Genomic DNA, 57,671 nt, shown 5'->3' with positions numbered 1-57,671 from the left:
TATAATCGTTCTGTACCTGCTGTATTAAGTAATGCATTAGACGTAGGTTCACGTCCTTATGGAGCGAGTGTATGGAATGGTAAACCGGCAGCAGTTATCAGCCAATCTCCTGGTAATTTGGGTGGATTTGGTGCAAACCATCATTTACGTCAAATCCTTGTAGCCTTAAATATGCCAGTAGTTCAACAACCGGAAGCTTATATTAGTAATGCTGCAGCTTTATTGGATGAAAACGGCAAAGTCAAAGATCAAGGAACTGTTCAATTCTTACAATCATTCGTTGATGCATTTGTTCATTTGATTAAGAAAAATCAAGCATAAGGAAACTGTGATTCCGTACAACAATAAGCGAAAACACAACTCGATAGAATTAAAAAGAAAATCGATGAGCTACATAATCAAATGAAAAGCAATAACGGGTAAGTAGGCCATACCTCAATTATCAGGCGATCGAGTCAAATAACAGAAATGGAATTCGGATCGATTTGTTGAAGTTTGGCATCATTATTCGATCCCACACCTCAAGAATAGAGAGTCGGTGCTGTGAATTTAAATCGATCTTTTCAAATCCTTGAATAGTGGATAAAGAAGTACAATCATACTACGTTGTGTTTGCTGTGATGACAAGCAGATTATTCTGTCGTGCCCACGGAACCTCGGAAAAAGCTGAATTAAGAAATAGTTGTACTTTAAGTGACTGACGCGATGACTAGCGCCAGTCACTTTTTTATGGTTACCGATCAATCACATTATTTTTATCAAGTTAGTTAATTTCTCTGTACGTTATTTCCTTGAAAACTAAAATATTAAACTTGATGCACGTCAAGGTTTACGTCTTCTAAGTGATTCATACTAAAGCTAGGGGTTACGCAACTCGTAGTAAGGACCTTGATCAATGAGTGTGAGAGTCAAAGCCGAGTTCACTTCTTATATCGCAATATTGAACTGAGGGTATTATATAGTTTAAATAGAAAACGGCAAGAAACTCCTTGATTACGTGATCTTAGCAGTGGACCATTCATTTGAAGTTATTCATATATAGTATTGAAATCATGAAGGCTAGCATACTTATTATTATAATTATTAGAATATTCATATTAAATGTGTTATGTTTGTCCCATCTTCACTAGTTGCTCTTTAGGTAATGTGGCGAATTTTATCAAATGTACACTAGCATTGTCGTTCATAGATCATAGTTTGGATTACACAACTGCTTTATATATTCTCGACAATCATTTACTAATAGGGGGGAGTAAAATGAAAAATTCACCGAGCAAACAAGTGAGCAAGGAAGAAGTAGTGGATGAAGGTTCCTTCAGAAATGCCATGTATGCTTCTATTTTATTCGTCGGTGGCGGTATCGCGTTCTTTTGGTTGATATTATTTATTATCTTTTCAGTAAGACTATAAAGGAGGTATTCAAATGAAAATGCATCGATATGAAAAAATCTGGCTTTTCTTAGCGGCTTCCATGTTGGTCATTGCAGTAGTGTACAGTGGCGTGCAGACCTTCGCATTAGGGCAAGGTCCTCCAAGTGGAGTAGGTATGATTGATCCAGAAAAAGTTGAAGAGACAGCGCCATTTGATAATCCGGGCATTTCCAAAATTGGTGAAAATGAATATGAAGTGGTCATGATATTACGCGCTTTTTCGTTTGAACCGAACGAAATTGAAATACCCGCTGGCGCAACTGTTCATTTTAAAATGACTTCCGTAGATGTCATGCATGGGTTTCAAGTAATTGGCACAAATTTAAATGCGATGATCATGCCAGGACATATTCAAGAAGCGAAACAAAAGTTTAAGAAGCCCGGGGAATACTTAGTAATTTGTAATGAATACTGCGGTATAGGCCATCAATTAATGAGTATGAAAATCATAGTTAAATAGGGGGTGAATGATATGGAAGAAATTGAAAAGCAAAGTAAACTCCGTAAGATGTCAGGAGGAAACAGGTTAGATTCACGTCTTACATTAACGTATTTCGCAATAGCTTTTGTCACCTTGTTAATAGGAGGACTTTTAGGTTTACTCCAGGGACTTAACCGTGCGGGATTACTTGAACTACCTACAAACTTTAATTACTACCAAGTCTTGACGGCACATGGTATTTTATTAGTTTTAGTGTTCTCTGTTTTATTTGTCATTGCGTACTTTTACTCAATTCTTTCTCATACGATGGACGGTTTATTTCCAATCGTTAGAAAGATGGGCTGGATTTCTCTCGTTACCATGCTTATAGGTGTAGTATTTGTCATTACGACTGTCGTCATGGGTACCGCATCTGTTATGTATACATTTTATCCGCCTATGAAGGCGTCACCTTGGTTCTATGTCGGGTTATTCATTGTCGTTGCTGGCATATGGATCGCAGCATTCGGCGGATTTATTCAAATCGCCAAGTGGAGAAAGAGAAATCGCGGTCAACATATACCATTACTAGCATTCTTTGCGATGGGTGTTTTCACACTTCTATTCTTCGGAAGTCTTGGTGTGACAGCAGAAGTGTTGATGCTGATACCGTGGGCGTTTGGTTGGACGGAAACGATTAATGTGATGCTCAGTAGAACATTGTTTTGGAGCTTCGGCCATACGTTCGTAAACATTTGGTACTTAACCGCAGTTTCATTATGGTATGTAGTGGTACCCAAAGTGATTGGAGGTAGATTATTCAGTGATACGTTAACGAGGGTAGTGGTCATACTGTTAGTTGTTTCAAATATTCCAGGCGGTTTCCACCATCAAATTGTGGACCCGGGAATGTCAGAAGGAATTAAACTAACGCATGCGCTGATGAGTATGGTGATCGGCTTCCCATCCTTAATGACAGCATTTGCTATGTTCTTCGTCTTTGCTCGAGTCGGGAAGAAGAAAGGCGCGAAGGGAGTTTTCGGTTGGATTACCAAGATGCCATGGGGAGACGTGCGTTTCCTTGCTCCTATGATCGCGATGATTTTCTTCATTCCGGGCGGAGCAGGCGGTATTGCGCAAAATGCGAATCAATTGAATCAAGTCGTTCATAATACGCTGTGGGTTGTAGGTCATTTCCATATAACAGTCGGCGTGACAGCGGTGTTGACCTTCTTCGGTGCGATGTATTGGCTCATACCGTATTTATCCAAGCGAACACTGACTCCAGCGATGAATAAATTAGGCGTGATTCAAACACTTATTTGGACTCTTGGAATGGTGTTCATGGCCGGAGGAATGCATACAGTAGGACTTCTAGGGGCGCCACGAAGAACGTCTTACACAACATATGGCGATAGCGCGACTGCTGCAAGTTGGGATCCATACTTACTTTTGTTAGCAGTAGGAGGAACATTATTAACTATAGGTCTCGTACTGATTGTCTATATTGTCTTTAATTTAATGTTCCTTGCGCCGAAAGGAAATACAGAATTTCCAATTGCGCAAGGTGAAGATAATGCAAGTGAAACACCGAAGTGGACAGAACGGTGGAGTGTGTGGATCATGATCATGCTGTTCATTGTTGCGTTTGGCTACGTTTTCCCTTTAGTTGATATGATACGAAACGCACCACCAGGATCCGCGCCATTTATCACTTGGTAGGCGTGATTTTTCTAAAAGGGTACTACGATATGTAGGAAAGTTGGCAAGCAACATAAAAATCTAAACAATCGAGTAGAAGAGAGGAAGTAGTATTACTTCCCTCTTTTTTTTACTGTAAATGGATAAATGATTTGGAAGACGGAATAGTTATAGCGTAAAATAGAATAGAAATCCTTGAAAACCCAAATAACGTCTATCGTCATGATCATTGAGCGATAGAGTAAAACATATTAAGGAAGGAGACTCCAATGAAAAACTTCACAAAATATTTTTTGTCTTCATTCATACTCCTGCTTTTCTTAACTGGATGCAGTTCCACAACCAATCAATCAAGTGAAGATCTATTCCAATACAAAGGATCATTTATTGGTGATAACAGTGCTGTCATCCATATAATAGAACAACTGCGTGATGCTGAAAAATTTGAGAAAGTTTCGCTTGAAACCAAAACAGCACCTTATGGTATGACGATCAAGTATGAAAATATGGACGCAACGATCGGAGAAAGTGAATATAAAAAGACAGCAATTTATAATGCTAGCTATTTATTCGCGCTCATCAATAATGCGGAGTGGGCTAGCTTTGAATTTGAAGGCGACACCTATACAATTCATAAAACGAAATTGCAGGACTGGTATGGGAAAGAGTTAAACGACTTTACGAATGAAGAGGAATTGGATGGTTTCATTCAAGAAAAATTACAAGATGACAGTGAAGTGCAACAGCTGTTTATGGAATAAAAAATGGAAAATTCATCATTGTAAGAACAATATAAGATGTAACAGAAATCCATCATTCTATGGTATACTTGCAGAAAAAATCAGGCATATTTGGAGATGGACAACGATGATACGATTTGAAAATGATTATACGGAAGGCGCGCATACGCGAATTTTGCAACGATTGATCGAGACAAATGAGGAACAAACTCCGGGATACGGGATGGATGAACATTGCGAAAAAGCTAGAGAGCATATTCGTAGAGAGTGTGAAGCGCAAGAGGCAGATGTTCACTTTTTAGTAGGGGGAACTCAAACGAACACGACCATCATCGCATCGATTTTACGTCCATATCAAGGCGCAGTCGCTGCGGAGAGTGGACATATCGCGACACATGAAACAGGTGCTATTGAATCTACTGGACATAAAGTACTGACTGTACCTAGCGAGGACGGGAAAATTACAGCGGAGCAAGTAAAAGAGCTAGTGGATGCCCATTGGAATGACGCAAGTCCAGAGCATAGTGTACAGCCGGGCCTCGTGTACATTTCGAACCCTACAGAATATGGAACGACTTATACTAAAGCGGAATTGGAAGCTTTGAGTAAAGTGTGTGGGGAATGCGGGTTGCCATTAGTACTGGACGGTGCCCGACTTGGGTATGGGTTGGCTTCGGTGGATAATGATATCACGTTAGCAGATTACGCTAGACTATGTGATGTCTTCTATATTGGCGGGACGAAAATAGGTGCGTTGTTTGGTGAAGCGGTTGTCATTACCAATGATTCATTGAAAAAAGATTTTCGATACTTTATTAAACAACGTGGCGGCTTGCTTGCTAAAGGGAGACTATTAGGCATCCAGTTTGAAACGTTGTTTGAAGATGGGTTGTACTATGAAGTTTCAAAACATGCGGTGGACATGGCATTGATCCTTCGACAAGCATTTAAAGAGAACGGATTTGCATTACGTTATGATTCGACAACTAATCAGCAATTTCCGATCTTGCCGGAGTATGTCATGACGGAGCTAAGCAAAAAGTATTCATTCACGTTCTGGGAAAAAGTCGATGCTAGCCATAGTGCGGTTCGTTTTTGTACCAGTTGGTCTACTAAGAAAGAACATGTCGACATGCTCGTCCATGATTTGAATCTGCTATGCATTACCTCCAACTAGTAACTAGTTGGAGTTGAATAGCAGTAGATGTTAACATGGTACCAACTCTAGTAGAGGGGGTTCGTTTATGAATACGGATGGACTGTTGATTTTAGCGCTCACTGTAACAAGCGTAGGATTCTTATTGTTGATTCTAGGGCAAGCCAAACAAATTAGAGTATTAAAGGAAGAGAATCAGAGATTGCGCCCCGTCGAAAGTCAGGATGAATTAATCGCTGATGTGCATGAAAAATTAAAAACTCTTGGTGTCGTAAAAACTGTGAAGTACTTGAGGGAATATAAAGGCATGTCGATGGTAGATGCCAAGCGACTTGTGGATACTATTAAAGAATAACTAGAGAAACTCTAGTATTATACGTTTTACATTCATTAATGGAGAGTAATGAATACAGTGAAATTTGACGTTACAAGATGCAGTTCGTTGGTTCAACTGACAGCTCATCTTTTTGTGAGACCTTACCGTTTTTGGCGAGGTCTCTTTTATGTGGTTGTATGTCACGTAGTCGTGCACCCAGACTGTAGATTCGCAGTCAAGAAAGCTATGGAACAGAACCGTTTATTTAGAAAATGCGCGGGAATAGATAACCAAAAACCTTAACGAAAAGAGGGGGAGCAGATGAAGCAATTTTTGCAGTTGATCGGCATAGGAATTGTCGGTGGTGCCGTGTTGGCGCTACTCATGCTTGTCATATGGGCTATAACAGGAAATGAAGCGTATATTTTGCTGTACAATGTAGATTACATTCCCATCATTCATATCTTTTCGCACGTCACTTGGTTCGGCATTATCTTTCACTTCGTCTTTTGTATTGCCAGCGTATTGGGACTGTTTTACCTATTGAAGTTTCTCAAATGGCAATATAATATGTGGCCGTATGTTGTGGTGTACACAGCGGGAAGCGGAGTATTGTATTTTCTTACCTTGCTGACCGACCGGCCGCCAGCAGCGGATGACGGTATGGCATGGTTGTACTGGACAGCGAGTCATTTGATTTTCAGTGTGCTCGTTGCTAAGCTCGTCATCCGATACGTTGACCGTGGTCGTGTGTAGCGTATCTTTGATTCAATTGTATGGAAAATATAATAAGTTGGATGAACTTACGGGAATCCATGGTATATTTAATTAACCTCATAAGTAGGCGCAACCGCTTATTATTCAATTCCCGTTTGCTTTTAAATGGGAACCGAATCCTAATTATTTTACTTGCTTGGCACTTTTCAAGGATAAATACCTTATGCCGAACGTAAAGTAGATAGATAGTGTGTATACATCTAGTATTCTCACTTGCGTAGCGACGAATTCATTTTACCAAAAAAGGAGCCGTAACATGAACCTCATTCAAGGACTAATCAGCTTTATCTTGCACATTGATGAACATCTAGTCGATATTATTCAAATATTTGGTGGCTGGTCGTACGTCATCTTATTTTTAATCGTTTTCATTGAAACGGGGATCGTCATATTTCCGTTCCTACCTGGAGATTCCCTGCTGTTCGCAGGCGGTGCCTTTGCGGCGCTAGATGCCTTTAATATTTGGGTGCTTGTCGCAGTCTTCTTCGTTGCAGCGGTCATAGGCGATACAGTGAACTACCATATTGGACGTAAAGTGGGCATGTCGATTTCTCCTGGCAGTTGGCTAGGAAAAGTCATAAACCAAAAGAAAATGAAAGCCGCGGAGACGTTCTTTAATACACATGGCGGAAAAACCATCCTGATTGCCCGCTTTATGCCGTTTGTCCGGACATTCGCTCCGTTCGTTGCGGGAGCGAGCCGTATGAATTACCGGTACTTTGCTTTCTATAATGTCGTGGGAGCAGCTTTTTGGGTAGGTTTATGCACGATGCTAGGATATTTATTCGGAAATATTCCCATTATTAAAGAAAACTTTTCCACGGTGTTGCTTGCAATCATCATTTTATCTGTCCTGCCTGCGTTGATCGGTATGGTAAAAAGTAAATTTAGCAGTCAGCCTGCAAGATGAGAAAAATTAGTAGAAGATGTACTAGTGAAACGTTTGATGGAATAACGGGTTAAGCATAAAAGTAATTGGTTGTTTTATCACAATGTGTCAATGAATACCTATGCATGCTTAGTTAGTTGACATCTAAGCCGGTTCAAATTATAGTGAGCCTATACTATTTATACGAACACTTCCGTTAAGGGGAGTAGCTATGACAGTAAAAGTCGTCAACACGGGATGGAAGTCCTCGGCTTTACTGGCAACTTACGTTGTTTGCGAGACCTTACCAATTATTTGGTGAGGTCTTTTGTAATTTTAACAGAGACATCCAAGCCACTAATTGGTTTTGATGTCTCTGTTTTGTTTTTTTGAAAATTATTGGAGGTTATGTTTTGAGTATATATCAGGAACTTGTGGAGTCGATCGTCGTGAATAAAAAAAATCGTCTGATAGACTTTCATCCATCTTTGCAGCTCGCTGGAACAGGGAGAAGTGCGTTTGTTTTCCGAGTCAAATCCTCGAACAAGGCAATTAAAGTATACTTTCCAAATTCCGTGTACATCGCGAAGGAAGAAGCCGAGATTTATCAAACACTCAAAGGTATTCACTATTTCCCCTGCATTTATGAAACAGGTGCGAATTACGTAGTGATGGATTACGTCGAAGGGGATACACTTTTTGATTGTATGACGAATGGGCGAGTCATTACAGACGCTCATATTAAAGAAATTGATTACGCATTATCGCTAGCAACCGACGCAGGTTTAAATCCTTCAGACATTCATTTACGCAATATATTGATCACGCCTGACGATCGGGTGATGCTGATTGATGTGGCGCGGTACAGACAGCAAAAAGACTGCAAACAGTGGAGTAATTTGAAAAAAGCCCATCGTCAATTTTATAGTAAACGATTCTTTTGGAAGAAAGTCCCGGGTCCGTTTTTGAATGGTGTAGCGTTCTTGTATAAAAAGGGACTTATACCATCGTATCGGTTATGAAGAATGTCATGGAAAAAATAAGAAGGGGCCGAATTCACAATGGATTCGGTCCCTTCTTATATTTAATACGTATCCCAGCTTAATCCCGTCGTTCCTTCACCTGCATGTACGGCCACACAAGCACTAAGTGAAACGACTTGAACGTGTAAAGTTGGAAATTCCTTCAGTAGCTCATTCTTCCATATTTCAGCGTCATGTGCATTATGGCAATGAATAACTGCTACTTCTGGTACAGAACCGTTTTCCATATCGGTACGGAGTAGGGAAGTGACATGTTTTTTTTCCCGCTTCACGGACCGCACTTTTGCTATCATCACGGCTTTTCCGTTCTCAAAACTAATGAGAACTTTTATGTTCAGCAAATTACTTAAAAAAGCTTGTGTTCCTAAAACGCGACCACTTTTATGCAGTTGGCCTAGACCAGCTGGGATAAAGGATAATTTTGAATTTGAAGTCCTAGCAGTAAGAGCTTCCACCACTTCTTCTGGTTCTTTACCTTCTGTAAACAGTTCATTGCCCATCTCGATCCTTTTAACCATCGGAAATGAACCAATTTTCGAATCAATCGGATACACAGGAACATATGTTTAAAGAGGAGAATGAATAGTAGTGTAGGGATTAACGGAGGTGCTTACAGACGTGGTTTGTGGAGAGTTTTTACCCTCTGGTTGAAGAAAAAAGTAGCTGTCAGATAATAACGGGTTCGGTACATGAGGAGAAAGAGATAAAAGGCATGTCATATGGGGAGGCAATTCATACATGATTTAGTGTCCCTATTTTTGTTGTCTCAATGTTTCAGGCGACTACTGATAGTAAATCGCAGTAAAATTGGTGGCTAGAATAGTTTCGTGGAAAAATATTCTGAGTTAATTGAAAACACCGAAGGGAACAAAGTACTTTGAGCTAAAATAGACTATAAGAGTTTGTTATTACAGGTAATAACAAAAAAACAGACAGAAAAATATCTGTTTGTTTTTATTTTAAAATGAGTATGATTCACCGTCATCTGGTACTAAAACATTAGCTGAGATTCCTTTTTTATTAATAAAGCTTATTAATTCTTCTCTTGATAATGTCCAATGATTGACAGCTTCCATATGAACCGAAATAATTCTTGCGTCCGGAGCAGCCTTATAGACATCATAGACATCATCTTTCCCCATTACTAAAGAACCGCCTACTAAGAATTGATTATCTCCAGCATTTACGACAATAATTTCAGGCTTATGTGTGTTAATTACTTCCTGAACGGCATCATACCAAACCGTGTCTCCGGCAAGATATAATGTTTTCTCCGACGAGTGTTTAAAAACAACTCCACATACGTAGCCAGCAGCTTTTAAGATTTCGCCTCTTCCGTGTTCGCCTTTTGTTTTTGTCAATTGGACATCCTCAAAAACGGTATCCTCTTGTAAAACCTCGACATTTTGGAAACCAGCATTGCGTATTTCTGTTGCATCTTCTTCATTTTGGGAGAATAGTTTAATTTCCTTTGGTAATGCTCTTATAGCTGCCATATCCCAGTGATCAGGATGCAGATGAGTGACGATGACTGCATCAATATCTTGGATAATAGTCTCAATGGATGTTGGTAAGCTTACCAAAGGATTCTTCTGATCGTGTCTTGGTGCATCAGGTAAGCCTACCTCAGGTCCAAAAGCAGGCAAAGTTCCTTTTTCTGCTAACATTGGATCTATTAAAAACTTTTTACCTGCGTACTGAACAACGAGTGTAGCGTTGCGAATAAGTCGTATCTTCATATTTAATTAACTCCTTTTTTTGAGATATTCTTTGAACAATATATAGTCTATACTATGACCCATAGACGGATACATAGATAAAATAAAGTCTTTTGGCCGATTCACTTTATTAATGAAAGGAGTTAAATAAATGTTAGATAATACGGATATAAAAATCTTAGAAGAACTCTCCAGGAACAGTCGAATTACAATGAAAGGATTGGGTGAGAGAGTACATTTGACTGGACCAGCTACTTCAGCTAGGGTGGCAAGGTTAGAGGATTTGGAAATTATTGAGGCTTATACAATTAAAGTTAACCGAGTCAAATTAGGTTTTAATATACATGCATTTATCACGATTATTACAGAAAGTATTTTTCATCAACCTTATCTGTCATTTCTAAAAACGCAAGAGAAATATTTAATAAATAATTATAAAATCAGTGGAGATGGTTGTTACATTCTCGAATGTAAATTCCCATCCACAGGATTAATGAGTCAATTTCTGAAAGAATTAAATGACTATGCAAACTATAAATTATCGATTGTTATAGATAAATAGCAATCCTATAACACAGGTTGACGACTTAATATATTTATTCCATTAACGGGTGCGTTTGTGAAAGATGCTGATTTGTAATCGCTTAGTTGATCTTCGCTACAGCTGGCGACTCTCAAGAGGATTAGCGAGAGCCGTAACGAAGAACGGCTTTTGCGAGTGAAGCGTAGCGAGAAGGAGCACATCTTTGCTTTGACAAGTGAAACACCCGGCGAGCAACGCGAGGGGTGTGGTTCACTGCCCGCCCTCGGGAACGCGTCCGGTTGGAGCGCAAGTCAACGAATCTTAACCACTTTGCCTTTATCGGATGCGATTGCTTTATAAGTGATCGTGTCCAGATCATGTAAACGGGACATTTAATTTACTATTGATAAAAATTGTATAAACAAGTATATATACTGAGAGTAGGAGAGGGGATTGTATATATGAATGAACCGAAGATGAAAGAAAACGAAAATAGTGTAACTGACTTTATTGAAAGTGTGGAAAATGAGAAGAAGAAGATCGATGCCTATCATTTATTAGCTATCTTTGAAGAGGTGACTGGTTACGAAGCAAAAATGTGGGGTCCTAGTATAATAGGGTTTGGTAGCTATCACTATAAATATGTATCAGGACGCGAAGGGGATGCGCCTTTAGTGGGTTTTTCACCGAGAAAGAAAAAGATTAGCCTTTATTTAGACTATGAAAGTGAAGAAAGAGAAGAATTATTAGAAAACTTCGGTAAACACACGAAGAGTAAGGCTTGCATTTATGTAAATAAATTAGCTGATATTGATGCCAATGTTTTAAAAGATTTAATTAAACATACAGTAGAAAAATATCAGAGTCTTAATCCTTATGAATGAGGTAATGCTTACATTATTCTATAGCCGTGAATGCTTGTTGAATATGCGACATTTGCATTATTCAACAAATGGCTCTACTAAAGGAGTTGTATAAAATGGATGAAAAAAAAGATGTACAATTAAAATCCTCTTCAAAAGCAGAAAATATTCTATCTCAGATTAATAGTAACACTAAGCTAGGCGACTTAAGAAAAATCGCGAAGGGCATTAAAAAAGATCACGAATTAGCTATGGAACTTTGGTCAACGGAAGAGTTTTTGCCCAGACTACTAGCAATTTTAATTATGGACAAAAAACTTCTTTCACAAGATGTACTAAATAAGCTGGATCAAGATATGCAGAATCATTCTTTTGATGAGCGAAATTACTTAATGGATTGGTTAATGGCTAATCAGCTCGCCAAAGACAAGAAGAAAATTGCATTGATGGAGTCATGGCAAAATAGTCCTTCTGCTCTTCAAAGGCGGACTTTCTGGTATTATCAAGGGCGATTGAGATGGACTGGACAAACACCGCCGGATAACACCGCAGACTTGCTATCTGCATTAGAAGCTAGAATTACGCAGGAAGAACCGGAAGTTCAATGGGCTATGAATTTCACCGCAGGCTGGATAGGCGTTTATGATGAAATTAATCGTGCACGTTGTATTAAACTGGGTGAGAAGACGGGTCTTTACAAAGATGAAGTAGTATCAAAAGGATGTACTCCCAACTATTTGCCGGAGTTTATTACGATTGAAGTTAACAAACGACAAAGTAAGTAGTTATCTCTAAAGGATGTATTAGGGTTTAATGCAAAAAATAAAGAAATTCAAAGCCTCAATGTGAAAATTGTCATGAGCTTGGACCGAAAAATATAGAAAACATCGCGTTATGGCAGCCAGTTAGTGAAATATGCAAGGAAGATGTAAAGGATTAACCCACTCTCTCTTGTAGTCTCTAAGGTCCTTGTCTTTAAGAACAACAAATTTTCATTTGCGCAGTACAACGATAAAAAACTTCCACAATCGGGGCCGATTGTGGAACAAGTGATACGAAATGTATTTTATGAAATAAGATAAATGGAAAGAGGCTGGGACATAATTATCTCACCCCGTTTCCTTGCACTCCGAAAGGCACGCTTTCCGAGGGGCGTGGCTTGAGCCAAGCGAACAACGAAGGGTTCGCTTTGCCGTATTTCTGTGTACTTTGCAGAAATTAAGGCACCTGTCCAGGGTCTCAAGACGCACGCTGATCCTTCAGGAGTCGGCCTTTCTCCGTTTCGGTACACTCTGGCACTCTAAAAAATATTTACTGATAAGAACAGAAAAAAGCGTAAAGGACTCATTCCCCTTACGTTTTTTCTGTTCTGTCCCAACCTCTTTCTTTGCTTCTTTATGGTTAATTCATCTATAAAACATGTGCTGAATCGGTTGTTATTTGACTTGTTAGTATCGTTTCTCTCTCCATCAACCGAACCAATTAGTCTGGTAAAGCGATCTTTATTTTTCAGCATCAGGCGTTAATTTCACACTAGAAGGTTTGTAAAACTGATCCACTAAGTTATAAATAGTGATCAGTTCATAGAGAACGACAAACTCGGGTGGGAATTGGCTTGGATGTCTTTCCTCACTAGTGGTGATTTCCTTATTGTCGTCCCAGAATAGGTCAGTAATGTTTTTTAATTGCGACGCATGCTTCTTCGGATTGTAGTCAATGGAATGCGTTAAGTCGTCGGCAAGCTCCGTTACAGCGTGCATGATTCGATCGCGTTCTGCCGGCGTCCAGGAAATGTACTGTTCCGGTATGTTCAATAAAGCACCCAAATGATATTCGAGATTATGTAGAAATAATAACTGTTTTTTAGCCATGAGCAGTTCTTTTTCTTTCCCTCTGACCCACGGATACAATTTGGATTCATTACGTTGAAAATGAATCAATGCTTCGGTTTTCCTAATTTCTTTCGTAAGTTGCTTGGTAGTCTCTAGCTCATTTAGATGGTTTGTGTGTGCGTCATATATAATCGTTCGGAATGTTCGTTCCAATATAGTTCCCGCTCGCTCACTAATACGTTGGATATTTTCTACAATATCTCTTCTGTGGTTAGGTGGGAAGACCAACATATTCACTACGGTGGACACGAGCAAACCAATGGTAGTCATACCGAGTCGAATAAAAAAACAAATTAGTAGTTGCTATGGATGACTTCGACCATGGCGACCGCTGTCAAAGTGGCAAACGCTGCTAATGTATAGGTAATCGGGAATTCCCGGAGAGCGTGATAAAGAGTACAGCAAATACCAGGGGCAATTAAACCATTTACAAATAATAGCTGTTAAAGAGATCGCATACCGTTATAACCTCCAATTCTTATTACGTATGTTAAGTACTGTAGTACATTATATCATCCGCTACCATCGGAACGTACGAGCGGTACTTTTCGCACAAATATACCTACACAGATTTTTATTTGGCGAATACTATGCTGTAACAAGGAATAGATTGCTAATAAGGTGTCACTCGATTACTTCATTATCCTGTTCGCAATTTGAGTACTAAATACGTTTGAAAATAGGAGAAGGGGTGTGTGAAATGAGTATCCTTTTATATTTAATAATTGGCGGTGTGATTGGATGGTTTGCTAGTCTGATTATCGGCAAAAGTGTCCCAGGCGGTATCGTCGGCAATATTATTACGGGAATCATAGGTGCGTGGATTGGCGGGAGTTTATTCGGCAGTTGGGGACCGCGCTTAGGAGAATTTTATGTTGTACCTTCTATTGTAGGGGCGCTGATTTTTGTCATAGTTGTCAGTTACATTATGAAGGCGGCTCGGAAAAGGCGATAACTAGATAGGTAAGGGGTTCCTACATTGTCAGTATGACGAGAGGGAGCCCTTTTTCATTGACTGGAATACATAAAACGATGAGGGCTGTATTTATTATTCCACTTGCGTATATAAGCATATCATTATATGCTAGTGAAGAAGTGGAGGGATGGACTATGAATACACTTGTTACGGTTGATCTACAACGCGCATCACGACTATTAAAATTGCTAGGAGACCCCACACGGTTGACGATGATGAAGTTACTCAAGTCACATGAATGCTGTGTTTGTGAATTTGTTGCGATTTTTAAAATGAGTCAGCCAGCGATTAGCCAGCACTTACGTAAACTTCGAGATATTGAGTTGGTTAAAGAAGAACGTAGAGGTCAATGGGTTTTCTTCTCGATCAATGAAGATCATGAAGATTACCCGTTTATTCAAAGCATCCTTGAACAGCTTCCAGAACAGAATGAATCTATCGCTGAATTGGAAGCGCAAGGGCTTCGGATTTGTTGTGAATAAGGAGGAGAAAGTACGTTGGCTATAACTGCATCATTGATTTTCATCATCACACTTATTTTTGTCATTTGGCAGCCTAGAAACTTCTCGATCGGATGGTCTGCCTGTATTGGTGCGATCATCGCATTGTTAGTTGGGGTAGTGAACTTCCAAGATGTTATGGATGTAACTGGGATTGTATGGAATGCTACGCTTGCTTTCATCGCGATCATCATTATTTCCTTAATCTTAGATGAAATTGGTTTTTTCGAGTGGTCGGCCCTACATATGGCTAGATTAGCCAAAGGCAGCGGTATTCGCATGTTTATTTATGTCAGTCTTCTAGGTGCAGTCGTTGCCGCTCTGTTCGCAAACGATGGGGCGGCCCTTATATTAACGCCCATTGTACTTTCAATGGTACGAAATTTGAATTTCAATGAAAAAATGATTTTTCCATTTATTATGGCCAGCGGTTTTATCGCTGACACTACTTCATTACCATTAGTCGTAAGTAACTTAGTGAATATTGTTTCAGCAGATTTTTTTGATATTGGATTTGTTGAATATGCATCTAGAATGATCGTCCCGAATGTATTTGCATTAGTTGCCAGTATTTTAGTGTTGTTGTTATTCTTCCGTAAAAGTATTCCGAAAGACTATGAAGTATCAGATTTAAAAAAACCGAAAGATGCGATCAAAGACCTCAAGTTGTTTCGACTTGCTTGGGTAATTTTAGGTGTATTACTTATAGGATATTTCTCTAGTGGGTTTACGGGGTTGCCTGTATCTATCATTGCGGGGCTTACGGCGATATTCTTTATGGCTATGGCACAAAAAAGTCCAGCTGTTCACACGAAACAAGTGCTTAAAGGTGCACCTTGGGCGATCGTATTCTTCTCTGTTGGGATGTATGTTGTAGTATACGGATTGCGTAATGTCGGTCTAACGGGTGTATTGGCGGATGTCATTCAAACGGCAGCCGATCAAGGACTCTTTGTCGCAACGATTTCGATGGGCTTTATTGCAGCGATACTGTCATCACTTATGAATAATATGCCTACGGTCATGATTAACGCGTTAGCAATATCGGACACAACTACGACAGGTCCTATTCGCGAAGCGTTGATTTACGCAAATATTATTGGATCTGATTTAGGTCCCAAAATCACACCAATCGGTTCATTGGCCACCTTATTATGGTTGCATGTACTATCTCAAAAAGGTGTGAAAATTTCTTGGGGTAGCTATTTTAAAATTGGTATTATTCTAACAGTCCCTACACTCCTGATTACGCTAATCGGACTGTATCTATGGCTGTCAATTATACAATAAGAAGGAGATTTCATTATGTCGAAAAAAACACTTTATTTCTTATGTACAGGCAATTCATGCCGTAGCCAAATGGCAGAAGGGTGGGGCAAAAAGTATCTAGGAGAAGAATGGCAAGTCCTTAGTGCGGGAGTTGAAGCGCATGGCGTGAATCCAAATGCAGTAAAAGCTATGAATGAAGTTGGCATCGACATTTCGAATCAAACTTCGGATATCATTGATCCGCAAATCTTAAACAATGCAGATGTTGTCATCACTCTTTGTGGGGATGCCGCCGACAAGTGTCCGATGTCACCGCCTCATGTAAAACGTGATCATTGGGGATTTGATGATCCTGCAAAAGCAGAAGGAGCAGATGAAGAAAAATGGGAATTCTTCCAGCGTGTACGCGATGAAATAGGCGCAAGGATTGCACATTTCTCTAAAACAGGTCAATAAATATAAGACGCTGTAGATGCCTATCGAGGCTATCTATTGACATGTGAAGCGTTTCTTTTATATATTTTTGTATAAATAGAATAATTAGATAGTTTATGGGATAATGAAGGCAATGAAGAGGGGGTTTTGTAATGGATAATCAATTTCCGATCGGAGAATTACACGTTCCTGAACAGGTGACGTTGGAAGATATTCAAAAGTGGTTACAAGAAATTGAAGCATATACTACCCGATTGAGGGGAACTGTAGATTCATTGAATGACGAAGAGCTAACTAAAACGTATCGCGAAGGTGCATGGACAGTTCGTCAATTGGTACACCATATTGCAGACTCGCAGTTGACTATGTATCAGCGATTAAAGCTTGCGTTAACAGACGACAATCCAACAGTACCCGCTTTTGATCAAGAGAAATGGGCTGTACTGCCTGATAATGAGCTACCAGTTGAGCCTTCTATTAAGATGCTTGAAGGGATCAATGAGCGTATTGTAGCGTTAGGCAATAGTCTGACGGAAGAGCAGCTGCAACGAACATTCACTCATGAAGTAAGCGGCGAGATTGCCGTAGCGACAAAAGTAGCGAAGCTGGCTTGGCATGAAGCGCATCATTTAGCGCATATTGAGATCGCTTTGGCGAAATAAGTACGTAGTCTAACGTACGGACCCTGCCACTTCTTCATTTGAGGAAGCGGCGGGGTTTTATTAATGTCCTTGGGTATCTCTTGAGCGCTTGATTGCACGAACCAATGCCAATTCTGACTGGTGATTGGCATAATCAACCAACTGTGGCACGCGAAATAGATCAAGCAATAGCCAAAGGTACGGAATGAGTGGAAGAATGATAAAGTGCGGATGCATGAGTAAAAATAAGATGTAATCGAACATCATTTGATTGATATATGCATCCCTGATGAAATAGATGATTACACCATTTAGTAATAACGTATAAATTGCACCGAAAATCGCATATGGCGTAATACCGAGATAAAATCTGTGAAGAAAGTAATTGCCGAAGAAAATCAGAAGTACATACGTAAGGGCATTTGTTTTCTTACGATTATTGTATTCATACTGTAATTGCATTACTTCTTCGTGTGTCATGCCTTTCTTACTGATGTAGTCCATTATACCGTCATCTCCCATAGTTCTTTATGTTATTTAAACCACTATATCATAAATTTCTCTGGTATAATGAGACTAATTGGGGATTGTGAGAAAGGTGGCATAAATATATGAAATGTACAAGATGTGGCCGTCATTTGCAGCCTAAACATGAAGACTGTCCGAATTGTGGCGAGCCGATTGTCTATAAATTAGATAAAAGTCATAATGTAGCGAAGATGCTTTATTTCGCAGTGTTGACGATTGGTGCCTTAGTAGCCGTAGTTGTTATACTATACAGTGATCAAGATTTTGCGATGAAAAAAAAGAGTGTAAAACAGGCGACAGAATCTGTCTTAGGTGGATCAACAACTAATTCAGATTACGATGATGAGTGGGTGGAAGAAGAATACGAACTGGTGGCTGATGATCCGGGGGAGACATCTGAAAGTGTATTCGTACAATCTGATCCGGTTATAGGGAATACGCAAGAATATGAGGTTGATGAACCGTTACCGATGCTTGAGCTAGTGGATGAATTCTATCAAGACTATCGCTTGATGTATAGTGAGTCATTGAACAATCTGGACTTCAGTATAGTAGCATCACTTTTAACTCCAAATAGTTCTGCGTACAATGAGATGTTTAAGTACATAGATGATATTAAAAACTCAGGATACTATTTCAACTTCTATGATAACGAAATATTGGACTATTACAGGGAAAAAGGGATGCTGTATTTAAAAACATATGAAGCATTCGATTTAATTGATCAGAACGGAACAGTAACTTCTCATCAGCGGAATAAAACCTATGCAATAGTTTTGAATTACAATAATGTGCCTGTTCAAATAGATGCAATCGAGATTACAAATTATTATCGATAAACCATATATGATTTTAAGCAAGTTGTCTTTATAAAGTACAGACTTATTGAGTATTGGGAAGTTTTTTTACATTTATCTCCTTCTAACATTTAATAAACCACTCAATGCGTAGAAAATAGTAAATTATTGAATTGACACTGTTGTTTTGGTTCTTTATGTTTTGATTTATACTACTTTACGGACCTTTTCCTATCTATGAAGAGGTTCTTTTACTGTAGATCCGCAATCATTAAAAGCTGAATCTTTCATTTTAATTAACTCCACACCAAGTCATCTGTTCAAAATATAAACAACCTCATTCTTAATTATCAGAATTATGATATAGTGAGTACTAGTTTTTAAGAAAAAATCTTAGGTACGTTACCCAATTGGTGTGTACATATTACATGGCTAGGAGCAGTAGTTCGGGCTAGATGATCCGAAGTGAGTAAATGGAGGTTTACTAATGGTGAAAGTGGTAGTGATATTTCTTCTAGCCGCCTTAGCGGAAATCGGTGGAGGTTATTTAATTTGGCAATGGTTGCGCGAAGGGAAATCCGCGATATTCGGATTATTCGGTGGCATTGCCTTAATTTTATATGGCGTAGTGGTCACATTTCAGACCTTTCCAACCTTTGGCAGAGTCTATGCGGCATATGGAGGCGTGTTTGTCTTCCTATCTGTATTATGGGGATGGGGAATTGATAAAAAAACTCCTGATTTGTACGATTTCCTAGGGGCCGGTATTTGCCTAATTGGTGTGTCCGTCATATTGTTTGCACCTAGATCGTAATAGTGATTGGCGTATGGAAAATATTCGCTTCATTCCAAGTGAAGGCCTACAGTCTATAGGGGGAGAACATGACGCAAAATGAAATGTTCACTATCGGCAAGCTATGTGCCGTTGCCCAAAAGACCATTGTGACAGGAACACCGGACTAATGAATTGAATAGTACATACAAAACGCACCCATTAACCAGCGGGTGCGTTTTGCGTCGTTTCATTCGAATACACATAGCCGTCGGTAGTGGACGGAATGTGGGTCTGTTGACGTTTGGCCGAGTGATACCAATTTCTAAACAACAAGATGATCAACACGAGATCCACCGCATCGCCTCCGTAATACATCAGCATAGCTCCTGCGCGTGCCTGTTCAATGGGTACACCGGCAGGCGGATAGGCGTAGAGGAATTTTGATAGGATTCCATGTCCCGCCAGAGCTGCAATAAAGACTACAGTGCGGAATCGGTAACTATAGCGGCGAGATACGGGATCGATGTATAAAAGCGAAATGGTAAATAGATATCCCGCAACGAACACATGCATATGGATCAAGACATGGAGCCAAAGATGGTGGTGCATGGCCGCAAACAAGCCTGTCGTGTATAACAACCACAGTCCGCCGATATTTAAAATAGAGGCAGTGATGGGATGTGTATAGAACCCCGCGAGTGGGCTTTTTAGCAAGTGGCTTACCTTTCGGGCCTGTCGAACGGGTAGTGTCCGGAGCAATAATGTCATGGGAGCAGCGAGCGCCAACAGAAGAGGTCCATGCATGCCGAGTAAGAGATGTCCCGCCATATGCCATGTAAAGAAATCATGTGACAGTTCCGCAAGCGGTCCGACAACAGCACTCGCTGAGGCAAGTACACCCGCTACCCACAACACGATCCGTCTTCGCGGCCACTTACGTAAACGGCTTTGCCGATTGGAATGAAAGACAGCGACCCCGTAGAATAGGATGGCGAGCAACGCAAGCATCCCAAATAGCCAATCGGTTGTACTGATATAGAAATCATGTGGCATGAAGCACCAGCTTTTCCGCCGAGCGTGCATTCTGTCGCGCTGACTTGATAAGCAACAGGCCGGCCACAATCATCACAATCGCAGAACCGTTCCAAACGACGTCATACGGAACGATGTCTACATGATAACGAATCTGATGAATACGCATGACCTTGTGTTGAATGGTTCCGTCATATAATTGGAACGCTCCGCCCCCGAGTAACTTGCCACCCCAGAACATCTTATGCCATAACGCATTCCTCCTACGCAAATCCGCCACCAAATACAATCCACCGACCGTCGCAAACCAGCTAAACGCATGAAATAAACCATCCGACACTAATCCGATCGCCACTGTAGATTTATCATAGAACTTGTGCCAATGTAGCAGCTGATGGAATAATGTCTCGTCCAAAAACGCCACAAACCCGAGTCCGAATAATATACCCGCCCATAGATTTCTCTTCTGATAACTTTTTCGGTTCGTCCAGTTTTTCCCTTGCAACACAGCCATCTAGTACTCGCTCCTTTCCTTTTATACGCAGTGTTCCCTAAAAATGCGGCATTTAAAACATGTTGCGTGTCTAGTCGAGCGGATGGATAGACTCCTAGAGCGCTCTGTCTCGAAGTATGATCGGATATCCGTAGACATTGAGCGGATACCCGGTCGTATAGAGCGTTCTACCAGGAACTATGATCGGATGCGTGTCTTGATAGAGCGGATGGACGAGCGCATAGAGCGCACTCCGCTGAATCCCGTATCCCCGTAGACATTGAGCGGATCTCCATTCATATAGAGCGCTTCACCACAAACTATGAGCGGCTACGCGCCTCGATAGAGCGGATAAACGAACGCATAGAGCGCTCTACCCTGAATTATGATCGGATACCCGTAAACATTGAGCGGACACACATCCACATCCACATCTCACAGCCTTCATTATAAAAATATAGTAGCCATCCAATAATTTGTGGTAACTTTTCCCGCGTAATCTGCTAGAATACGAATAAAGGGAGTGAGAGCCGTGAAAATTGTCATTGCGCCTGATGCATTTAAGGGAAGCTTGCATGCAGAAGAAGCGGCCGACGCTATATATAGTGGCGTGAAAAAAGTATATCCGCACGCAGAAGTCGTCCGTTTACCGGTTGCGGATGGTGGTGAGGGTACGCTGTCTGTCCTCATGTCGTCAACTGGGGGAACGTTGCGAACCGTGTCTGTGCAAGATCCGCTTGGTCGTGCAATCGATGCGCACTTTGGCGTGCTTGGCGACGGCGAGACAGCGGTCATTGAAATGGCACAAGCGTCCGGTTTGTTGTTGCTTGAGGATCATGAACTCGATCCAATGAAAGCGTCAACATTCGGCACAGGGCAATTAATTCGTCATGCGTTTGATGCGGGTTACAGGAAAATGATTATTGGACTTGGCGGGAGCGCAACGAATGACGGGGGAACAGGTTTGCTCGAAGCACTAGGCGTTCGATTTTTAGCCGATGAACAGTTAGTGCAGATGAATGGCTCCACGTTGTCTTTGATCAATGAAATTGATATCTCGCAACTGGATAAACGTTTGTTGGAAACGGACATTCGCATTGCGTCCGACGTGGACAATCCATTTGTCGGTGAGCGGGGTGCGTCATTTGTTTTCGGCCCACAAAAAGGGGCGGACGCGGAGATGGTTCTGCGTCTGGATGAAGGATTACGTCATCTGGCTGATATGACGGAAAGGCAGACAGGCGTGCGATTGCATGAGCTGCGCGGTGCGGGAGCGGCTGGGGGAAGTGCAGGGGCATTACTTGCGTATTGTGGCGCTTATCTTGAAAGTGGAATTGATGTCGTGCTCGAAGCGATGGAGTTCGCTAAGCATCTATCTTCAGCAGATTTGATAGTCACAGGGGAAGGGAAGACAGATCGGCAGACGCTTGCAGGCAAGGCATTAATGGGGATTGCCAAGCTTGCGAGAGTAGAGAATGTTCCGGTCATCGTCATTTCAGGGGCGATTGAAGAAGCAGCGCGTCAGGAACTGCTTGAGTGGTTCACCGAGCTGCATTCATTGGACGATGGAAAGAAGTCGTTAGCTGAATTGATGGCACAAGCAGCAAAGTTATTGGAGAACAAAGCGTCAACCGTCTTGCAGCATAGACAGTAGAAAATAGTTTTTTAATATACTATGCATAGCAAGTAGGCGAGTAGGGTATAGAGTACACAGGAGGTGGTCAGATGTTTCAAGATGCGATCGACTGGCTTGTAGGGCCGGTGAATAATTTTATTTGGACATATGTTTTAATTGGACTTTTATTGGCAGCAGGTTTATATTTCACAATTCGTACGAAATTTGTGCAAGTGCGCTTATTTGGTGAGATGTTCCGCCTGATTGTAGAGAAGAAAGATAGCAATGACGGGGTATCGCCGTTCCAGGCATTCACAATTAGTGCCGCGTCACGTGTAGGAACAGGTAACGTAGCAGGGGTAGCTCTAGCGATCGGTATTGGTGGGCCCGGCGCGGTCTTCTGGATGTGGGTGATCGCTGTAATCGGTATGGCGACAGGATTCATCGAAAGTACATTGGCACAAGTATATAAAGTGAAAGACGGCGACACGTTCCGCGGAGGGCCGGCGTATTATATGCAAAAAGCGCTAGGTTGGCGAAAACTCGGAATTGTCTTCGCTATTTTACTGACTATGTGTTTCGGATTCATATTTAATGCAGTTCAATCTAACACCATCAGTCAGTCATTCACTGACGTATTCGGCATTCCGAACTGGAGTGTCGGGGTTGGCTTAATGCTAGTAACAGGGATGATCGTCTTCGGTGGCGTCAAACGGATTGTAAAAGTAACACAAACCATCGTACCCATCATGGCGACTTTCTATATTTTAGTAGCATTATATATCGTGATTATGAATATTTCAGAAGTTCCAGGCATTATTGTATTGATATTCGAGCATGCTTTCGGAATTAAAGAAGTCATGGGTGGCGGAATCGGGATGGCCATGATGCAAGGTGTACGTCGCGGTCTCTTCTCCAATGAAGCAGGTATGGGTAGTGTGCCAAACGCGGCTGCTACAGCGAATGTATCGCATCCAGCAAAACAAGGATTAGTACAAAGTCTAGGTGTGTTTTTCGATACTATCATCATCTGTTCGGCGACAGCATTCATCATTTTGCTTGGTGGATTGTATCAATCAGGTGAAACAAATGGCATCATCTTGACACAAAACTCCATGGCTGTACAAGTAGGCGCATGGGCACCATACTTCATTGCCGGTGCTATCATGTTCTTCGCCTTCAGTTCCATCATCGGAAACTATTATTATGGCGAAACAAATATTGAATTCATTCATGCTAACATCGTATGGAAACGAATCTATCAAGTTCTCGTACTGGTCATGGTATACTTCGGGGCAATCGCAAAAGTACAAGTTGTATGGGATATGGCCGATCTGTTCATGGGACTAATGGCCATCATTAACTTAGTCGTCATTCTATTACTTGGTAAAGTCGCCTTTAAAGTACTGGATGACTTCACTAAACAACGTAAAGCCGGCAGAAACCCTGTCTTCAAATCGGCCAGCATCCCTGACTTAAAAGGCGCAGAGTGTTGGGAAGAAACAGCTGAGAGAGCGGAAGATCGTTTGTAATTTTACTTCTCACAATATAAAGTTAGGGTTGTAGCGGAAATCCCTTTTCCACATACTCTCTAGTTTCAAACATTTACACAAATCATTTAGTCAAGAAGTAAAAAGTTTGATATACTATAAAATACTGAATAACAAAAATCGAATCGTAGTTCAGAAGAAGGATTCTGGACTCCGGTTCGATTTTTGTTTTGCATGTTTGAACACAACATGTTAGGGTTATATATGAATCAACACACTATATATAGTGTGTAACAGCAAATAGATGAATTGGTACCCACCACGTTTAAAAGGGAATCCGCCACTAACGGAGCTGCCCCCGCAACTGAGGGCACGGACGACTATCTTATTAAACCACTGCTTCGGCGGGAAGGAAAGATGGAAGAATGATGTGCCAGCCAGTAGACCTGCCAGTCATCTCAGCAAAACATTCTTCGGGGTTGGAGAGTGAAAGCACAAAGCAGTCTTATTTCAGTCTGCCTAAAACTTTCCGCGATCTACTAAGCGTCAATTGACGACTCCCGATTGTATTGGGAGTTTTTTTATTTAGTACATAACCGAATTAATTAACTAAAGGGAGCGGATATCATGGCTATTATTCAAGAAACTAAGGGACTTCATCTAGTGTTGGAAAACCTACAAGAAGAATTCGGCAAGAAACAAATGGAGCCATTAATCGAGGCAAGTGAGAAATTCCAAGAGCGCCACCCGGCTAGCACAGCAACTGAATGGACGAACGCGATGGTGCTGGAGTCATTAAGCCGTATTGATGAAGCAAATACGTATTGGACGTTTGTAGCGGCACGTATTTATTTATTCGACGTCTATGCAAAGCAACAAGCATTGCGTGGGGCGGATGCTTATACCGACTTTGCGAAAAATGTAGAACGCTTGGTGGAACAAGGTTTATATACATCCGTTCTAACGGAAAAATACAGCCGGGACGAGCTTCAGGAAATCGGTAAACTACTCGATCCTTCCCGTGACCTATTATTCACATATATCGGTTTGAAAACATTAGTAGACCGATACGTCACCGTAAACTTTAAGAAACAGCCCGTGGAGCTACCGCAAGAGCGCTGGTTGATCATCGCGATGACGCTAATGCAAGACGAAACAGTAGACCGTATTCATAAAGTTGGCGAAGCATACTGGGCGATGAGCAATTTATACATGACGGTAGCGACACCAACATTATCCAACGCAGGCAAGATGCACGGTCAGCTATCCAGTTGCTTTATCGATACAGTGGATGATTCCTTACAAGGAATTTACAACAGCAACACTGATATCGCGAACTTGTCGAAATTCGGTGGCGGTATCGGTGTCTATATGGGGAAAGTTCGTTCTCGCGGTGCATCGATTCGCGGCTTCGAAGGCGCGTCAAGCGGTGTTCTGCCATGGATCAAACAGTTGAACAATACGGCAGTCAGTGTCGATCAACTCGGTCAACGTCAAGGTGCCGTAGCCGTTTATCTCGACGTATGGCATCAAGATATTTTCACTTTCCTCGATCTCAAGCTCAATAACGGCGATGATCGTTTACGTGCACATGATATCTTCACAGGCGTTTGCTTGCCAGACTTGTTTATGGAGAAAGTCGAGTCCCGTGAAGACTGGCATTTATTCGATCCACATGAAGTCCGCACGAAAATGGGCTATTCATTGGAGGACTTCTATGATGAAACTAAAGGACAAGGAACATTCCGCGAGAAGTATGAAGAATGCGTCCGTAATGAAGATCTATCACGAGAGACGGTTCCAGCGATTGAAATCATGAAACGTATTTTGCGTAGCCAGCTCGAGACGGGAACACCATTCATGTTCTATCGTGACGAAGTAAACCGCATGAATCCGAATAAGCATGAAGGAATGATTTATTCTAGTAATTTGTGTTCAGAAATATTACAAAATATGTCAGCAAGTACACATGAATCCGTAACACTAGAAGACGACATGGTCGTTACACGCACGAAGCCAGGCGATTTCGTCGTATGTAATCTATCATCGATTAACCTTGGAAGAGCAGTGACGGCAGATGTGCTAGACCGTTTGATCAAAATTCAAGTGCGTATGCTCGACAACGTCATCGATCAGAACCAAATCCCAGTTGTACAAGCGCAACGCACGAATGCACGCTACCGTGGAATTGGACTCGGCACATTCGGCTGGCACCATTTACTCGCGTTGAAAAACATTCAGTGGGAATCGGACGAAGCGGTGGATTTCGCAGACGAGTTATATGAAAATATCGCATATTTGACAATTAAAGCCTCCATGGAGTTATCAAAAGAAAAAGGCGCATATCCATTATTTGATGGATCAGACTGGCAAACAGGTGAATACTTCGAGCAACGCGAATACGATTCAAATAAATGGCGTGAACTGCGCATGGATGTGGCAATGAACGGTATGCGTAACGGCTATTTAATGGCAGTCGCACCGAACAGTTCGACTTCGGTTATCGCAGGCTCGACAGCATCGATCGATCCAGTATTCAAGCCTTTCTACCATGAAGAGAAGAAAGACTATAAATTACCAGTCATTGCACCGGATTTGGACCACAATACGTATGACATCTACCGTCGTTCAGCGTACATCGTCGATCAGCGTTGGTCGATCAAGCAAAACGCCGCTCGTCAGCAACACATCGATCAGTCGATTTCATTCAATATTTATGTACCAAATTCCATCCGCGCATCGGTTATTTTGGACTTGCACTTGCAGGCATGGAAATCAGGCATGAAAACCACGTACTATATGCGTTCAACTGCAGCGGAGATTGAGGAGTGCGAGTGGTGTCATTCTTAATCGCCTATGCATCCTGGAGTGGCAACACGCAGGAAGTAGCGGAATTGATTACAGAAAGTCTACAAAGTGAAGGCGTCGAAGTCGATACACATCGTATCGGCATCGGCGTCATCCCTGATATTAAAGAATACGACGCATTTTGTATCGGTTCATTCACATGGGAAAAAGGTGCAACACCCGATGAAGTCAAAGATTTCGTAGCGGATGTTGGTTATAAACCTGAGCTCGTCTATGTCTTTGGCACAGGGGATACACAGTTTGGCGGCGATGAATTATTTTGTAAAGCTGCAGATAAGCTAGCGAAATTTTATCATTCACCTATTGAACCATTAAAGATCGAGCAAAGCCCACGTGGCATACAAGAAAAAACCGTTACGAATTGGACGAAAGGAGTGCTCGACCATTGGCGACACTTACAAGAGTAAAAGTATTAAATCCTGCAAACCCGAATAAGGCTACAGCTATTTTCGGTGGGGAAGCAAGCGGCATTCTAAACTGGAACGACCTCGCGCATCCCCATTTCTATACATTACGTCAGCGAATCCGTTCCCTGTTCTGGACAGCGAACGAAGTAGACATGACGCAAGACGTCAAGCAGTTCGCAAGCCTGACGCAAGAAGAACAATCCGCATTCCTAAAAATTATCGGGCTACTTGCGACACTTGACGGTCCACAAACTGTCATCGCGATGAAAATCGCAGACTTCACAACGGATCCTTCCGTCAAGTCAATTCTCGCGACCATTGCAGACCAGGAAAGTGAGCATAACCACAGCTATGCGTACGTACTTTCATCTGTCACGAACTTGGATAAGCAGATGGCAGCCTTCGAAATGGGCCGTACAGACGAAGTATTAATGAAGCGAAATGAACGAATTGTTGAAGTCTACAATGAATTCGCGGAGAACCCGACAATTGAAACAGTTTTAAAAGCAATGGTGTATACGACATTACTAGAAGGCCTATTCTTCTACAGTGGCTTCGCGTTTTTCTATAACTTAGCACGCCATCAAAAAATGGTCGGCACATCCACAATGATTTCGTACATTAACCGTGACGAACTACAGCACGGTAAAGCTATCAGCGATATTTTCCGCGCAGCTTTAGCTGAAAATCCAGAATACAACACAGACGAATTCACGGAATGGATCTATGACCAATTCCGTCACTCCGTCGAGCAAGAAGTTATCTGGAGTCGCTATGTATTAGCGGGGATCGATGGCCTTGAGTTGGATGAGATGGAAGGTTACGTGAAGTATCGCGCGAATAAAATGTTACGCATGCTAGGCTTAAGCGAAATCTATCCAGAGTTCACAGATAATCCAATGAAGTGGATCCGCGCGTACGTCGATAACTTCGACGATACAAAAACGGACTTCTTCGAACAAACGAGCCGTCAATATGTGAAGACTAGTGATTTGAACGGCTTTGATGATTTGTAATAAATAAAGGAAGGGGAATCCGTGACGGGTTCCTCTTTTTTATGTGAGGAGGGGGGTGCACCATTTTCATTATGAGAAGCCGCTTAGACATATGGCTGAGCGCTCATACTATTGCGCTATCCGCTCATACATTTCCTCAACCGATCAATGAATTCCCGAACGCGCTCTATCCAGCCATTTAATCGCTCAATATATCCCGGCATCTGCTCTATCCGCCGAGTTAACCGCTCAATGTCGACCGTGGCGACTTAGATCCATCAATTTTCAGAAGGATACGCCCCCACATACGGCCAAGCGCTCATACTTCTACGCTATCCGCTCATACATTTCCTCAACCGCTCTATGAATCCCCGAACGCGCTCTATCCAGCCATTCAAGCGCTCAATACCCCTCCCTGCATCCGCTCTAACCCCCCTCCCTGAAAAAAACAAAAAAACCAAGCGGATCAAAGTCCGCTTGGTCGTTTCAACGTTATAAAATTACTTCTGAGCTTCAGCAGTCTTGTGCATCGTCTTGTTTTTCGCAAGATTCACGTGCCAAGATAGTGCCTCTTCCAAGATGTGTGGAGTTTGTCCGCCAACTTGTTCAACTGCTCTATTATAATAATCGCGTAGCTCTTCCTTGAAGTCAGGGTGAGCACAGTTCTCGATCAACAATTCCGCTTTTTGTCTTGGAGCCAAGCCGCGAAGATCCGCGTATCCTTGTTCCGTAACAATTACGTCTACGTCGTGCTCTGTGTGGTCCACGTGAGAAGAGAAAGGTACGATCGATGACACGTCTCCGCCTTTTGCGTAAGACTTCGTAACGAAAATCGCGATGCGAGCGTTACGAGCGAAGTCACCTGATCCACCGATTCCGTTCATCATGCGTGTTCCGCTAACATGTGTAGAGTTAACGTTTCCGTAGATGTCTAGCTCAAGCGCTGTGTTGAATGAAATGATACCCAAACGACGGATAACTTCCGGGTGGTTTGAGATTTCTTGTGGACGGAACACAAGCTTGTCACGGTATTTACTAATATCGTCTTTAAAGCTGTCCAAACGCTTTTTAGACAGAGTCAATGAAGTAGCAGAAGCGAATTTCACTACGCCGTCATCGATCAAGTCGAAGATTGCGTCTTGAAGTACTTCAGAATAGACTTCGATATCTTTAAACTCGGAAGTTCGCATACCATCAAGTACTGCGTTCGCAACCGAACCGACACCTGATTGAAGAGGCATAAGCGTTTCATCCATACGACCTAATTTGATCTCGTCACGGAAGAAGTCCAACAAGTTGTTTGCGATCTCTTGTGTCTCTTCATCTGGAGGAACGATAGGGGAAGGAATATCGCCTTGTTCTGTAAGGACAATTCCGACCACTTTTTCAGGATCTACTTTAATTCCTGGTGTACCGATTTTATCTGTTGCACTGTACACAGGGATTTCTTTACGTTGGTTCTGAGCGTCTGGGATGTAGATGTCATGTAAACCTTCAAACTCCGCAGGCGCATTAACATTCAATTCGATGATGACATGCTTCGCTTCTTGAACGAAAATTGGAGAGTTACCAACAGAGCCAGTTGGGATGATGTATCCCTCTTCTGTAATAGCAGCTGCTTCAATGATTGCATAGTCAATTGGACCGATTACGCCTTGGCGAATCCATTCAGCTGTATGTGAAAGGTGCTGATCGATATAGAACGAATCACCTGAGTTGATTTTGCCACGCATTGCCGGGTTGCCTTGGTAAGGAACACGTAAATTGATTACGTCTGCATTGGCCATCAATTCATCAACGTTCGGGCCCATTGAAGCACCAGTGAAAACGTTTACTTTGAAGTCCTCAGTTTTTCCTCGTTCTGCCAATGCCAATGGAACCGCTTTAGCGTCTCCGGACAATGTAAATCCACTTAGACCTAAAGACATTCCATCCTCGATCCAAGAAGCTGCTTCTTCAGCTGTAACAATCTTATCTTTCAGTGCTTCACAACGAAGTACCTTGTTTAATTCGTTTGTCACGGTATCATCCACCTTACCTTTCATTTTGTATATAATTCTATCATTTATATAAATGAAATCAACATAATATTATGAGAACTATACTAATATCTCCACTCATTTAAGAAAAGTACGTAAAAATGCGAAAGTTACAGAACGTTTCCAGAATCCGGAATCAAGCGTTTTCCTTTAATTCAAAAATTAACATGAGGGATTTGTAGAAAGGGAATAGGGAATCCCCTGATAGAAACGTGTAGAAAAACACGTATACTTGTATAATATAAAGCTATTTTATGAGAATCGATAGAAAAGACCTACTATATTTTTAGATTAATAGGGAATTCCCTTAGACAAAATTCAGATTAATTAGTCTATTTTAGGGTATGGAAATTAGTAGGTCTGATTCGTTTACTGCTACGTTCTAAAAAGGAGTGGAAATGTTCAATGAAAAAGAGATTCGGATTGAATTATTTTAAACCTGTAGAGAGTTACTCTGGAAGTTGGTCAGTGCTGGAAGAGAAAAATCGCGATTGGGAAAACATGTACCGTCAACGCTGGTCGCATGACAAAGTTGTCCGTACGACGCATGGCGTAAACTGTACAGGCTCCTGTAGCTGGAAAGTCTTCGTCAAAAATGGCATCATCACATGGGAAAATCAGCAAATCGATTATCCTTCCTGTGGACCTGATATGCCTGAATTCGAACCGCGTGGTTGTCCACGTGGCGCATCGTTTTCTTGGTATGAATACAGTCCATTGCGCGTGAAGTATCCTTACATACGCGGCAAGCTGTGGCGCATGTGGAACGAAGCGTTGGAGGAAACGAAAGATCCTGTACAAGCATGGACAGCCATCGTTGAGGATCCTGAGAAATCCAATGAATACAAAAAAGCCCGCGGAAAAGGCGGACACGTTCGGATTCATTGGCGGGATGCGACGATGCTTATTGCGGCACAACTCATCTATACAGTACGAAAATACGGTCCGGATCGTGTGGCAGGATTCACGCCGATTCCTGCGATGTCCATGGTCAGTTATGCATCGGGGGCTCGCTTCATTTCATTGCTTGGTGGCGAAATGCTCAGTTTCTACGACTGGTACGCGGATCTTCCTCCATCCTCTCCACAAATCTGGGGTGAACAGACAGACGTTCCGGAATCGAGTGACTGGTTTAACGCAGGTTACATCATCATGTGGGGTTCGAACGTACCGCTTACCCGGACGCCCGATGCGCACTTCATGACGGAAGTCCGCTATAAAGGAACCAAAGTTGTTTCCGTCGCACCCGACTATGCAGAAAGTGTCACGCATGCGGATGACTGGATCGCAGCAAATCCAGGAACGGATGCAGCAGTTGCCCAAGCGATGACGCATGTTATTTTGGATGAATTCTATCAAAAACGTAAAGAACCGACATTTATTAACTATGCCAAACAATACACCGATATGCCGTTCTTGATTTTACTTGATCCGCATGAAGATTCGTATAAAGCTGGGCGATTCTTGCGCGCAAGCGATCTTGGACAACAGACAGCTCACGCAGATTGGAAACCTATGTTATTTGATGAAGCGAAAGAAGAGATCATTGTTCCGAACGGCACGATGGGGCAGCGCTGGGAAGAAGACGTCAAGTGGAATTTGCAATTGGAAAATGAAGATGGCACACGTATTGAACCTGCATTATCCATCGAAAAGCAAGCGGAGCAATGGCAAGAGATTCATTTCCCATACTTCGATAACCGAGGAAATGGCACATTCAAGCGTCCGATTCCTGTGATGAAAGTACAATTCGCGGACGGCACGGAGCGTTTTGTTGCGACAACGTACGACGTGATGTTGAGTCAGTACGGAGTAAATCGAATCGACAGTGAGCTCGAGGCAACAGGTTATGACGATGTTACTTCTATCTATACACCAGCTTGGCAAGAAGCGATCACGAATGTTAAACCGGAACTCGTTACGCAGATCGCAATGGAGTTCGCACAAAACGCTATCGACACAGGTGGACGTTCGATGATTATCATGGGAGCAGGAATCAATCACTGGTTCAACAGTGATACGATCTACCGCGCGATTCTCAACCTTGTCACGTTGACGGCTTCACAAGGTGTGAATGGTGGAGGTTGGGCGCATTACGTAGGGCAAGAGAAATGTCGTCCAATCGAGGGCTGGAGCACGATTGCCTTTGCGAAAGACTGGCAAGGTCCGCCACGTCTACAAAATGCCACATCATTTTTCTACTTTGCGACCGATCAATGGAAGTACGAAGAGGCGGGTACTGATACACTCATGTCACCACTTGGTGGGGAAGCGAGATACCAGCATCCAGCAGACTATAACGTCCTCGCAGCGCGTCTTGGCTGGTTGCCGTCGTATCCTCAATTCAACAAAAATAGTTTGTTGCTCGTAGAAGAAGCAGCGAAACTAGGTAAGACGGATACGAAAGAAGTCGTTTCCCATGTCGTCGATCAGCTGAAATCTGGCGAACTACGATTCGCAGCAGAAGATCCAGGTGCACCGGAAAACTTCCCGCGTTCATTATTTGTCTGGCGTTCGAACTTGATCTCAAGTTCTGCAAAAGGGCAAGAATACTTCATGCGGCACTTACTCGGGGCTTCGGACGGCTTGCTTGCTACGCCGAATGAGGATATGAAGCCGAAAGAAATGGTGTGGCGTGATGATGTGGAAGGAAAGCTCGATCTATTAGTGGCACTCGACTTCCGCATGACTGCGACACCGCTATATGCAGATCTCGTTCTACCGGCTGCTACGTGGTATGAGAAAGTGGATCTTTCATCAACTGATATGCACCCATTCGTCCATCCATTCAATCCGGCAGTCAACCCATTATGGGAATCCAAATCGGACTGGGACATTTATCGTGAAATCGCAAAAACGTTCTCGACACTTGCGGAAACGCATTTGCCGGGTGTCTACAAAGACTTGGTTACCTCTCCATTAGCGCATGACTCGGTTCAAGAAATTGCTCAGCCGATGGGCGAAGTGCATGACTGGAGTAAAGACGAAGTGGAAGCAATTCCGGGCCAAACGATGCCGGGTATGACGATTGTAGAGCGTGACTTTACGAAGGTTTACGATAAATATATTACGCTCGGACCGCTATTGTCGACAGGGAAAACCGGCGCACATGGTGTTAGTTTCTCGGTAGCGGATGAATATGAACTGATGAAAGGGATCAACGGGATATATGAAGACGATACCGTGAAAGATGGCTTACCTAAATTGTACACAGCGAAACATGCAGCGGAAGCCATGTTGACGCTATCTTCCGCAACAAACGGCCGTGTATCACAAAAAGCATTTGAAGCCGCAGAGCATGATACGGGCATGGAACTAAAAGATATCTCCGCGGACCGCGCAGCAGAGCGATTCACATTCGCAGGTATTACCGCGCAGCCGCGTGAAGTGATTCCAACACCGGTCTTCAGTGGTTCGAATAAACTGGGCCGACGCTACTCGCCGTTTACGACGAATATCGAACGTCTCGTGCCATTCCGCACATTAACGGGAAGACAGCATTTCTACGTCGACCACGAATTATTCCTTGGATTTGGTGAATCATTGCCAGTCTATAAACCGACGCTTCCACCATTCGTCTTTGCGGATCGCGATGCAGAAATTAAAGGCGGACAAGATGCACTCGTTCTTCGCTATTTAACACCGCACGGTAAGTGGAATATCCACTCGACTTACCAAGACAATCAGCATATGCTCACGTTGTTCCGCGGTGGTCCGACAGTGTGGCTATCGAATCTCGACGCAGAAGAGCACGGAATCGACGACAATGCTTGGCTCGAAGTATATAACCGAAACGGTGTCGTCAACGCACGTGCCGTTGTCAGTCACAGAATGCCTAAAGGTACGATGTTTATGTACCACGCACAGGACAAGCATATTCAAATGCCAGGTTCAGAAATCACCGAGCAACGCGGAGGAAGCCACAATGCACCGACGCGAATTCACATGAAGCCGACTCAAATGGTAGGCGGCTATGCACAGCTCAGTTATGGATTCAATTACTACGGACCGATCGGTAATCAACGTGATGTCTACGTCGCAGTCCGTAAGATGAAGGAGGTCAACTGGCTTGAAAATTAAAGCGCAAGTTGCAATGGTAATGAACTTAGACAAGTGTATTGGGTGTCATACATGCAGTGTGACGTGTAAAACGACATGGACGAACCGTGAAGGTGCCGAGTATATGTGGTTCAATAACGTAGAAACGAAACCGGGGATTGGTTACCCGAAACGCTGGGAAGATCAGGAGCTTTATAAGGGCGGTTGGCAGTTGCGAAAGGGCAAGCTCGAACTGAAATCGGGTTCCAAGCTATCGAAAATCGCACTCGGCAAAATCTTCTATAATCCGGATATGCCAGAAATGCAAGATTACTATGAGCCATGGACATACGACTATGAAAAACTGACGTCCGCACCGGACCGAGAGCATACACCGGTTGCACGTGCGAAGTCCGTCATTACGGGCGAATACATGGATCCAGAGTGGGGCCCGAACTGGGAGGATCAGTTAGCTGGCGCGCATATTACAGGACCTACTGACCCGAATATCGAGAAAATTGAAGAAGAAATCAAATTCAACTTTGAACAAGCGTTCATGATGTACTTGCCACGACTATGCGAACATTGCTTGAACCCGAGCTGTGTAGCCTCTTGTCCGTCAGGCGCCATGTACAAGCGTGAAGAAGATGGAATCGTTCTGGTCGACCAAGAAGCGTGTCGCGGATGGCGGTACTGTATGACGGGTTGTCCGTACAAGAAAGTGTACTTCAACTGGAAAACGAATAAAGCCGAGAAATGTACGTTCTGTTTCCCGCGCGTGGAATCCGGTTTGCCAACCGTTTGTTCCGAGACGTGTACTGGTCGAATCCGCTATTTAGGTGTCTTGCTTTACGACGCAGACCGCGTACAGGAAGCCGCATCCACACCGGATCCGAAAGACTTGTACCAAGCACAATGTGATTTATTCCTAGATCCGCATGACCCGGAAATCATCGAGCAAGCAATTAAAGATGGCATTTCGGAGGACTGGATTGACGCAGCACAAAACTCACCGGTTTATAAGTTAGCGATCGAGTACAAGTTGGCCTTCCCGTTGCACCCGGAATACCGAACATTGCCAATGGTATGGTACGTTCCGCCACTTAGCCCGATTATGAACTACTTTGAAGGGAAAGACTCCATCAAAAATCCGGACATGATTTTCCCGGCTATCGAAGAAATGCGAATCCCGCTTCAGTATTTGGCGAATATGCTGACGGCTGGAGACGTGGATATTGTCAAAGGAGGCTTGCAGCGTATGGCTATGATGCGTTCGTATATGCGTGCGGTTTCTTCAGGCAAGGACTTCGACGAAACGAAATTGGAGCGTGTCGGTTTGAATGCGAAACAGACAAAGCAGATGTATCGCTTGCTTGCCATTGCCAAATATGAAGATCGTTTCGTCATTCCAACATCTCATAAGGAAAGTCAAATGAACGTCTACCGCTCACAAGGTTCAGCAGGTTACGACGGTATGGGAACTTACGGTGAACAAGCACCGGCTCAGAATCCGTATTCTTCATTTTCTGTAATGGGCTTGGACGGAGGTTGTGACGGTTGCGGACCTGTAACACCGGGAGCCGCGCCAGTGAAAACGGGCAAAGAAATCTATGAAGAAAACTTCTATGGGGGGATCTGGCGTGATTAATCTGGACCTCTTATATGACAAGAAGCATATCTTCGGCTTTTTCTCCCATCAACTGAACTATCCGGAAAAGCTAACATTCCATCCAGATATGTGGAATGAGTACGTAACGGAAGATGCTGCGGGTTATGCTGACCTGCAGCTCTACTGGGAAGCGATGCAAACGTATAGTTTGGATGAAATTCAGGAAATGTACACATACACATTCGATTTCCAGAAAGACGCCACGCTGTTCATGACTTATGTAAAGTTTGCAGACTCGAAAGAGCGCGGTCAGACGCTGGCACAGTTAAAAGTGTTATACGAAATGTTCGGGCTCGAAATGCCGGATGAAGAACTATCTGATTTACTTCCGTTAATGTGTGAATTTATTTATGCAGCTGAATGGAAGGGAGATCCGCGAGCACAACAGAGCTTTTCTATGTTGCTCGCGGTCATCGAGGATGGTTCCTACTTTTTAATGAAAGCACTTGAAAAGTATGAAAGTCCATGGCTTCATTTGATCCGTGCACTGCGTGAAACATGTAAATCATGTATTCAACGGGAGGTTTCCGCTAATGACTAGTCAATTTCTTTGGGTCATTTTTCCTTACATCTGTATTGCCGTATTTATCGTAGGACATATTTTCCGCTATAAGAATGATCAATTCGGCTGGACCGCGAAGTCGAGTGAATTTATCGAGAAGAAGCAATTAATGATTGGCAGTTTGCTGTTCCACATCGGTATCTTCCCCGTCATTTTAGGTCATGTGGCAGGACTTGGGATTCCGAAAGAGTGGACACGGGCAATGGGGATCAGCGACCATATGTACCATATCGGTGCTGTGTGGGGTGGCGGATTCTTTGGCGTGGTGACATTAGCCGGAATGATTATTTTGACGTCCCGACGTTTCACAAAGAGAAATGTTCGCCAATTATCTTCGAGATCGGATTTACTCGTCAATTCCTTTTTGCTATTTATCGTGTTCATTGGAGTATATAGCTCATTGATTACAAACACGATGACACCAGGATTCGATTACCGTGATACGATTTCTGTGTGGTTCAGATCATTGCTCATATTCCAACCGGAAGCTGCGTATATGGCGGCTGTTCCTATAGCGTTCAAGCTTCATGTTTTAACTGGCTTCCTTATTTTCGCGATGTGGCCATTTACACGACTCGTTCACGTCTGGAGTGTGCCATTGAATTATGTAGGTAGAAGTTATATTCTATATAGAAAACATCAGCCGACTAAACAATCACCCCGGTAAGCGAATGATGAATAATAGGAGATTAAGTCTATGACAGGACAAGTAAATAGTGATTTCCAACTGGCGATTGACGAACTGAAAGAAACGCTTCATGCGGATTTCATCGGCTTGGCGTTAGTGGATTTGAAGAAATATCATCACGATCTTAGGTGGCGATATGTAACGGGGAATATCAGTGTACGCTACCGTAGAATTGTCCTTCAATCGGGAAAAGGCGTGGCAGGAATTGTGTTCAAGACAGGGAAGCTGATGAAAATCAAGAATGTTGAAGCAAGTATAGTGGAGGGCGATCTCTATAACTATCCAATTGTCGTATTTGAAAAGCTGAAAAGTTTTGGCGCAATTCCTCTATTCCTTGGTGACCATGTGCAAGGCGTACTTTTGATTGGCTATCGTGAAGTGGACCGGTTAACGGCTGACAAGTTTGAGCAATTCAGGCATGCGGTAGGACCTCAATTCGGACCGTTTCACATGAAGGAGCGATTGAAGGATGACTTTATTGAACGATGACCAGCTAACGACTATGCTGCACAAACTATACGATCGTACGACAGAAGCAATGTTTTTTTTCGGCGAGAATGGCAAAATTCTATCAATGAATGAAGCAGCGAAACAAATAATGGAACCTGCTCTCTATGAAAAGATGCTGCAAGGCGAGGCGGATGCCATTTGTCTTACATGCCGTGGCTTTACGAGTGAAGACGAACAGATGACATGTGTCTCGTGTTTCATGGAGAAACCACAACAAACTGTCTCTTCATTCCAACTCTTTTTGGAGACAAAAGATCTTGGCGTGCAACCATACAGCGCAACCTATCAGGTGTTGGATGAAGATCAACACGTATCCATGTTGATGTTGCGTAATCTAACGAGACAAACCCAGACATCTGAAATTCTCCACCAGAGATTACGGATGCAACAAGTCATTTTAGCGCAGGAAAATGAACGCAAACGAATTTCACGTGAGCTGCATGACAGCGTGGCACAGGAAATGCTCAGTTCGCTCGTCGATTTACGGGTCTTGAAATATATGGGCATGAACGACAAAGCGCTCGAGAAGTTGCGCCAAACAGAAGGTTCACTTATGCGCTTACTCGATGAGATTCGTCATCTATCTGTCGAATTGCGACCAGCAGTATTAGATGATTTCGGATTGGAAGCCGCTTTCCGGACGCACATCAAGAATTTAGAGAAGAATTACGGACTGTATGTTCATTTCGAATCGGATGTGAAAGAAAGACGGTATGATGGTGCGATTGAGACCGTTGTGTATCGCATCGGACAGGAAGCGATTCTCAACTCCATGAAATATGCCCAAGTAGAAGATGTTTTTTTAACATTAGATGAAGTGGACGGACAGTTACAACTAAAAGTATGCGACGAAGGTGTCGGCTTTGATGTCAATGACGGTACCCCACAAGGCACGGGCCTCGGTCTATATGGGATGAGAGAACGGGTGGAATTAGTAGGTGGCAGTTTAACGATCGTCTCTAGTCAGCTAGAAGGCACAACAGTCCAAGCGAATATTCCGCTGAAGAAGGAGAGGGCAACGAGTGAAAATCATAATAGCTGATGATCATGCAGTCGTCCGCACAGGATTTATGCATATCTTGAATTTTCAAGACGATATGGAAGTCGTAGCAACAGCTGCAGATGGATTGGAAGCATATGAACTAGTTGCGAAGCACAGACCGGATATTATTTTACTGGATCTTAGCATGCCTCCTGGCCAAAGTGGCTTGATTGCGACAGGCAAAATCCATGAAGACTTTCCAGAAACAAAGATCATTATTTTAACAATGTACGATGATGAGGAATACATGTTCCACGTACTGAAAAATGGTGCAGCGGGCTATATTTTAAAAAATGCTCCCGACGAAGAGTTGCTCCACGCCATTCGTGAAGTATATGACGGCGGGACGTATGTTCATCCGTCTATGGCTACTTCGCTCGTCAGGGAGTTCGTGAAAAAAGGGACGAAAGAGACAGATGAAGATGATCCGTTCAAGATTTTATCTAAACGGGAAATTGAGATTCTGCCGCTTGTTGCAAAAGGGTATGGTAATAAGGAAATAGCGGAAATGCTGTATATTTCCGTCAAGACGGTAGAAGCGCATAAAGCGAAATTGATGGACAAGTTGCAATTGAAAAGCCGTCCGGAACTCGTCGAATACGCGCTACGCAAGAAGTTTCTAAGTTTCTAATGAAGAGGTGAAAGATGATGAGCAATACAGGACTGACGCATACGCTACCTGCCCTACGCGTGCTCGAAAATGAACATCGTTACTTAACGTCTTTGATGGAGCAGTGGCATGCGATCGTGCTGGATTTTGAGAATGAACAGTTCACGCGTGACGAAGGTCTCGAAGCGCTCACAAGATTGCGCGAGCTAGTCGTCGAGTTCATCGATCCGCTAAAAAATCATACAGAAAAAGAAGAAGCGTTCCTGTTTCCGATGCTCGCGAAATATGTGGGGAATGATCAAGGACCGGTTCAAGCAGTGCAAGAAGAACACGATGAAATCGATGCGTATATTGGACATTTCCTCCACCATACGAGAGGGGATCTATCGGAATTTACACTCGCTATGATGCAAGACGTCGTAAAAGACGCAGGCGAAGCGTTTGAAGTCATCATGATCCACTTTGTGAAAGAGGAAAACGTCATCTTTCCGATGGTACTATCGGTCTTACGTGCAAAAGAGCAAGATGAATTATTCGAACAATTGTATACGTCCATTTTACCAGAGTAACAAACTATAGTAGTTTAAAAGAAAGAGTGTTGGGTAGATTTTCAACTAACTACAGATGGGATGGATTCCTATGACACAAAAGATTCAATTACCTCTGCAGACGGCCAATCTAGTTGTTGGCTTCATGGTATGGGTCCTGATCTCTTCCTTATTGCCATTTATTAGCGAAGATATTAGCATTCCACCAGAGCGTGTAGCCATCATCACAGCAATCCCTGTAGTACTCGGTTCGATTTTGCGAATTCCACTTGGTTACTACGCCAATGTCTATGGCGCGCGTATGATGTTTTTCATCAGTTTCATCGTATTGCTATTTCCTGTCTACTACATAAGTGAAACATCAACCGTGACAGGGCTTTTAATTGGCGGAACGTTGCTCGGAATTGGGGGCGCGATTTTCTCTGTTGGTGTTACGTCGCTACCGAAGTATTATCCTAAAGAAAAGCACGGACTCGTCAATGGTATTTACGGAATGGGGAACATCGGGACGGCGATCACGACGTTTTCAGCACCCGTCCTTGCGATGAAGTTCGGCTGGTCCATGACCGTCAAACTGTATCTAATATTATTACTTGCGTTCATCGCATTGAACTTCATCTTTGGTGATCGCAAGGAAGTAAAAGTAAAAGCACCGATTATCGAGCAAATTAAAGGTGTCTACAAGAATGAGAAACTCTGGTTCTTCTCGTTATTTTATTTCATCACATTCGGCTCGTTCGTTGCATTTACTGTGTTTTTGCCAAGTTTCCTCGTCAATTACTTTGGTCTCGATAAGGTCGACGCGGGACTTCGTACAGCAGGCTTCATCGTCGTCGCGACGTTATTACGTCCGGTCGGTGGTTGGTTAGGCGATAAGTTCCAGCCGCTATTCATATTAATGGGTTGTTTCGCAGGCTTGACGATTGCGTCCATCGTACTGGCATTTTCACCAGATATCGCATTGTACACAGTCGGCAGTATTATGATTGCGGCAGCAGCGGGTATTGGAAATGGTGTAATCTTTAAATTAGTACCGATGTATTTTAGTAAGCAAGCAGGTACGGTGAACGGGATTGTATCGATGATGGGTGGTCTTGGTGGATTTTTCCCTCCATTATTACTCGCAACGATTTTCTCGATGACAGGTTCCTACTCTATTGGTTTCATGGCGTTTTCACAAGTATCATTAGCCAGCCTTGTATTGGCTTTCTGGCTCTATTATATGGATCGGACGAGCTTATCTAAAGAAGTGTTTGATTCAACTGGCCAAGGTATTCTCGTAACCAATTCAAAAGGTCTCATCGTTTCGGTCAATCCGGCGTTCACGAAACTAACAGGTTATAGTGAAGAGGAAGTCCTCGGTCGAAGTCCGAACATCTTAAGTTCAGGCAGGCATGACCGTGAATACTACAATGATATGTGGCACACTCTTAATGAACAGGGTGTCTGGCAAGGTGAAATTTGGAATAAGAGAAAGAGTGGCGAAGAGTACTTGGAGTTCCTATCCATCAGTTCGGTGAAAGATGGAACAGGCGACGTCGTTCGCTACGTAGGTTCATTCAGTGATATTAGTCCAGAGACACACGCAGGCAATCGGTCTTAACCGGTTGCCTCGCTTGTTGTTTCTTGAAAGGAAGTAGATACAGTGGAGAATCGATATTCACGGCAAACATTATTTCAACCTATTGGGTTGTCGGGACAGCGGCAGCTATCGGATGCACATGCAGTGATTATAGGCTGCGGCGCACTCGGTTCATCGATTTCCGAGACGCTCGTACGCGCGGGAATCGGTAAAATTACGCTGGCAGACCGCGATTATGTGGAGGCCTCTAATCTGCAAAGGCAACAATTATTCGTCGAAGCGGATGCAAAAAATAGTGTGCCAAAAGTCGTAGCAGCAGCACGTCGTTTGCATGCCATTCGTGAAGATGTTGACATTATTACGGTGCTCGATCATATCGACGGACCGTTGCTCGAAGAAATTGCGGTCGGTGCGGATATTTTACTTGATGCAACCGATAATTTCGAGACGCGTTTGCTGATCAATGACGTCGCGTGGAAACTACATATCCCTTGGGTCTACGGCGCGGTCGTTAGCAGTTCAGGTAGCGTCTTTCCTTTCATACCAAGCAAGACACCATGTTTTCGCTGTCTACTGCCGGTCATGCCAGCGGTCAATGAAACATGTGATACAGTAGGGGTCATTGCGCCTGCAGTACAGATTTCGGCTGCACATCAAAGCGCGGAAGCGATGAAATGGCTGACAGGAAATGAAGAGGCCATGCGCACGAAACTTCTGCATTTTGATGTGTGGAATAATACATCCGTTGAAGCGGGAATCAGCCGGATGAAAAATCCGCAATGCGAAACATGTGGTGAACATCCAACGTATCCTGCGTTGCATCAAGCGGCGGGCACGCAATACGCTGTGCTGTGCGGACGTGATACGGTACAAATCATACCTGACGCAGGACGCAAGTTGACAGTAGCAGACGGTGTGAAAGTCGCCCAACAACTAGAATCGAAATACCGTGAGACACCATTTTTCGTGGAATTTCAGGCGGAAAGCTATCGCTGTATTTTGTTCGGTAATGGCAGGTTGTTGATTCATGGTTTAAAAGATATGCGAGAAGGACGAAAAATCTATCATTCATTATTTGGCTAGGAGGAGTAGTAAATGGAAGAGACTCATTTACCACAAAAAGCGCGTGACCAATCGGTTGCAGTGGCTGTACTGACAATCAGTGATACGCGAACAAAAGCGGAAGACAAAAGCGGCAAGGTGATTTGCGATAAGCTACTCGAAGCGGGACATATTGTGAAGGCATACGAGATTTGTCCAGATGAAGCGTCACGTATTGAAGCGCAGTTGTCTATTTGGTTGTCCGATTCGTTGATTCAAGCAATGATCTTCACGGGCGGAACGGGGATCGGCGCGCGGGATATTACAGTGGAAACCGTGTCACCCTATTTCACAAAACCGTTAGACGGATTCGGTGAACTGTTTCGCTTTTTGAGCTATACCGAAGATGTAGGCTCAAAAGCGTTGCTCAGTCGCGCAACGGCAGGTGGAATCGGATTGCAGGCGGTATTTTTATTGCCCGGCTCTTCAAAGGCCGTGAAGCTTGCGATGGATAAGTTGATCGTGCCGGAGTTGCCGCATATTGTGCATGAGCTTGGAAAGCATTTGGGGTAGTGGATGAGGGATGACGTGGGGGATAGAGCGGCTGGCGTGAGAGTATGATCGGTTTCGCTTGTTGATAGAGCGGCTAGCGTGAGAGTATGATCGGCTGCGCATGCTGATAGAGCGGCTAGCGTGAGAGTATGATCGGCTGCGCGTGCTAATAGAGCGGATAACATGAAAGTATGAGCACACCACCCAAATCCAATCAAAAAAACGCGCGACGTTTAGTCCGCGCGTTGATAATCTCCATTTTTCCCGCCAGATTTATGCTGAAGCATAGTGGGGCCGATGACCATGTCCTTGCCGGCAGCTTTACACATATCGTAAATCGTCAATGCGGCGGCAGAAGCGGCAGTCAGGGCTTCCATTTCGACTCCGGTCACGCCTTTCGTTTTGACTTCGGCTTCGATTAGCACATGATAATGGGAAGATTCTTCATCGATATCCCAATCAAATCGGACATCTACGCCCGTTAAAGGAAGTGGATGGCACATTGGAATGATGTTGGACGTATTTTTCGCGGCCATGATGGCGGCGACTTGCGCAACTGCGAAGACGTCTCCTTTTTTATTCGTGCCATGAGTGATTTGCTCGTGAATCGATTTGTTTACCATAATTGATGATGTAGCGATTGCAGTACGTAATGTCGTTTCTTTGTCGGACACGTCGACCATTTTGGCGCGGCCTTGTTCATTGAAGTGTGTAAGTTCGGACATGATGATCATCCTTTCGTTTCATTTCATTGTACTAGTTAGTATAACAAAAGAAAGTAGGAGATGTACGTGGTAGAAATTCGAAAACCGATTCAAGTGGCGGAAGCTGTAGGACGTGTGATGAAAAATGTACATAAGTTGGGGACGGAAGTTCTTCCGTTAGAAGATACATATGGTCGTGTGTTAGCAGAACCCATCATAGCGAAGCATGACGTGCCGCCATTTGATCGTTCGCCGTATGATGGATTTGCGATTCGGGCGGAAGATTCGATGGGTGCTTCAGGTGATGATAGAAAAGCCTTCCGTGTGATTGGAGAAATTGGCGCAGGGCATGTAGCAGATCGTCCGATTGGGCCAGGTGAATCGTTTCGCATCATGACAGGTGCATTAATTCCGGAACATGCGGATGCAGTCGTTATGCTGGAGCAAACGGTGGAGAATGACAGTGGATTTACGTTACGAAAATCGTTTGAAGCGGGCGAAAATATTTCGCGTCAAGGTGAAGATGCGAAACAAGGGGAGACATTGATTGAAGCAGGAACGATCATTCATCCAGGAACCATTGCGCTGCTAGCGACATTTGGCTATGCACAAGTGCGTGTTGCGAAACGACCGATTGCTGGGGTATTGTCGACTGGGACGGAATTGCTCAATGTCACGGATGAACTGGAATCAGGGAAGATCCGCAATTCGAATGGGCCGATGATTCGTGCACAGTTGACGCGAATGGGGATTGAGTATGCATCATATGGCATGATGGAAGACAATTTGGATGCATGTACTGAAATCGTCGAGAAAGCACTTCAGGAAACAGACTTGCTCATTACGACGGGTGGCGTGTCGGTCGGGGATTACGATTATTTACCTATGATCTATGAGCGTCTTGGCGCGGAAGTTTTGTTCAATAAAGTGGCGATGCGTCCAGGCAGTGTCACGACAGTAGCGGTATTAGGAGATAAATTATTATTCGGTCTATCGGGGAATCCGTCTGCTTGCTTCACAGGGTTTGAATTGTTCGCGCGTCCTGCCATTTACTCGATGATGGGCTGTACAGCACCTTATATGCCGCGTATTCAAGCGATTCTTGGTGACGATTTCAAGAAAGCGAATCCGTTCACACGTTTTGTTCGCGCCAGCTGGTCGATGACAAACGAAGGAATCCTAGCGACGCCAGCAGGTTTCAATAAATCCAGTGCAGTGTCTTCTATTGCACGGGGCAACTGCATCATCGTCTTGCCGAGCGGAACTCGCGGTTATGAAAAAGGCATGATAGTGGACGTATTATTGCTAGGTACGGAACAAGGTGTGGAGCGTTGGGAATTATGAAAACGCTACATGTCGTAGGCTTCAAAAATAGTGGGAAAACGACACTCGTTTCGCACTGGATTACCGTGCTGAAACGTCTTGGTTACGAAGTCGCAGTGCTCAAACATCATGGGCATGGAGGTGCGCCTGAACTGCCGCCAACGCATACGGATACGGTGCAATTCTTAGAGTTTGGAGCAGTCTCAACCCTTGTCGCCGGGGGGGATATGATACAATTGATACAAAATAAAGACTATTCATTTGAACAGCTAAAGACATTGGCCGCGTTAAGTGAGCCAGGCGTTTTATTTATAGAAGGCTATAAAAAAGAAGCCGGTGAGAAAGTGGTGCTCATCCGAAACGAAGATGAACGGAAAGAGCTGGAGTCGTTGTCTGGAATCATTCGAACGGTGAAAACAGCCGAGCTTTTTGAAGACATTACACGACTTGATGACTGGTTAAAAGAATGGGTGGAGGCGGGACAATGAAGCGATATGAAATTATAGAGCAGCCGATTGATGTGCAGAAATACAGCGATCTCGTTTTGCATCCAGCAGCGGGTGCGGTGACGGTATTCACGGGACATGTTCGCGAATGGACGCATGGTGTTCGCACATTGTATCTTGCGTATGAAGCCTATGTACCGATGGCGGAAAAAAAGCTCGCTGAAATCGGTGCGGAGATGGAAGCGAAGTGGCCTGGAGTTCAAGTCGCTATGGCGCATCGGATTGGCGAGTTGAAAATATCAGACATTGCCGTAGTTATCGCGGTATCGTCTCCTCACAGGAAAGCAGCATATGAGGCGAATGAATATGCAATTGAGCGCATTAAAGAAGTCGTACCGATTTGGAAGAAGGAAATCTGGGAAGACGGCGAAGAGTGGATCGGTGCACAGAAGAAATATCCAGAGAAAGGGAGCGAATCATGATGATTACGGTTCATTACTTTGCAAGATTGCGCGAATTGACGGGTAAAGGTGAAGAGTCTTTGGATCGCGCGCCTTTGACGGTCGAAGAATTGCTGAACTGGGCGGAAGAAACGTATCCAGGTTTCGGTAAAGAGACCATCCATGTGGCGGTAAATGAAGAATATGCCTTAAAGGATGATGTCATTCAGGCAGGAGATGTCTGCGCGTTTATTCCACCAGTGAGTGGCGGATGAAGACAGTCGGTGTGTTGCTAGCGGGCGGACAATCGCGCCGTTTTGGCTCGCCAAAAGCGTTTGCACTGCATGAAGGTCACTCGTTCTATCAGTACTCGTTGGAGGCATTGCGACCGATTTGCGAGGAAATCGTTGTCGTGGCGCGTTCAGAATATAGTGAACAGTTTCCGGACTGCGTGCATGTGACGACGGATCTGGAATCGGTTTCCGGAATGGGTCCTCTTGCCGGGATTTTATCCGCCATGGAATTCGTGCAAGCTGATCGCTATGTCGTGTTGCCGTGTGATATGCCGTTTATGGAAGCGGCGATCATGAAAAGATTGCTAGCGTTGCATCATGGTGATATTTCGTCTGTCACGGTAGAAGGCAAGCGACATCCACTCGTTTCGGTCTGGCAAGCTAATGTCAAATCGACGATAAAACAATCGTTACGCGATGGCAATCGTCGGGTGATGCATGTGCAAGCACAACATGAAAGTCAATGGATTGAAGGCGCTTTATTAACGAATACACCAGAAATAGCTTTTAAAAATGTCAACACGCCATGTGAACTGGAAAGGGGATGAAGAAGATGAATGCCATTGTAGATCAACTCGGTCGTCCGATTCGGGATTTGCGAATTTCCGTTACGGATCGCTGCAATTTCCGCTGTACGTACTGCATGCCGAAAGAAATTTTTGGTGATGACTTTTTATTTCTAGCTAAAAATGAATTGTTGTCGTTTGAAGAATTGGAGCGCTTGGCACGGATTTTTGCTCAGTTAGGTGTGAAGAAGCTACGCTTGACGGGCGGTGAACCGCTGATGCGCCGGAATTTACCCGAGTTGATACAGAAGCTTCACGACATCGAAGGAATCGAAGACATCGGACTGACAACCAATGCAGTGATGCTCGGTCAATACGCACAACCGCTGTACGACGCTGGATTGCGCCGTCTGAATATCAGTTTAGATGCACTGGATCCAGAACTATTCGGTCAGATCAACGGCCGTGGCATTTCACCTGAACTCGTTCTCAAAAACATCCAAAAAGCACAAGATATCGGTTTCACCATCAAAGTGAATATGGTCGTACAAAAAGGAGTCAATGAGAGCGAAATCCTTCCGATGGCTACGTATTTCAAAGAACGTGGCATCACATTGCGCTATATCGAGTTCATGGATGTCGGCAATGACAATGGCTGGAGCTTCAAAAAAGTCGTAACAAAAAAAGAGATCTACGACATGCTAGCCGCTGAATTCGACATGGAGCCTGCGGAAGAAGACTATTACGGTGAAGTAGCAAAACGTTATCGCTATATAGGAACAGATGCGCAAGTCGGCTTCATTACGTCCGTTTCGGAGTCATTTTGTTCAACGTGTACGCGTTCACGTCTATCGTCCGAAGGGAAATTATATACGTGTCTTTTCGCATCAGAAGGCTTTGACCTACGCGAATTAATTCGTTCGGACCAAACCGACAAAGAACTATATGAAGCGATTGCTAGCGTGTGGAGAGGCAGAAAAGACCGCTATTCCGATGAACGGACGGAGCAGACGATAAAGAACCGGAAGAAAATCAATATGAACTATATCGGTGGCTAAAGGAGTGTTGTTCATGAAACCAATAGTATATATTTGTCGAGCGATGCCGGAAGAAATAGTTGCCCCAGTACGCGAACACTACGAAGTACGCATGTGGGAGTCGACGAGTGAAGCCGTTCCTCGTGATGTATTGTTAAAAGAAGTAGCTGACGTGAATGCACTATGGACCGTCATTTCCGATCAGATCGACGAAGAAGTACTTAATGCAGCCCCTTCATTACAATTAATCGTTAATATGGCAGTGGGCTATAATCACATCGATGTCCAAGCAGCGGCAGCACGGAATATTATCGTAACGAATACACCGGATGTGCTAACAGAAACAACGGCAGACTTGGCGTTCGCTTTATTGATGGCTACGGGCCGTGATTTGATCGGTGCAGAGAACGCGTTGCGCGAAGGGCGCTGGACGTCTTGGGAGCCGCTTGGTTTCACTGGAACTGAAGTGTACGGGGCTACGCTTGGTATCATCGGCATGGGGCGAATTGGTGAAGCGGTGTTGAGACGTGCCAAAGGGTTCGATATGGACGTGCTGTATCACAACCGTAACCGCAAGTCTGAAATGGAAGACATGTATGGCTGTCGTTATGCCGAGCTTTCCGATTTACTAGCGTCGTCCGATTACGTGTTAATTTTGGTGCCGTATAGTGAAGAGACGAAAGGTATGATTGGGGAGAAGCAACTATCCGAGATGAAAGAGACGGGCATTCTGATTAATGTTGCGCGTGGCGGGATTGTGGATGAAGACGCGCTGTTTGAAGCGCTCCGCACGAATAAGATTCATGCAGCAGGGCTAGACGTGTTCGAGACGGAGCCTGTTCCGCTAGATCATCCGTTGCTGACGTTGCCGAATGTGACGGTGCTTCCGCATATTGGGAGTGCGACGGTGAAGACGCGCAAGGCGATGATGAAGCTAAACGTGGAAGCATTGCTTGCATTTGCGCAAGGAGAAGAACCGAATCATCAAGTTCGTGAGTAGTCCGGAGTGACGTGGTACGCTGCGATTAATTAGTTTTTTCTATCTTCAACTATGATAAAGAGACTAGCCAAGTCATTTTCGCTGACTTGGCTAGTCTCATTTTCATTGAGATTGATGGATGAATCCCCAAACCGCTGCGGATAATTCGATTGCTTGCAGTTGTAGTTCCGAGCCTTCGAACGCTTGACGGAACGAGCGCACAACGGATTCTAGTAAGTAGATTCTTGGTTGTTCAGCGGACAGTTCATCTAGTAAAAACTGGCTATATAACGTCCTTTGACTTTCTTCCTTCGGTAACTTGGCAACGAACTTTTGCAAACTCTCTATCAACACTTCGCATGTCATCGGACATATCTCTTCGGCCGTTATGATATCTTCTAGCAAGTTCTGTGATAGGAAATGAGCGTCTCGTTTTACGATATCGGGTACGATCACTTCCATTCGTTGCATAACAAAATCCACTAGTTTCATCGTATCGATGGGCTCGGTAGTCGAACTTTTCCAGATATTCAGCGCATGTTGGATGAAACCAAATAGTAACGAAGCGCAATCATAGGAGTATGGCTTTACTTCCTCGCCATAGACGTTGACCAGACGTTTCGCAAGCCATGCGAGTTCTCGAAAATGCATCTGTTTCACAAATTGACGTAGCTCATCGTCAGGTGAATGAACGATAGTTTCAAACAACGGTAACAAGTTTTGTTGTCGATTCATCGTCAAACGAATTTCAATTTGGGCAGCGAGCAGGTCGGGGTCTGCCAGATCTTTGCCAATCGCTAGCTCATTTCTTCGTAAGTAACTTATACAATATGCGTCTTGCAATATCGCCATTAGACATTCATTTTTAGAGGGGAAGTAATTATAGAAAGTTCCCTTTGAAATTTGTGCTTCATCCAAAATGTCTTGGATGGATGTTGCATGAAAGCCTTTGTCGATGAACAGTTGTTTTGCGATAAGCAAGACGTGCTTTTTGCGGTCATTCATAGATAATCACCTGTACATGTAAATTTTTATACTCTGTGTATACTTCTTATACTATTCCTAAAACATTGTTATATCAAGCCTCAAAGGTTTTTGAATTATTTTAGTTGTAATAAATGTACTGCCGGTATAAAATATACTTCTGACATAATTTTCACATGTTATAGGAGGATAAAATGGTAGAATCAATAGAAATTAAAAAAATGCATGAGAAACCGCCTTATGGCATCATTGCCATATTATTTATAGGTGCGTTCGTTGCGATCTTGAACAATACGTTACTGAATATCGCATTGCCGGTCATTATGAAAGAGTTTTCGATTTCCCCTTCGGCCGTTCAGTGGCTGACGACAGGTTATATGCTCGTCAACGGGATTATGATTCCTGCCAGTGCGTTTTTCATTCAGAAATTTACAAATAGAAGAATCTTCATTACCGCGATGGTGCTTTTCTCGTTAGGAACGTTGATCGCCATCATTGCGCCGACATTCTCTTTACTAGTAGTTGCGCGTATGATTCAAGCATCCGGTTCTGCATTGATGATGCCGTTGTTGATGAATGTAATGTTGACGGCTTTCCCGATTGAAAAACGGGGAGCGGCATTGGGGATGTTCGGTCTAGTGATGTTCACGGCACCGGCAATTGGGCCGACATTGTCTGGTTGGATAATTGAGCATTATTCGTGGCGGACATTGTTTGAGATTGTGTTGCCAATTTCATTGCTCACACTGGCTCTTGCAATTTTCAAACTCAAGAATATTACACCGAATCGTGACGTCCGCATCAATTTCTCTTCATTAGTATTATCGACTATCGGTTTTGGTGGCTTGTTGTATGGATTCAGTTCTGCAGGTGAACAGGGGTGGAGCTCTCCGTTCGTCTATGGCACGATCGCGCTCGGTACGGTATCGCTCGTACTGTTCATCCTAAAACAATTACGCATGACAGAGCCCATGCTCGATTTTCGTATTTACAAGTACCCGATGTTTGCTCTCGCTTCCGTCGTATCGATGGTGCTGTCTGTGGCGATGTTTTCTGGAATGATTTTGACACCGTTGTATGTGCAAAACGTGCGCGGAATTTCACCACTGGATGCCGGACTGTTGATGTTACCCGGTGCAGTATTAATGGGAATCATGTCGCCCATCACAGGTCGTTTATTCGATAAATACGGTCCGCGTGTCCTCGTTTACACAGGACTTAGCATTTCAGTATTCACGACGTATTTATTGAGCCAATTGCACATGGATACGGGTTATTATTATTTGATGGGTGTCTATACGCTTCGGATGTTCGGTTTATCGATGGTTATGATGCCGGTTATGACAAATGGAATGAACTCGTTGCCGATGATCTCGAATCCGCATGGTACGGCGATGAATAATACATTGCAGCAAGTGTCTGGCGCGATTGGTTCGGCCTTGTTATTGACGCTCATGACCAAGCGATTGGATGTGTCTGCAGCTACCCAAGCGAAAGATTTGGCCGCATCTGGAGTCGATGTCTCCGCTATGAAAGAAGAGATTGGACGGATGGCGATGCTCGACGGCGTCAATCACGCGTTCTTCATCTCGACGGTAATTACACTTATCGCATTGATCTTATCGCTATTCATAAAACGGGTCATACCACCAACTTCGTCTACTACTGGAGAAGTGAAAGAACAGTCTGAAAACTAAAACAAGGGGCTTCGTATGCTGCTATGCATGCGGAGCTTCTTTTTAGTATGGTATAGTAAAAAGAAAAGGTTGTGTTCGATGTGATAGGGAATAAAGAAAAATGCCCATGCGGAAGTGGGGAAATCGTAGAGAACTGCTGCGGCAAAACAGAGATGCCGGGCACAAATACGGTCCAAGAAGAATTAAGGAAAGTATTAAATAGTTATTATGAAACATCCTTGTCTCCTGCTGAGATTCAATCATTAGAAGGATTATTGAAAGAATGGGCTGGACGCCTGGGTGAGTGGATGGAAGAAGAGGAACTCGTGACGAATGTCAGCGATTACTATTTCTTCATCGTTCGTAAAGATCTATGGAGACGCCACCTTGTAAAAGCGCTCAACCGCACGCAAAACAGGGCAGTACGTGCTATTTTGAGAAGTTGGCAGAATGCTTTCATTACATTCGCAGAAGTGACGAAGTCTGATAAAGATGTCTACCATATGAAAGAAATTCTAGGAGAAGGCGAGTATTTACTAGCAAGAGAAGCAGGTGAGCCTGAAGATGTTCGCGCAGTCATCGCTATCGTCCTAGAAGAGATGCGCAATGAAGAGCGCTGGGTCATGCCGATTTCGGCTATTGCAGTGAATGGTCATATGAGTGAAGAACTATTGACGCGTGTGCAGAAACTAGCGGAAACGAGCGAAGAGAAAAACAGCTTCGATTTCTTCAAGAAGCATCTCGTCGACATTTACGAAGTCGTTTGTAAACTGGACGTTCAGACATTATCTGATGTAGTCGAGCAGAATTTTACACCGCTACAACGTCAAGTAGTAGAAATATTGGATGCTCAACTTGAAAAAGAAGAGCTCCATCCGGGTGCGTATGAAATGTTACTGTCCTTGATGGCCTACTACTTTACCGATCAAAACCCGAAATTCCGTAAGCCCGAAGTACTCGCTGCGGCAGCGTTCCAATTGGCAGTCGATACGAGTATGATGCCGAATACGTATACGCAAGCGGAAGTGGGTAAACTGTTCGGGGTTTCCGTCTCTTCATTCCGAAAGCATACGGATATTCTGCTAGAGAAGATTGAGGAACTCGAAAAGATGATGGCAGAAGGGAAGCAAGATGCCGCGTATCATATCGGTACCCATCCACTACCATCTGAGCAAATGAACTGGCAAGTGCATATGTTGACGCAAAAGCATAACTTTGATTCGTTTGAAGAAGCGCAAGCGTATATTCAAGAAGTGATTCAGCAACCATTCGAGCCGGAAAATCAACAACAAGAAGCACAGATGCTCTGTTATATGGCGTACAATGCCGAAACGATCGAACAGCGACATGACTTCGCAGTAGGTGCATATGGCGCTGATCCGACGAATGTCGACGCATTGTTACTTCAGACGGAGCTGACTGATTCGAAGGACGAGCAGGAGAAATTCTTTAAACAAGCGATATTCTCTGGTGAAAAGCAGTTTGACCATCGCGCGGAAGAAGCGTGGAAGTTCGCACCAAATCGTCCGTATTTGCGTAGCTTGATGCAGTACGGTGTGTGGCTCTATGAGCAAGATCGTTTTGTTGAAGCGAGCGAGATCTTCTTGCGTCTACTGTCGCTCGACCTCTTTGACCATCAAAGTGCACGGTACTTGGCGATTTCTTCATTGATTCATTCAGGAGAAATAGATCAAGCCACACAGGTGTTAGAAGCCTGTATGGATGTTTCTAAAGAGGACGCTGCGTATTGGTATTTATCTTGGTTGGTAGAGATGGAACGCGCGCAGGGTAATTCTTCGGAGCGTGTATTGGAGTTGTTTGCTAAGGCGGAACAGTTGAATCCGCATGTTAGCAAGTTAATGGAAATGGCTGTGGAGAAGATGCATTATCCAAAAAGTGTTGCACTTACACCGGGTAGTCACGAGGAAGCACACTATATTTGGTATTTGTTGTAATGAATGCAAGCCGTCATGGCGAGTTGGAGTTCCCGACTTGCTGTGGCGGTTTTTTGCGTGATGAGGCTGGCCATAGTGTCGAGGAGATAGCTCTTGGATCCGTGCTCCGGGCTTCTCGCTCAATCTTTCGGCTTAAGCGCTCATACTTCCATGGCATCCGCTCATACATCTTTATACGCGCTCTATGCACCACCTGAAGTGCTCTATCCGTACATTTAACCGCTCTATTAAACCACGCAAGCGCTCTATACCTGTTATCCACGCCCACCTATCAAGTTAATTTATCCGGAATACATCCAGCTTTAAAGGAATAGGATGATATATTGTCGAACAATTCTAATAGAGACAACGAACGAAAACTATTTGGAGCAGAAAGGGGTAATTTTAATGAAGCTAACTAACTATATCGACGGCGTGTGGCAAGAAGAAGCTGCTAGTTATACTGCGGTACTCAATCCAGCGAACGGGGAGGAACTGGCGCAAGTCCCTTTGTCATCGGATGAAGAGGTTCGGCAAGCGGTGGCCGCGGCGAAGATCGCACAGAAGAAATGGGCTTTGGTGCCGGCACCGAAACGTGCGGATTATCTCTATGAAATTGGCCGTATTATGAAAGACAAAAAGGAACATCTAGCGCAAGTATTGACGAAGGAAATGGGTAAAGTCATAGAAGAGGCACGTGGTGAAGTACAAGAGGGAATCGACATGGCATTCTACATGGCTGGAGAAGGTCGACGGTTGTTCGGTGAAACGGTTCCGTCTGAGTTGCAGGATAAGTTTGCGATGAGTGTTCGAGCACCGATTGGCGTTGTCGGTTTGATCACGCCGTGGAATTTCCCGATTGCCATTGCTACGTGGAAGTCGTTTCCCGCAATTGTAGCGGGCAATACATTTATTTGGAAACCGGCAACAGAAACACCGTTGATGGCGTATGAAATGGCGTGGATTTTTGAACAAGCCGGCTTGCCGCCTGGTGTGGCAAATATCGTTTTCGGTTCAGGCGCAGACGTTGGTACTGCGCTGATTGAACATCCCGATGTACGTGTTATTTCATTTACCGGCTCGACTGAAACAGGACGCCACGTTGCAGAATTAGGCGGTCGTCATTTGAAGAAAGTATCGCTAGAAATGGGCGGCAAAAACGCGGTCATCGTGCTAGAAGATGCAGATATTGAACTAGCAGTAGAAGGTATTTTGTGGAGCGCATTTGGAACGGCTGGACAGCGCTGTACAGCTTGTAGCCGAGTCATCGTTCATCAAGACGTGAAAGAAGAGTTGCAGAAACGTCTGATCGAGAGTATGAAAGACCTAACGATGGGTGACGGTCTGGATGAATCGGTGAAAGTCGGCCCAGTGATCAATGAAAAGGCACTGGAGAAAATCCAAAGCTATATCGAGATCGGCAAAAGTGAAGGCGCAAACTTGGTGGCGGGTGGAAATGTGCTGAATGAAGACGAATTCGCGAAGGGATATTATGTTGAGCCGACATTGTTTGCAGATGTCGCATGGGATAGCCGACTCGCACAGGAAGAAATTTTCGGCCCGGTCGTTTCATTGATTACGGTCAGCAGTCTTGAAGAAGCGATCGAAGTGAATAACAGCGTCGCGTATGGCTTGTCCAGTTCGATATTCTCGCAAGATGTCAATAAAGTATTCCGCGCGCAACGCGACCTAGATACAGGCATCGTCTATATTAACGCAGGCACAACAGGTGCGGAAATTCATTTGCCGTTTGGCGGAACGAAAGGGACGGGGAACGGCCATCGTGACTCCGGTGTCGCCGCACTGGATGTCTTTACGGAATGGAAGAGCATTTACATCGATTACAGCGGCAAGTTGCAACGCGCACAAATCGATACGGAATGAACTTATGGGAAGAAGGGATGAGCAGATGAAAGTAGTGGTATTAGGTGCAGGCTTAATGGGAAAAGAAGTTGTACGTGATTTAGTGAAGCAGGACGAAGTGAAGAGAGTGTATCTCGCCGACCGTGCGATTCGGCAAGCAGAAGATTTTGCCGAAGAACTAATGAATGAAAAACTCGATATTTTACTGCTCGATGCTACGAATGAAGAGCAACTTAGCGACGTCATTGGATTAGGAGATATCGTCGTCAACGCACTGTTCTATACATTCAATGAATCCGTCGCTCGCTGTGCGGTAGAACGGGGCGTACATGTTGTAGATCTAGGCGGACATATCGGTGGCGCGACGGAAAAAGTGCTCGCGCTGAATGAACAAGCTATTGCAAAAGGCGTAACGCTAATTCCGGACCTCGGGGTGGCGCCGGGCATGATTAATATTCTGGCTGGTTACGGTGCTTCGTTGCTAGACGAAACCCAGTCGATCAAACTTTACGTAGGTGGAGTGCCGGTCAAACCCGAGCCACCACTAAACTATCATGTCGTGTTTTCATTGGAAGGATTATTCGATCATTACACCGATACGTCACGCGTTAGGCGAAATGGCGAAGTGAAGGAGTTGCCTTCATTATCGGAAATTGAAACATTGGAATTTGATGGCTACGGCGAAATGGAAGCCTTCCATACGTCAGGTGGTACGTCGACGATGCTTGAGTCATTCCCTGCTGTCGAGACGCTAGAATACAAGACGATCCGTTATCCGGGTCATGCTGAAAAGGTTCAAGTATTAGTGGATCTTGGTTTACTATCTAGAGAATCCATGATTCAGGTAGACGGTAGACCGTTACGTGTGCGCGACGTGATGCTCGCTCATTTGACGCCGCGACTACGCCTTGGGGATAAATCGGATGCCGTCTTGCTTCGAGTCATAGTGAGCGGTACGAAAGACGGGAAGCCACATACGGTGACGTTCAATATGATTACCGAAAAAGATCAGAACACTAACGAAACAGCCATGGCACTTGCGACGGCCAACACGATTTCTGTTGTAGCGCAAATGATTGGTAATGGCGTCATTACAAAAAGAGGCGCGTACCCACCGGAAAAGATCGTACCTGGTGAACTGTATATCGAAGAAATGAAGAAACGCGGAGTTGTTATTGACGTACAACAAGCCTGATACAGTATATACTGGTAGGAAAGCGTGGATTTAGATCTCAATAGACCATCTCCTCGTGTTTCTAAGGAGTGAAGTGGAATGCAACAACAAACTTTGAATTCATCACAGATGGGATTACAGCATCTCGCAACCAATCGACGGACAGTAAATAGGTTATTCAAATTCATGTCAGTAGACTTCGGATTTCTCGACCATATTCCGTTTCCGATTATGCGCAAAGCACTAAAGAAAAACATCTTGCGTGCAGTCTACTTGACGGACGGTATCCATGTTTACGGCTATGCCATCTATCAAGAAATCCCGAAATATGGAGGTATTCACGTACTCTATTTGGCCATAGCGCCGGAATTCCGTTCGTATGGATTAGGTAGCGTGCTGCTTCGCCGTCTGGATGCGTTATCGCCAGCGGGAATACTACTCGAAGTAGAAGATCCAGACTTTTCCCGAAATGAAGAAGAATTATCTATCCGAACACGACGTATTGCATTTTATGAACGGAATGGACTGACACTTGATAAAACGGTGAAGCTGACGAATTTCAAGCATCCATTATTGTTGATGACGACTTCGCAACTGCCCGCGTTGAATGAACGTCAGTTTAGGAAGTTTTATCGACAGTTGTATAACCGCGTATACCGTATACCAGTCGGGCGGATTGCGGTGAACGCACGTATCGAAAAAGCCTAGTTTCATTGTAAAGGAGGACACGAAGATGGACTTTACATTTACAGATGAACAGAACATGTTGCGACAGACAGCCAGACAGTTTGTAGATGCCGAAATCATGCCGCATATTGCGAAATGGGATGCCCAAGGAAGTTTTGACGAGGGAATTTGGAAACGGCTCGCAGATTTAGGGTTCATGGGAGTTTGTGTACCGGAAAAATACGGTGGCAGCGGTATGGATTATAATGCGTTAGCGATTCTATGCGAGGAACTCGAACGGGGAGACACGGCATTTCGCACTGCAGTTTCTGTACACATCGGTTTAAATTGCATGACACTGATGCAGTGGGGAACGAATGACCAGAAACAACGGTACTTGGTGCCACAAGCTAAAGGTGAGAAAATCGGTGCGTTCGGATTGACGGAACCTGGCGCTGGCTCGGACGTTTCTGCCATTCAAACTACAGCGGTTCG

At 43.8% G+C, this 57,671-nt stretch carries 58 protein-coding genes and 1 riboswitch (2 of these 59 cut by a window edge); of the genes, 49 read left to right on the top strand and 9 right to left on the bottom strand.

Annotated elements, in window-relative coordinates; translation table 11 throughout:
* The 10 genes from CSV63_RS09010 to CSV63_RS08970 all read left to right on the top strand — a co-directional run.
* Positions 1–321: the 3' portion of an NADPH-dependent FMN reductase gene (locus CSV63_RS09010; protein ID WP_099695541.1), read on the top strand. 234 nt of this gene lie to the left of the window's left edge; the window shows 321 of its 555 coding nt (coding positions 235–555); the start codon falls outside the window, past its left edge; it ends in the stop codon at positions 319–321.
* A gap of 936 nt (positions 322–1,257) precedes the next feature.
* A complete protein-coding gene (locus tag CSV63_RS16490) occupies positions 1,258–1,410 on the top strand; it encodes a hypothetical protein (RefSeq protein ID WP_158233938.1) in 153 nt (50 codons plus the stop codon).
* Positions 1,411–1,423: 13 nt separating this feature from the next.
* On the top strand, positions 1,424–1,891 hold the full coding sequence (locus tag CSV63_RS09005; RefSeq protein ID WP_099695540.1) for a cytochrome c oxidase subunit II: 468 nt from the start codon (positions 1,424–1,426) through the stop codon (positions 1,889–1,891).
* Positions 1,892–1,903: 12 nt separating this feature from the next.
* Positions 1,904–3,574 carry a cbb3-type cytochrome c oxidase subunit I gene (locus tag CSV63_RS09000; protein WP_099695539.1) on the top strand — a complete coding sequence of 557 codons (1,671 nt, stop codon included), beginning with the start codon at positions 1,904–1,906 and terminating at the stop codon, positions 3,572–3,574.
* 248 nt (positions 3,575–3,822) lie between these two features.
* Positions 3,823–4,314, top strand: coding sequence for a DUF4825 domain-containing protein (locus CSV63_RS08995; RefSeq protein ID WP_099695538.1), 492 nt, complete (start codon positions 3,823–3,825; stop codon positions 4,312–4,314).
* A gap of 106 nt (positions 4,315–4,420) precedes the next feature.
* The gene (locus CSV63_RS08990) at positions 4,421–5,470 is read left to right on the top strand and encodes a threonine aldolase family protein (protein WP_099695537.1); all 1,050 of its coding nucleotides are present in this window, start codon (positions 4,421–4,423) and stop codon (positions 5,468–5,470) included.
* Positions 5,471–5,537: 67 nt separating this feature from the next.
* Positions 5,538–5,804: a hypothetical protein gene (locus tag CSV63_RS08985; RefSeq protein ID WP_099695536.1), complete on the top strand. Its 267-nt coding sequence runs from the start codon at positions 5,538–5,540 to the stop codon at positions 5,802–5,804.
* A gap of 282 nt (positions 5,805–6,086) precedes the next feature.
* Positions 6,087–6,521 (top strand): hypothetical protein, encoded by a 435-nt coding sequence (locus tag CSV63_RS08980; protein WP_099695535.1) that lies wholly within the window; start codon positions 6,087–6,089, stop codon positions 6,519–6,521.
* 277 nt (positions 6,522–6,798) lie between these two features.
* Positions 6,799–7,452: a VTT domain-containing protein gene (locus tag CSV63_RS08975; RefSeq protein ID WP_099695534.1), complete on the top strand. Its 654-nt coding sequence runs from the start codon at positions 6,799–6,801 to the stop codon at positions 7,450–7,452.
* Between the two features lie 371 nt (positions 7,453–7,823).
* Entirely contained in the window at positions 7,824–8,432 is a 609-nt protein-coding gene (locus CSV63_RS08970; protein ID WP_099695533.1) for a serine/threonine protein kinase, read from the top strand.
* Between the two features lie 62 nt (positions 8,433–8,494).
* On the opposite strand, the gene CSV63_RS08965 is transcribed toward CSV63_RS08970, so the two are convergent.
* A complete protein-coding gene (locus tag CSV63_RS08965) occupies positions 8,495–9,007 on the bottom strand; it encodes a DegV family protein (protein ID WP_255408919.1) in 513 nt (170 codons plus the stop codon).
* Between the two features lie 405 nt (positions 9,008–9,412).
* Positions 9,413–10,192 carry an MBL fold metallo-hydrolase gene (locus CSV63_RS08960; protein ID WP_099695532.1) on the bottom strand — a complete coding sequence of 260 codons (780 nt, stop codon included), beginning with the start codon at positions 10,190–10,192 and terminating at the stop codon, positions 9,413–9,415.
* A 130-nt stretch (positions 10,193–10,322) separates the two neighbouring features.
* Here CSV63_RS08960 and CSV63_RS08955 point away from each other — a divergent pair, with 130 nt between their 5' ends.
* The 3 genes from CSV63_RS08955 (at position 10,323) to CSV63_RS08945 (ending at position 12,342) form a co-directional block, all read left to right on the top strand.
* Entirely contained in the window at positions 10,323–10,733 is a 411-nt protein-coding gene (locus CSV63_RS08955; RefSeq protein ID WP_099695531.1) for an Lrp/AsnC family transcriptional regulator, read from the top strand.
* Between the two features lie 422 nt (positions 10,734–11,155).
* On the top strand, positions 11,156–11,578 hold the full coding sequence (locus CSV63_RS08950) for a DUF1801 domain-containing protein (protein ID WP_099695530.1): 423 nt from the start codon (positions 11,156–11,158) through the stop codon (positions 11,576–11,578).
* 95 nt (positions 11,579–11,673) lie between these two features.
* The gene (locus CSV63_RS08945) at positions 11,674–12,342 is read left to right on the top strand and encodes a DNA alkylation repair protein (RefSeq protein WP_099695529.1); all 669 of its coding nucleotides are present in this window, start codon (positions 11,674–11,676) and stop codon (positions 12,340–12,342) included.
* A 717-nt stretch (positions 12,343–13,059) separates the two neighbouring features.
* On the opposite strand, the gene CSV63_RS08940 is transcribed toward CSV63_RS08945, so the two are convergent.
* Positions 13,060–13,602 (bottom strand): hypothetical protein, encoded by a 543-nt coding sequence (locus CSV63_RS08940; RefSeq protein WP_099695528.1) that lies wholly within the window; start codon positions 13,600–13,602, stop codon positions 13,060–13,062.
* 547 nt (positions 13,603–14,149) lie between these two features.
* Here CSV63_RS08940 and CSV63_RS08935 point away from each other — a divergent pair.
* From CSV63_RS08935 to CSV63_RS08915, 5 genes are all read left to right on the top strand, one after another.
* Positions 14,150–14,404: a GlsB/YeaQ/YmgE family stress response membrane protein gene (locus CSV63_RS08935; RefSeq protein WP_029053583.1), complete on the top strand. Its 255-nt coding sequence runs from the start codon at positions 14,150–14,152 to the stop codon at positions 14,402–14,404.
* A 155-nt stretch (positions 14,405–14,559) separates the two neighbouring features.
* Positions 14,560–14,907 carry an ArsR/SmtB family transcription factor gene (locus tag CSV63_RS08930; RefSeq protein ID WP_099695527.1) on the top strand — a complete coding sequence of 116 codons (348 nt, stop codon included), beginning with the start codon at positions 14,560–14,562 and terminating at the stop codon, positions 14,905–14,907.
* 15 nt (positions 14,908–14,922) lie between these two features.
* Positions 14,923–16,215, top strand: a complete 1,293-nt coding sequence (locus CSV63_RS08925; protein WP_099695526.1) for an arsenic transporter — start codon at positions 14,923–14,925, stop codon at positions 16,213–16,215.
* A 15-nt stretch (positions 16,216–16,230) separates the two neighbouring features.
* Positions 16,231–16,650 (top strand): arsenate reductase (thioredoxin), encoded by a 420-nt coding sequence (gene arsC / locus CSV63_RS08920; protein WP_099695525.1) that lies wholly within the window; start codon positions 16,231–16,233, stop codon positions 16,648–16,650.
* A 131-nt stretch (positions 16,651–16,781) separates the two neighbouring features.
* The gene (locus CSV63_RS08915; RefSeq protein ID WP_099695524.1) at positions 16,782–17,291 is read left to right on the top strand and encodes a YfiT family bacillithiol transferase; all 510 of its coding nucleotides are present in this window, start codon (positions 16,782–16,784) and stop codon (positions 17,289–17,291) included.
* A 60-nt stretch (positions 17,292–17,351) separates the two neighbouring features.
* Here the strand turns inward: CSV63_RS08915 and CSV63_RS08910 are convergent, their stop codons facing one another.
* Positions 17,352–17,774, bottom strand: a complete 423-nt coding sequence (locus tag CSV63_RS08910) for a hypothetical protein (protein WP_099695523.1) — start codon at positions 17,772–17,774, stop codon at positions 17,352–17,354.
* A 107-nt stretch (positions 17,775–17,881) separates the two neighbouring features.
* On the opposite strand from CSV63_RS08910, the gene CSV63_RS08905 reads away from it, so the two are divergent.
* Positions 17,882–18,637 carry a TcaA NTF2-like domain-containing protein gene (locus CSV63_RS08905; RefSeq protein ID WP_099695522.1) on the top strand — a complete coding sequence of 252 codons (756 nt, stop codon included), beginning with the start codon at positions 17,882–17,884 and terminating at the stop codon, positions 18,635–18,637.
* Positions 18,638–19,082: 445 nt separating this feature from the next.
* A complete protein-coding gene (locus CSV63_RS08900; RefSeq protein ID WP_099695521.1) occupies positions 19,083–19,409 on the top strand; it encodes a YnfA family protein in 327 nt (108 codons plus the stop codon).
* Positions 19,410–19,589: 180 nt separating this feature from the next.
* Here CSV63_RS08900 and CSV63_RS08895 read toward each other — a convergent pair whose 3' ends face one another.
* Positions 19,590–20,423, bottom strand: coding sequence for a cytochrome c oxidase assembly protein (locus CSV63_RS08895; RefSeq protein ID WP_099695520.1), 834 nt, complete (start codon positions 20,421–20,423; stop codon positions 19,590–19,592).
* Positions 20,413–20,916, bottom strand: coding sequence for a DUF2243 domain-containing protein (locus CSV63_RS08890; RefSeq protein ID WP_099695519.1), 504 nt, complete (start codon positions 20,914–20,916; stop codon positions 20,413–20,415). Before CSV63_RS08890 ends, CSV63_RS08895 begins: the two co-directional genes overlap by 11 nt.
* Before the next feature lie 511 nt (positions 20,917–21,427).
* Between CSV63_RS08890 and CSV63_RS08885 the strand changes: the two genes are divergently transcribed.
* The 5 genes from CSV63_RS08885 (at position 21,428) to CSV63_RS08865 (ending at position 28,291) form a co-directional block, all read left to right on the top strand.
* Positions 21,428–22,549, top strand: a complete 1,122-nt coding sequence (locus CSV63_RS08885; protein WP_099695518.1) for a glycerate kinase — start codon at positions 21,428–21,430, stop codon at positions 22,547–22,549.
* Positions 22,550–22,620: 71 nt separating this feature from the next.
* On the top strand, positions 22,621–24,042 hold the full coding sequence (locus tag CSV63_RS08880) for an alanine/glycine:cation symporter family protein (RefSeq protein WP_099695517.1): 1,422 nt from the start codon (positions 22,621–22,623) through the stop codon (positions 24,040–24,042).
* Positions 24,043–24,293: 251 nt separating this feature from the next.
* Positions 24,294–24,468, top strand: a riboswitch (cobalamin riboswitch).
* 159 nt (positions 24,469–24,627) lie between these two features.
* On the top strand, positions 24,628–26,850 hold the full coding sequence (locus tag CSV63_RS08875; RefSeq protein ID WP_099695516.1) for a ribonucleoside-diphosphate reductase subunit alpha: 2,223 nt from the start codon (positions 24,628–24,630) through the stop codon (positions 26,848–26,850).
* The gene (locus CSV63_RS08870) at positions 26,838–27,275 is read left to right on the top strand and encodes a flavodoxin (RefSeq protein ID WP_099695515.1); all 438 of its coding nucleotides are present in this window, start codon (positions 26,838–26,840) and stop codon (positions 27,273–27,275) included. The genes CSV63_RS08875 and CSV63_RS08870 overlap by 13 nt, the downstream gene beginning before the upstream one ends.
* Positions 27,254–28,291: a ribonucleotide-diphosphate reductase subunit beta gene (locus CSV63_RS08865; protein WP_099695514.1), complete on the top strand. Its 1,038-nt coding sequence runs from the start codon at positions 27,254–27,256 to the stop codon at positions 28,289–28,291. The genes CSV63_RS08870 and CSV63_RS08865 overlap by 22 nt, the downstream gene beginning before the upstream one ends.
* 479 nt (positions 28,292–28,770) lie before the next feature.
* Here the strand turns inward: CSV63_RS08865 and CSV63_RS08860 are convergent, their stop codons facing one another.
* Positions 28,771–30,315 carry a succinyl-CoA:acetate CoA-transferase ScpC gene (locus tag CSV63_RS08860; RefSeq protein ID WP_369823822.1) on the bottom strand — a complete coding sequence of 515 codons (1,545 nt, stop codon included), beginning with the start codon at positions 30,313–30,315 and terminating at the stop codon, positions 28,771–28,773.
* Between the two features lie 399 nt (positions 30,316–30,714).
* Between CSV63_RS08860 and CSV63_RS08855 the strand changes: the two genes are divergently transcribed.
* The 11 genes from CSV63_RS08855 to CSV63_RS08805 all read left to right on the top strand — a co-directional run bounded on the left by CSV63_RS08855 (position 30,715) and on the right by CSV63_RS08805 (position 43,172).
* Complete coding sequence (locus CSV63_RS08855) at positions 30,715–34,389, top strand: nitrate reductase subunit alpha (protein ID WP_099695512.1); 3,675 nt, start codon at positions 30,715–30,717, stop codon at positions 34,387–34,389.
* A complete protein-coding gene (gene narH, locus CSV63_RS08850; RefSeq protein ID WP_099695511.1) occupies positions 34,379–35,995 on the top strand; it encodes a nitrate reductase subunit beta in 1,617 nt (538 codons plus the stop codon). Before CSV63_RS08855 ends, narH begins: the two co-directional genes overlap by 11 nt.
* Entirely contained in the window at positions 35,988–36,557 is a 570-nt protein-coding gene (narJ, locus tag CSV63_RS08845; RefSeq protein ID WP_099675633.1) for a nitrate reductase molybdenum cofactor assembly chaperone, read from the top strand. Before narH ends, narJ begins: the two co-directional genes overlap by 8 nt.
* Positions 36,550–37,245, top strand: coding sequence for a respiratory nitrate reductase subunit gamma (gene narI / locus CSV63_RS08840; protein WP_099695510.1), 696 nt, complete (start codon positions 36,550–36,552; stop codon positions 37,243–37,245). The genes narJ and narI overlap by 8 nt, the downstream gene beginning before the upstream one ends.
* 30 nt (positions 37,246–37,275) lie before the next feature.
* Positions 37,276–37,755, top strand: coding sequence for a GAF domain-containing protein (locus CSV63_RS08835; RefSeq protein WP_099695509.1), 480 nt, complete (start codon positions 37,276–37,278; stop codon positions 37,753–37,755).
* On the top strand, positions 37,736–38,818 hold the full coding sequence (locus CSV63_RS08830) for a sensor histidine kinase (protein ID WP_099695508.1): 1,083 nt from the start codon (positions 37,736–37,738) through the stop codon (positions 38,816–38,818). The genes CSV63_RS08835 and CSV63_RS08830 overlap by 20 nt, the downstream gene beginning before the upstream one ends.
* Complete coding sequence (locus tag CSV63_RS08825) at positions 38,799–39,449, top strand: response regulator (RefSeq protein ID WP_099695507.1); 651 nt, start codon at positions 38,799–38,801, stop codon at positions 39,447–39,449. The genes CSV63_RS08830 and CSV63_RS08825 overlap by 20 nt, the downstream gene beginning before the upstream one ends.
* 14 nt (positions 39,450–39,463) lie before the next feature.
* Positions 39,464–39,997: a hemerythrin domain-containing protein gene (locus CSV63_RS08820; protein WP_233192014.1), complete on the top strand. Its 534-nt coding sequence runs from the start codon at positions 39,464–39,466 to the stop codon at positions 39,995–39,997.
* 70 nt (positions 39,998–40,067) lie between these two features.
* Complete coding sequence (locus CSV63_RS08815) at positions 40,068–41,579, top strand: MFS transporter (protein WP_099695506.1); 1,512 nt, start codon at positions 40,068–40,070, stop codon at positions 41,577–41,579.
* A 42-nt stretch (positions 41,580–41,621) separates the two neighbouring features.
* Positions 41,622–42,641, top strand: a complete 1,020-nt coding sequence (locus CSV63_RS08810) for a ThiF family adenylyltransferase (RefSeq protein WP_099695505.1) — start codon at positions 41,622–41,624, stop codon at positions 42,639–42,641.
* 12 nt (positions 42,642–42,653) lie between these two features.
* Positions 42,654–43,172 carry a MogA/MoaB family molybdenum cofactor biosynthesis protein gene (locus CSV63_RS08805; protein WP_099695504.1) on the top strand — a complete coding sequence of 173 codons (519 nt, stop codon included), beginning with the start codon at positions 42,654–42,656 and terminating at the stop codon, positions 43,170–43,172.
* Positions 43,173–43,384: 212 nt separating this feature from the next.
* Here CSV63_RS08805 and moaC read toward each other — a convergent pair whose 3' ends face one another.
* Entirely contained in the window at positions 43,385–43,876 is a 492-nt protein-coding gene (gene moaC / locus CSV63_RS08800; RefSeq protein ID WP_099695503.1) for a cyclic pyranopterin monophosphate synthase MoaC, read from the bottom strand.
* 66 nt (positions 43,877–43,942) lie between these two features.
* On the opposite strand from moaC, the gene CSV63_RS08795 reads away from it, so the two are divergent.
* The 7 genes from CSV63_RS08795 to CSV63_RS08765 are packed head-to-tail and all read left to right on the top strand — an operon-like array spanning position 43,943 to position 48,900.
* On the top strand, positions 43,943–45,199 hold the full coding sequence (locus CSV63_RS08795; protein WP_099695502.1) for a molybdopterin molybdotransferase MoeA: 1,257 nt from the start codon (positions 43,943–43,945) through the stop codon (positions 45,197–45,199).
* The gene (gene mobB / locus CSV63_RS08790; protein ID WP_143565389.1) at positions 45,196–45,666 is read left to right on the top strand and encodes a molybdopterin-guanine dinucleotide biosynthesis protein B; all 471 of its coding nucleotides are present in this window, start codon (positions 45,196–45,198) and stop codon (positions 45,664–45,666) included. Before CSV63_RS08795 ends, mobB begins: the two co-directional genes overlap by 4 nt.
* Positions 45,663–46,106: a molybdenum cofactor biosynthesis protein MoaE gene (locus CSV63_RS08785; RefSeq protein ID WP_099695500.1), complete on the top strand. Its 444-nt coding sequence runs from the start codon at positions 45,663–45,665 to the stop codon at positions 46,104–46,106. Before mobB ends, CSV63_RS08785 begins: the two co-directional genes overlap by 4 nt.
* Positions 46,106–46,339, top strand: coding sequence for a molybdopterin converting factor subunit 1 (gene moaD, locus CSV63_RS08780; RefSeq protein ID WP_029053550.1), 234 nt, complete (start codon positions 46,106–46,108; stop codon positions 46,337–46,339). Before CSV63_RS08785 ends, moaD begins: the two co-directional genes overlap by 1 nt.
* The gene (gene mobA, locus CSV63_RS08775; protein WP_099695499.1) at positions 46,336–46,905 is read left to right on the top strand and encodes a molybdenum cofactor guanylyltransferase; all 570 of its coding nucleotides are present in this window, start codon (positions 46,336–46,338) and stop codon (positions 46,903–46,905) included. Before moaD ends, mobA begins: the two co-directional genes overlap by 4 nt.
* Positions 46,902–47,921 carry a GTP 3',8-cyclase MoaA gene (gene moaA, locus CSV63_RS08770; protein ID WP_099695498.1) on the top strand — a complete coding sequence of 340 codons (1,020 nt, stop codon included), beginning with the start codon at positions 46,902–46,904 and terminating at the stop codon, positions 47,919–47,921. Before mobA ends, moaA begins: the two co-directional genes overlap by 4 nt.
* Before the next feature lie 13 nt (positions 47,922–47,934).
* Positions 47,935–48,900, top strand: coding sequence for a 2-hydroxyacid dehydrogenase (locus CSV63_RS08765; RefSeq protein ID WP_099695497.1), 966 nt, complete (start codon positions 47,935–47,937; stop codon positions 48,898–48,900).
* A 102-nt stretch (positions 48,901–49,002) separates the two neighbouring features.
* Here CSV63_RS08765 and CSV63_RS08760 read toward each other — a convergent pair whose 3' ends face one another.
* Complete coding sequence (locus CSV63_RS08760; protein WP_099695496.1) at positions 49,003–49,884, bottom strand: TetR/AcrR family transcriptional regulator; 882 nt, start codon at positions 49,882–49,884, stop codon at positions 49,003–49,005.
* 173 nt (positions 49,885–50,057) lie between these two features.
* On the opposite strand from CSV63_RS08760, the gene CSV63_RS08755 reads away from it, so the two are divergent.
* From CSV63_RS08755 to CSV63_RS08730, 6 genes are all read left to right on the top strand, one after another.
* Complete coding sequence (locus tag CSV63_RS08755) at positions 50,058–51,560, top strand: DHA2 family efflux MFS transporter permease subunit (protein ID WP_099695495.1); 1,503 nt, start codon at positions 50,058–50,060, stop codon at positions 51,558–51,560.
* 80 nt (positions 51,561–51,640) lie between these two features.
* Positions 51,641–53,494: a hypothetical protein gene (locus tag CSV63_RS08750; protein ID WP_099695494.1), complete on the top strand. Its 1,854-nt coding sequence runs from the start codon at positions 51,641–51,643 to the stop codon at positions 53,492–53,494.
* A 387-nt stretch (positions 53,495–53,881) separates the two neighbouring features.
* On the top strand, positions 53,882–55,357 hold the full coding sequence (locus CSV63_RS08745; protein ID WP_099695493.1) for an aldehyde dehydrogenase family protein: 1,476 nt from the start codon (positions 53,882–53,884) through the stop codon (positions 55,355–55,357).
* Positions 55,358–55,382: 25 nt separating this feature from the next.
* Entirely contained in the window at positions 55,383–56,531 is a 1,149-nt protein-coding gene (locus CSV63_RS08740; RefSeq protein ID WP_099695492.1) for a saccharopine dehydrogenase family protein, read from the top strand.
* Between the two features lie 78 nt (positions 56,532–56,609).
* Positions 56,610–57,218 (top strand): GNAT family N-acetyltransferase, encoded by a 609-nt coding sequence (locus tag CSV63_RS08735; protein WP_099695491.1) that lies wholly within the window; start codon positions 56,610–56,612, stop codon positions 57,216–57,218.
* A gap of 25 nt (positions 57,219–57,243) precedes the next feature.
* On the top strand, positions 57,244–57,671 hold the 5' portion of the coding sequence (locus tag CSV63_RS08730; protein ID WP_099695490.1) for an acyl-CoA dehydrogenase family protein. It continues 766 nt past the right edge of the window; 428 of the gene's 1,194 nt are visible here — the first part of the coding sequence; the start codon lies at positions 57,244–57,246; its stop codon lies off the right edge, out of view.

This window comes from Sporosarcina sp. P34 (genome assembly GCF_002743375.1).
In the GTDB taxonomy this organism is placed as follows: domain Bacteria; phylum Bacillota; class Bacilli; order Bacillales_A; family Planococcaceae; genus Sporosarcina.
The sequence above is the reverse complement of the archived record's forward strand: the minus strand, read 5'-3'. Positions and strand labels throughout refer to the sequence as shown.

Excerpts from the sequence above, each read along its gene's own strand:
- CSV63_RS16490 (WP_158233938.1), top strand. The coding sequence starts at position 1,258 with ATGAAAAATTCACCGAGCAAACAAGTGAGCAAGGAAGAAGTAGTGGAT.
- CSV63_RS09005 (WP_099695540.1), top strand. The coding sequence starts at position 1,424 with ATGAAAATGCATCGATATGAAAAAATCTGGCTTTTCTTAGCGGCTTCC.
- CSV63_RS09000 (WP_099695539.1), top strand. The coding sequence starts at position 1,904 with ATGGAAGAAATTGAAAAGCAAAGTAAACTCCGTAAGATGTCAGGAGGA.
- CSV63_RS08995 (WP_099695538.1), top strand. The coding sequence starts at position 3,823 with ATGAAAAACTTCACAAAATATTTTTTGTCTTCATTCATACTCCTGCTT.
- CSV63_RS08990 (WP_099695537.1), top strand. The coding sequence starts at position 4,421 with ATGATACGATTTGAAAATGATTATACGGAAGGCGCGCATACGCGAATT.
- CSV63_RS08985 (WP_099695536.1), top strand. The coding sequence starts at position 5,538 with ATGAATACGGATGGACTGTTGATTTTAGCGCTCACTGTAACAAGCGTA.
- CSV63_RS08980 (WP_099695535.1), top strand. The coding sequence starts at position 6,087 with ATGAAGCAATTTTTGCAGTTGATCGGCATAGGAATTGTCGGTGGTGCC.
- CSV63_RS08975 (WP_099695534.1), top strand. The coding sequence starts at position 6,799 with ATGAACCTCATTCAAGGACTAATCAGCTTTATCTTGCACATTGATGAA.
- CSV63_RS08960 (WP_099695532.1), bottom strand. The coding sequence starts at position 10,192 with ATGAAGATACGACTTATTCGCAACGCTACACTCGTTGTTCAGTACGCA.
- CSV63_RS08955 (WP_099695531.1), top strand. The coding sequence starts at position 10,323 with ATGTTAGATAATACGGATATAAAAATCTTAGAAGAACTCTCCAGGAAC.
- CSV63_RS08950 (WP_099695530.1), top strand. The coding sequence starts at position 11,156 with ATGAATGAACCGAAGATGAAAGAAAACGAAAATAGTGTAACTGACTTT.
- CSV63_RS08945 (WP_099695529.1), top strand. The coding sequence starts at position 11,674 with ATGGATGAAAAAAAAGATGTACAATTAAAATCCTCTTCAAAAGCAGAA.
- CSV63_RS08935 (WP_029053583.1), top strand. The coding sequence starts at position 14,150 with ATGAGTATCCTTTTATATTTAATAATTGGCGGTGTGATTGGATGGTTT.
- CSV63_RS08930 (WP_099695527.1), top strand. The coding sequence starts at position 14,560 with ATGAATACACTTGTTACGGTTGATCTACAACGCGCATCACGACTATTA.
- arsC (WP_099695525.1), top strand. The coding sequence starts at position 16,231 with ATGTCGAAAAAAACACTTTATTTCTTATGTACAGGCAATTCATGCCGT.
- CSV63_RS08915 (WP_099695524.1), top strand. The coding sequence starts at position 16,782 with ATGGATAATCAATTTCCGATCGGAGAATTACACGTTCCTGAACAGGTG.
- CSV63_RS08910 (WP_099695523.1), bottom strand. The coding sequence starts at position 17,774 with ATGGACTACATCAGTAAGAAAGGCATGACACACGAAGAAGTAATGCAA.
- CSV63_RS08905 (WP_099695522.1), top strand. The coding sequence starts at position 17,882 with ATGAAATGTACAAGATGTGGCCGTCATTTGCAGCCTAAACATGAAGAC.
- CSV63_RS08900 (WP_099695521.1), top strand. The coding sequence starts at position 19,083 with ATGGTGAAAGTGGTAGTGATATTTCTTCTAGCCGCCTTAGCGGAAATC.
- CSV63_RS08895 (WP_099695520.1), bottom strand. The coding sequence starts at position 20,423 with ATGCCACATGATTTCTATATCAGTACAACCGATTGGCTATTTGGGATG.
- CSV63_RS08890 (WP_099695519.1), bottom strand. The coding sequence starts at position 20,916 with ATGGCTGTGTTGCAAGGGAAAAACTGGACGAACCGAAAAAGTTATCAG.
- CSV63_RS08880 (WP_099695517.1), top strand. The coding sequence starts at position 22,621 with ATGTTTCAAGATGCGATCGACTGGCTTGTAGGGCCGGTGAATAATTTT.
- CSV63_RS08875 (WP_099695516.1), top strand. The coding sequence starts at position 24,628 with ATGGCTATTATTCAAGAAACTAAGGGACTTCATCTAGTGTTGGAAAAC.
- CSV63_RS08860 (WP_369823822.1), bottom strand. The coding sequence starts at position 30,315 with ATGAAAGGTAAGGTGGATGATACCGTGACAAACGAATTAAACAAGGTA.
- CSV63_RS08855 (WP_099695512.1), top strand. The coding sequence starts at position 30,715 with ATGAAAAAGAGATTCGGATTGAATTATTTTAAACCTGTAGAGAGTTAC.
- narI (WP_099695510.1), top strand. The coding sequence starts at position 36,550 with ATGACTAGTCAATTTCTTTGGGTCATTTTTCCTTACATCTGTATTGCC.
- CSV63_RS08835 (WP_099695509.1), top strand. The coding sequence starts at position 37,276 with ATGACAGGACAAGTAAATAGTGATTTCCAACTGGCGATTGACGAACTG.
- CSV63_RS08830 (WP_099695508.1), top strand. The coding sequence starts at position 37,736 with ATGACTTTATTGAACGATGACCAGCTAACGACTATGCTGCACAAACTA.
- CSV63_RS08820 (WP_233192014.1), top strand. The coding sequence starts at position 39,464 with ATGATGAGCAATACAGGACTGACGCATACGCTACCTGCCCTACGCGTG.
- CSV63_RS08815 (WP_099695506.1), top strand. The coding sequence starts at position 40,068 with ATGACACAAAAGATTCAATTACCTCTGCAGACGGCCAATCTAGTTGTT.
- CSV63_RS08805 (WP_099695504.1), top strand. The coding sequence starts at position 42,654 with ATGGAAGAGACTCATTTACCACAAAAAGCGCGTGACCAATCGGTTGCA.
- moaC (WP_099695503.1), bottom strand. The coding sequence starts at position 43,876 with ATGTCCGAACTTACACACTTCAATGAACAAGGCCGCGCCAAAATGGTC.
- mobB (WP_143565389.1), top strand. The coding sequence starts at position 45,196 with ATGAAAACGCTACATGTCGTAGGCTTCAAAAATAGTGGGAAAACGACA.
- CSV63_RS08785 (WP_099695500.1), top strand. The coding sequence starts at position 45,663 with ATGAAGCGATATGAAATTATAGAGCAGCCGATTGATGTGCAGAAATAC.
- moaD (WP_029053550.1), top strand. The coding sequence starts at position 46,106 with ATGATTACGGTTCATTACTTTGCAAGATTGCGCGAATTGACGGGTAAA.
- mobA (WP_099695499.1), top strand. The coding sequence starts at position 46,336 with ATGAAGACAGTCGGTGTGTTGCTAGCGGGCGGACAATCGCGCCGTTTT.
- moaA (WP_099695498.1), top strand. The coding sequence starts at position 46,902 with ATGAAGAAGATGAATGCCATTGTAGATCAACTCGGTCGTCCGATTCGG.
- CSV63_RS08765 (WP_099695497.1), top strand. The coding sequence starts at position 47,935 with ATGAAACCAATAGTATATATTTGTCGAGCGATGCCGGAAGAAATAGTT.
- CSV63_RS08760 (WP_099695496.1), bottom strand. The coding sequence starts at position 49,884 with ATGAATGACCGCAAAAAGCACGTCTTGCTTATCGCAAAACAACTGTTC.
- CSV63_RS08755 (WP_099695495.1), top strand. The coding sequence starts at position 50,058 with ATGGTAGAATCAATAGAAATTAAAAAAATGCATGAGAAACCGCCTTAT.
- CSV63_RS08745 (WP_099695493.1), top strand. The coding sequence starts at position 53,882 with ATGAAGCTAACTAACTATATCGACGGCGTGTGGCAAGAAGAAGCTGCT.
- CSV63_RS08740 (WP_099695492.1), top strand. The coding sequence starts at position 55,383 with ATGAAAGTAGTGGTATTAGGTGCAGGCTTAATGGGAAAAGAAGTTGTA.
- CSV63_RS08735 (WP_099695491.1), top strand. The coding sequence starts at position 56,610 with ATGCAACAACAAACTTTGAATTCATCACAGATGGGATTACAGCATCTC.